Source organism: Pseudomonas sp. KU26590, from assembly GCF_026153515.1.
Taxonomy (GTDB): Bacteria; Pseudomonadota; Gammaproteobacteria; order Pseudomonadales; family Pseudomonadaceae; genus Aquipseudomonas.
In genome coordinates this window covers 5,986,346-6,044,016 of record NZ_CP110644.1, presented here as the reverse complement: position 1 = coordinate 6,044,016, position 57,671 = coordinate 5,986,346, and the positions used below count along the sequence as shown (strand labels likewise).

The following is a 57,671-nucleotide window of genomic DNA, read 5'->3' as shown; positions in this document are numbered from 1 at the left end:
CACGATGCCTTCGATGGAATTGTAATCGCGGTTGGTCAGGGTGGTCAGCGCCTGAAACGCATCGTCGACCTGGCGCTTGGCGACGATCCGCGCAGCGCGGGCAGTGTCGTAACTGGCTTGCGCCTGAAGCACATCGGTCTTGTCCGACAGGCCGACATCGAAGCGTTCATTGGCCTGATCGAGCTGGCGCTTGAACGCTGCTTCCTCTGCCTTGGTCGAGGCCAGATTGTCCTGCGCACGGAGCACCGCGAAATAATCTTCAGCGCTTTGCAGAATCAGGTTCTGCTCGGTGGCCGAGAGCTGCAGGATCGCCTGCTCATTGACGTCCTTCGCCGCCTTGAGCTGAAACCAGCGATCAGCGCGGAAGATCGGCTGACTCAAAGTCGCGCGATAGACCGTGCCGCTGCGGCTGATGACGGCGGAGGGTTGGTCAATCGATGTGCGGGTGTCATTGATGTCGGCGCCGCCGGAAATGTTCGGCAGCAGACCGGCGCGTGCCTGAGGCACGATTTCCTTCTGCGCGTCATAGCTGGCGCGGGCCGCCGCAAGATCGGCGTTATTGTTGACCGCTTCCTGATACACGCTCACCAACCCGGTCCTGGTCGGCAGCGGCATGTCTGCTGCCCCGGCCATCGCATTCGAAGCACACGATACGGCGATGGCCAGTGAAAGTTTGCGCAGCATAGACATTCCCTAGTAATTGAAGCGGTATGAAGACGGTGACGTTGCGTCCGATCCAGACGGCTTTGGCGCCGCGTAGCGAGTGTAGTTCCAGAGGGTAGGGACAACAATCGGGCAAATCAGCCATTTAACGCGCGTTTGAATTCCGCACTTGGCGTTTCACCTGCGCCGCGACTAGACTGACCCCGTTCTTGTCGGGGTGCCTTGATATGAGGCTGAGATCGGATAATCCGGATCCCGTTGAACCTGATCAGGTTAGCGCCTGCGTAGGGAACAAGATTTCTCGTCTCCCGGCGAGTCCTCTTGAGTGTCGTCCGGGGTCGTCTTTGTTCAATTTCTGAACAGTCCGCGCCTCTTCGATTCTCAGCATCCATGTTGTCTCAGGGTGCATCCGTCCGTGCTCATCAGGCTCAAGCTCCGACAATTCATTCCGCCGCTGGATGATGTCTGGAGAGCCCGTGATGAGTACAACACTAAAAAACGCCAATCTGAGTGAATCCGCCCAAGTCGATTCGGGGTCGGTTCAGCCGTTCACCCGCTCGCAGAAAATCTACGTCCAGGGCTCGCGTCCGGACATCCGCGTACCCATGCGCGAGATCAGCCTGGACGTCACGCCGACCAGCTTCTCCGGAACAAACAGCTCCGGCGCAAACGGCGGCGGCGAGATCAACGCGCCGGTCTGCGTGTACGACACCTCCGGCCCCTACACCGACCCCAACGTCATCATCGACGTGCGCAAAGGCTTGGCCGACGTGCGTTCTCCGTGGATCGAGTCCCGCGCCGACACCGAGCGCCTGCCGGGCCTGACCTCGAACTTCGGCCAGCAGCGTCTGGCAGATGCCGAGCTGACCAGGCTGCGTTTCGCCCACGTGCGAAATCCGCGCAGGGCAAAGGCGGGCGCCAACGTCAGTCAGATGCACTACGCGTGTCAGGGCATCATCACCGCCGAGATGGAATACGTCGCCATCCGCGAAAACATGAAGCTGCAGGAAGCCCGCGCCGCCGGCCTGCTCACCCAGCAGCACGCCGGCCACAGCTTCGGCGCCAGCATTCCGAAAGAGATCACCCCTGAGTTTGTCCGCGAAGAAATTGCCCGTGGCCGCGCGATCATTCCCGCCAACATCAACCACGTTGAGCTCGAACCGATGATCATCGGTCGCAACTTTCTGGTGAAGATCAACGGCAACATCGGCAACAGCGCGCTGGGTTCGTCCATCGAAGAAGAAGTGGCGAAACTGACGTGGGGCATTCGCTGGGGCTCGGACACGGTCATGGACCTGTCCACCGGCAAGCACATTCACGAAACCCGCGAGTGGATCATCCGCAACTCGCCCGTGCCCATTGGCACCGTGCCAATTTATCAGGCCCTGGAAAAAGTCGGTGGCGCCGCCGAAGACCTGACCTGGGAGCTGTTCCGCGACACGCTGATCGAACAGGCGGAGCAGGGCGTCGACTACTTCACCATCCACGCCGGCGTGTTGCTGCGTTACGTGCCGCTGACCGCCAAGCGCGTGACCGGGATCGTCAGCCGTGGCGGTTCGATCATGGCCAAGTGGTGCCTGGCCCATCACCAGGAAAACTTCCTCTACACCCACTTCGACGACATCTGCGAAATCATGAAGGCCTATGACGTCAGCTTCTCCCTGGGCGACGGCCTGCGCCCCGGTTCGATTGCCGATGCCAACGACGAAGCGCAGTTCGGTGAGCTGGAGACCCTTGGCGAGCTGACCAAGATCGCCTGGAAGCACGACGTGCAATGCATGATCGAAGGCCCGGGCCACGTGCCGATGCAGTTGATCAAAGAGAACATGGACAAGCAGCTGGAGTGCTGCGACGAAGCGCCGTTCTACACCCTCGGCCCACTGACCACGGATATCGCCCCGGGCTACGACCACATCACGTCGGGCATTGGCGCAGCCATGATCGGCTGGTTCGGCTGCGCGATGCTCTGCTACGTCACGCCCAAGGAGCATCTGGGATTGCCGAACAAGGACGACGTGAAGACCGGGATCATTACCTACAAGATCGCCGCCCATGCCGCGGACCTCGCGAAAGGACATCCCGGTGCGCAGATTCGCGACAACGCGCTGAGCAAGGCGCGGTTTGAATTCCGCTGGGAAGACCAGTTCAACCTCGGGCTGGACCCGGACACCGCGCGCGCCTACCACGACGAGACGCTGCCGAAAGACTCGGCCAAGGTCGCGCATTTCTGCTCGATGTGCGGGCCGAAATTCTGCTCGATGAAAATCACCCAGGAAGTGCGTGAGTACGCCGCCAACCAGAAGATCAGCGCGGTGGACGTGTCGGTGGACGAAGGCATGCGCGAACAGTCCGAGCGGTTCAGAAAGGAAGGGAGCCAGCTTTACAAGAAGGTTTGATCTGCATGCGCTTGTTTAGCGCCGCGTGATCGTTCCCACGCTCCGCGTGGTAATGCCGCCTCTGACGCTCTGCGTCACTCAGGACGCAGAGCGTCCAGGTAGGCGTGCCCACTTAGAGCGTGGGAACGATCAACTACTAGTTTCTTCGGGACAACAAACGTGAACACACCCGGCACCTATTCACCCGACGCCCCCGTACCCGCTGCCAAGCGGGTTTTTGGCGGGCGCGATTTGTTCTCTCTGTGGTTTTCCCTCGGCATCGGCCTCATGGTCCTGCAGACCGGCGCCTTGCTGGCGCCTGGGCTTGGCATGTCCGGCTCGATGCTGGCGATCCTGCTCGGCACGCTGGTCGGCGTCTTGCTGCTCGCTGCTGTTGGCGTCGTTGGCAGTGACACGGGCCTGTCGTCGATGGCGGCGCTCAAACTCAGCCTCGGCAGCAAAGGCGCGGGCGTTCCGGCGATCCTCAATCTGCTGCAACTGGTGGGTTGGGGTTCATTCGAAATCATCGTCATGCGCGACGCCGCCAGCCTGTTGGGCGCGGGCGCTTTCTCCGAAGGCAGTCTCTGGGCCAGCCCGATGCTCTGGACAATCGTCTTCGGCGCCCTCGCAACCCTGCTCGCCGTGAGTGGCCCGTTGGCCTTCGTCCGGCAGATCCTGCGCAAATGGGGCATCTGGCTGCTCTTGGCGGCGTGCGCCTGGCTGACGTTCAACCTGTTCAGCAAGGCAGATTTGACGGCGCTGTGGTCACTGGCGGGAGACGGTTCGATGCCGTTTGCCGTCGGCTTCGACATTGCCATCGCCATGCCGCTGTCGTGGCTGCCGCTGATTGCGGACTATTCCCGGTTCGGCAAGCGCGCCGCTGGCGTGTTCGGCGGCACCACGCTGGGCTTCTTCATCGGCAATTTCTGGCTGATGTCCCTTGGCGTGGCGTACACCTTGGCCTTCGCGCCGAGTGGTGAAGCCAATGCGCTGTTGCTGGCGCTCGCGGGTGCGGGGATGGGCATTCCATTGCTGCTGATCCTGCTGGACGAATCGGAAAACGCCTTCGCCGACATTCACTCCGCTGCAGTGTCGAGCGGCCTTCTGCTGAAGGCCAAAGTCGAGCACCTGGCGCTGGCCATTGGCGTCGTCTGCACACTGATCGCCTGCTTTGCGCCGCTGGCGCAGTACCAGAACTTCCTGCTGATGATCGCTTCCGTGTTCGCGCCGCTCTTCGGCGTCGTGCTGGTGGATCACTTCATCCTGCGCCGCCGTCGTCACGGCATTGCGACAGCGGGCTTGCGCTGGATGACGCTACTGGCGTGGATCGGCGGGATTTGCACCTACCATCTGCTGGCGAACCTGTATCCGGACATCGGTGCAACACTGCCTGCGCTCGTTGTGGCGGGTGTGTTGCAGTGGGTATTGGCGCGCGGACAGGCACCTGCATTCGGGGTCGATGTGCGGCATTAACTTAGGGAAGGTCTGAAGTAGGCACGCGTTTTTAACAGCCCCGTTGCTTGAGGCTCAAAAAATGTCGACTCAATCGAAAATTAGACCTTTTGCTCTCTCAATCCCCGCTTTTTTCTGCGTACAAGCGCTTTTCAGCACTCATTTTCCGCATTAAAGGCGTACCTCTCCTGCATTGAGTAATCGTTTTCGCATCATCCACAGGTTCGACAGAGCAAACAGCGTGGTCTGCTGCGCAGTGTTTTTCAGCAGGCCTCGGAAGCGTACTTTCGTATAACCAAACTGGCGCTTGATTACTCGAAACGGATGCTCAACCTTGGCGCGCAGTTGAGCTTTCGCGTATTCGATTTTGCGACGCATGCGCCCGATCAGACTCTTCTTTGCATGCTTTTTATAGCTGCTGGGCCGCGCAGCAATCGACCAGATCATTTGGCGATCTTGATGCTCGGGGCGCTTTTCGACGCCGGTGTAACCGGCATCGCCAGAGACGTAAGTTTCTTCTCCGTGCAGTAACTGATCGACCTGGGTTACGTCCGCCACATTCGCCGCAGTGCCCACTACGCTATGCACCAAACCGGATTCGGCATCGACACCGATGTGCGATTTCATCCCGAAATAGTATTGATTTCCCTTCTTGGTTTGATGCATTTCAGGGTCGCGTTTGCCGTCCTTGTTCTTGGTCGAACTCGGCGCATGAATGATCGTCGCATCGACCACGGTGCCTTGGCGCAACAACAAACCACGGTCGCCCAAATAGCCATTGATGACCTGCAAAATCCCACCGGCCAGCTCATGTTTTTCGAGCAATCTGCGGAAGTTGAGGATCGTGGTTTCGTCTGGAATCCGATCCAGATGCAGCCCGGCAAACTGGCGCAGAATCGTAGTTTCGTACAGCGATTCTTCCATAGCTGGGTCGCTATAACCGAACCAGTTCTGCATCAGATGAACCCGCAACATCGCCATCAACGGGTATGCCGGACGACCACCTTCTCCCGTTGGATAGTGCGGCTCGATCAGTTTGACCAAGCCATTCCAGGGCACGACCTGATCCATCTCGATCAGGAAGCGTTCACGGCGGGTTTGTTTGCGTTTGCCAGCGTATTCGGCGTCAGCGAAGGACATCTGCTTCATCGGGACTCAACCGTTCAGTGCTTGGGACTGGCGTATTTCACCAGATTTGGAAGTCTTTTTCAGAGTTTCCTTAGCGGGCTGGGCCTGGATTTACAGTATTCAGGCTCAAGTCGGCAACGTTCATTAGAGCGAATCGAGGTCCGGGAATCCCCAGTCCGTCAGCGGCGCGAGCTGGGACAGAAACGTGAGGTGCTCAATGGTTTTGAGCTTTTGCAGATGCTTCAGATCGGCCGGGCCGCCGAGTGCGAGAGCAGGGACGAAACCGTACATTTCATCGGGTTGGAGTAGGCCGAGTGTTTTTAGAGCTTGCTCGAAAAGGTCGTCAAAATCATTAGAACTCCCGATCTCGAGTTGCAAAAAATAGTGCGATTTCGTCGTCGAACTCATCGCTTTGTACTACCTCTTGGGTTTTATGAAAGCGTGCATAAGGGGCCGTTACGTCCAGCCAGTTCCCTGTTTTCTCATGCCAAAGATAAAAATCGCCAAAAGCACTTCTGGCGATCGTGTGATAAAAGCCGGAATCGGGTATTCCCGAATCATGCAGCCATGCACGAGTCAGTTCCTGGTACTCCGCTGGATTAACCGTCCAGAAAAGCCCCTCGGCATAGCCGCTCCAGCCATATTCGCGCCACTGTTTCAGTAGTTGTTCGGGGAGCTTATCTGCGTATTTGTTCAGCGAAGAGAGAGGTACCTCTCTTTGCCCCGAAGCTGGCCCGAGCTTCTTGAGGAAATACTCGTAATATTCTTCCACTCGACCTCTCCATTGTTGCTCGTCCCCACCTGCTCTTATTGCCGTCTCACCAAGTAATGCTTCCTGAGATCAGTCAGAGCGAGTCGAGGTCCGGGAACCCCCAGTCTGTCAGCGGTTCAAGCTGGGACAGGAAAGTAAGATGCTCGATGGTTTTGACCTTTTGTAGATGCTTCAGATCGCTTGGGCCGCCGAGTGCGAGGGCCGGGACGAATCCATACATCTCATCGTGTTTCAGTCGCCCCAGGCGCTTCCTTGCAGCATCGAAAAACGCTAAAGGATCGCAATGCTCGCGATCAAGAATCGCGAAGAACGTTGAGATGTTCCTATCCTTTGATACCTTCGACCGCGTGTAGGAGTAGCGCGCCCAGCAAGCGTCGATCGTTAAAAAAGTCTCAGTGTTTTCCCCCCATAAATGGAGGTCGCCAAACGCATTGCGTGCGATGACATGGTAGCTATCGCCGACGATTGTTGGATTTTGTTTCACCCATTCTGTGACGACGGGCTCAAACTCCTGAGGATTGACGGTCCAGAACAGGCCGTCCGCATAGCCGCTCCATCCGTGCTCCTCCCAGTACGCCAGCAACTGATCAGGAAGCCGTCCCCTGTATCTCGCAATACTCGATATAGGTACCTCTTCTCGGTAGAAGGGGGCACCAAATTCAGTCAGAAATATATTATAAAATTTGTCCATTAGTTTTTTGTAGCGCTAGAAATACGCTGTCCGGCGCGGTGAGCGGAGTTTTGCCGAGATCCAAGTGGTCGCTTCGGTACCCGCATAAAAAGAATGCCTAGGCAAACGCTCAGTCGAGTCGAAATGGATCAGTCCAGGCTGCACCGTTTCGTAACCCTGCGGCGAGCTTCAATCCATTTCTTGTGAGTCAATTAAAGGCTATCAAGATCCGGAAACCCCCAGTCCGTTAGAGGTGCGAGCTGAGACAAGAAAGTGAGGTGCTCAATTGTTTTGACCTTCTGCAGATGCTTCAGATCAATCGGCCCGCCCAAAGCGATAGCCGGAACAAAACCGTACATCTCATCGGGCTCCAGCGGTCCGAGTACTGTCAGTGATTTTTCAAACAGATCGTCAAAGTCGTTCGACGCGTGATCAAAGGACGCAAAGAAGATTTTTATCTCGTCATCAAAACGTTCGGCGGGTATGTGTCGAGTGGTCCGCATATATCTGGCATAAACGGCATTGACCGTTAGCCAGCTTCCGGTTCCTTGCTGCCACATGTAGATATCACCAAATGCTCCTCTTGCGATCACATGATAGGTCTCAGGATGTGGAATGCCTGACTCCGACAGCCAAGAGCGCATGGTTACTTCGTACTCGGCCGGGTTGACGCACCAAAATACTCCATTTCCGTAGCCGCTCCAGCCATACCGATGCCAATGTAATAACAGTTGCGATGGCAATACCCCTGTGTACTTTTCCATGGATGATAATGGAGCTTCCCTTCTATGTATTTCCGGGCCGACTTCTTCAATCAAGCAAACGTAATATTCGTCCATACCCCTATTTACACCTTTCCAGTCTTGCGTGGATTTTTGCGCTGTCACGCATATCTACGCTCGTTGTGCTCGCGGCGTGATCCAATCCGTCTATTCTGCCTCGCCACTGCGCGCCAATACTTGAATTGACACGTGCATCTCCGAAGTCAGAGATGATGTCTTTCCCTCCTGCAAATAAATCGGGATTATGCAAAGCGGCAAGGGCGCTCATCTTCTCTCGCGCAACGGTTTTTGCCGCGCGTCTCGCTTCAAGTAGTGGAGTGCCGTCTAGCTCCATTTTTGCCATTGTGTCTTTAATGAACCTTTCCTCCAGAGTCTTTCTCGCCTGCTTCGCCACCCTCGGATCCCTAACCTTATCCCCAGCTTTGAACGCCTCCCGCCCGCGTAAATACTCATCCACCGTCAAATCATTCAGCCCTCTTTCCTGTCCCAGCCGTTGTCTGTCGAACTCGGGGATCTTGCTGTAGTGCAGGTTGCTCGCGTTAAAGCATGGCACCTTGTATTCCGGCATGCCCAGCGGTTTCTTCCCGCCCGGTCGATCGGTTTCACGATGGCTGTCGGACCTAGGCTCCGGTGTGGTCGAGCCACCTGCCCGAGCCCCGGCGGGCTGCAAGTCAGGCCGCCCCTTAAGACCCTCTTCATGCTTGAGCATCCACTGCGCCAGCCGCGCGCCTTTGCTGCTGGCGCGCATCTGCCCGGCAAGTAGCGCCATGTTGCCGCGGCCTCGGGTCAGGTACTCAACCACGGCGCCGAGCAGCAGGATCACCACTTCGGTATGCCCACGGGCAATGTGGTGTGCCGCTTGGTCCACAAGCCATGGGTCGTCCTGTGAAATCGGGTTCAGCCCTTCGTTGCCTCGGGTCCCATCCCAAGCGACCTGGATACCGCGCACGTAGTGGTCCAGAAGCGCAGGCAATCCTTGAACGAAAAACTCGGCGACCGACGCCAACCCCAGCACGCCGAGAATCGAGCTGCTGGCTTGCAACCCGATCGCCATGCCAGCGAACGCGCCTGGCCCCGCGCCTACGCCACCCGCCAGCGCACCCACCCCTGCACCCATCGCGCCTCCGGCCAGGACACTGCCGACGATGATCATGGCCATGTCGCCGACGACGCCCATCAGATCAAAGAGCACGTCGGCTATGTCGAGGTCTGCGAATCGCTGCCGCAGTAATGCAGTGGCTTCAAATTCGACGCGATAAAAGGCAGTTCTGATGTTGTCGACGCGGCGCAGAACAAGTTCGACAGAGGGTGCCTGTTCATTCAGGTAACTTCGAAAGTCGCCTAGGCCGCTGCTTTGAACTTCAAGCCTTAGCCGATCTTCAATTTCAAACCATGACGGCAGGACATTCCATAAACGCATCCCGTCTCCCTGGCTGTTCTAAAAGTTCAGTGCGGAACTTAATGATTAAGTCAGTGAAGCGTCAATAAACAAGGAGTTTAATAATGGAGCGGGTTTAAGGGGTTGATGTTTAATGTTGGGAAGGTATGTATGAAAGTGTAGGTAGGAGCTGAATATGGAAAAGAGTGGATTTAAGGAAGGGGATGTTAATAAAAAAGCCGGCGCTTTCTCAGCAACCGGCTTGGGTTCAACCAATCAGCTCCGGCCAGGAAACAGCTCAGGCTTGATGATGCCGTTCAGCTGCGGATACGGAATCTTCAGCTCGATGTGGCCCATCGCATAGGGGGCGATGGTTGTAACCGGGTACTTGAGGATCACCGCACCGTACGTCAGGGCGATGTTGGAAGTTTGCTTGAAAGGCCACATGTTCTGGAACTCGGTGTCCTTGTCCAGCTTGCTGCTGATCAGCCAGGCCTGATGAGCCAGACGAGCCTTGTCCCAGAATGCAGCTTCCTGACCCGGCACCAGCATGTCCGCCAGGGTCAGCACGCGCTGCTGCTGGCGGGAATAGTTGATGAACGCGCGGCCCGGATTACCCTGACCACTGCCGGAATCAACGTAGCTGGACAGCTCGACGACCACGATTCCGTCATGCTGCTCACGTACTTTGGCCTGCAAGTAACTGCTGTTACGCGCCGGCGCCCGGCTCAGATATTGCTCCTGATACGCCTTCAGCGTTGGCGGCACCGGACCATCGCTGTCGCTGCGGGTCAGTTGCAGCAATGTGCGCTGGACGATCTCGTCAAGTTTCGGTTCGTCGGGGAAGTGCACGGTGTCGATGTTCACCAGCGGGCAATCATCGGTGGTGCAGCCGGGCTTGACCAGCTCGGAGGCGTCGCGCTGAACGGTCAGCGGACTGCGCAGATTGGGTTGGAACAGGCTTTGGCAGGCGCCCAAAATCAGGGCCACGCAGGCCAGTGAAATGATCTTCAGAAAAGACATGTTGATCCTTGGCATCGGCATAAAAGGGGCGTCACGTCGCAGGTAACGGCAACGTCCTTCGACTGTGGGTGGCGCAATCAGTTCGCCATCGGGCGGATTAGAGTGCTTTCCCTGGCAACCGTCTACCCCAGTGGCCGATTTTGCGAACTCAAAGGGCTGCATCCCGCACCACAGCGCGTTAGGATGGGCCCGAACACAGTGCTCAAGCAGTGAGAAATCTATGACGGATAGCAACAGATCAACACCGACGAAGCACGAAATTACACACCGTGAAACCTGCTTCAAAGGGTTTTACCAGCTCGACCGTCTTCAGTTGCGCCACGAGTTGTTCGCGGGCGGCATGGGCCCGGAAATCAAGCGTGAGCTGTTCGTTCGCCACGATGCGGTGTGCGTGCTGCCTTATGACGCCAAACGCGATGAAGTCGTGCTCATCGAGCAGTTCCGCGTCGGCGTTATCGGCAAGCATGAGAACCCCTGGCTGATCGAAATGGTCGCCGGCCTGATCGATAAAAAAGAGGAGCCCGAAGAGGTTGCTCACCGCGAGGGACAAGAGGAAGCTGGGCTGACGTTCAACGCCCTTTGGCCGATCACCAAATACTTTCCATCGCCGGGCGGCAGCAACGAATTCGTGCATCTGTACCTGGGCAAATGCGACAGCGAGGGGGCAGGTGGGCTGCACGGGCTGGTAGAAGAGGCCGAGGACATCCGGGTTTCGGTCTGGTCATTCGACGACGCGATGCAAGCCGTCAGGGACGGGCGCATCGTCAACGCCGCAACTATTATTGCAATGCAATGGCTGGCGCTCAATCGCGCCGAAGTAAGGGGGCTATGGTCGTGAATCTTCTGCGCGAGCGCTATCGTGTCGACCTCGCCGGGCTGCAAGCCGCCTGCGAGGCGAACTACGCGCGCTTGATGCGTCTGCTGCCCGATATGCGCAATCAACAACGCTCACGCCGGGTCGCCGTCACCCAGGGCGACCAGATGCTGGGTGTGCTGGCGGTCGAGGTCATCCTCGACTGCCCGTACACCACCACCCTGCAGGTGCGTCAGGAGCACAGCCTGCCGTGGCTGCCGGTGCCCGTCCTCGAAGTGCAGGTCTACCACGACGCGCGCATGGCCGAAGTCATTGGCGCCGAAAATGCACGTCGTTTCCAGGGTATCTATCCCTATCCCAACGCCGACATGCACCAGCCCGACGAAAAGGCCCAGCTCAACGTGTTTCTCGGTGAGTGGCTGAGCCATTGCCTGGCCTGCGGGCATGAGTTTGAGTCGGTGCGCTGAGCCAGGTCGAGCCCTTCACCACCTATGTTCTGTAGGCAACTTCCGAAGGGCATTTCTGAAAATTGTCTTCTCCAACGCTTCGCGCTTTTCATAATTTTTTCCTAAGGTTAGGTTCTGCCGACTTAACTTTCAGGATGAAAAAATGAGCTACATAGGAGTCGATCTCGAGGTCTGTAGGGTGATCCCCTTCAACTGGAATAATACGTCCCTGGTTGTCGTAAGCGGCGATGGGCCAACTGTCTGCGGACATGCCTTGATCAAGGATGGATTTTACTATTTCCACATGGCAGGGTTAGCTTCTGGACCGTACGTCATGCCCGAGCAGGGCTACAGGCGCTACCTGAATGAATCGGGCAAAACCGAATTGTTCAGACGCCCAGTCTATCTACCCGATCCAGAGGGAGCCCAACGGAAGTTGAATGAGCTCAGTGTCAATCTTTGGTACTGCTTTGGTATCCCAAAGAACTGCGTCAGTTTTGTCGAGGAACTGTTTTTGGCAGGTGGAGCCGATGAGTCAATTCTGAGCAACTCTCCGGTTCCGTGGCGCTGACGTATGCCAACCGAATGCTCCAAGTGGTATTCACAACTCATTTCCAGGTTTGCCGCCGCACCAATCTCACACCATAATCCGGCCACATCCGCTCAAGGAGACGGCCATTGTCGAGCGCATCCTCTCATTCCTCATCCGTGTTGGTCGTTCAACTGACCGACAGTCATCTGTTCGCCGAACCGGACGGCGCGCTGCTGGGCATGCCCACGCGCGCCAGTCTCGATGCCGTGGTCGAGCTTGTGTTGGGCGAGCAACCCGCGATCGATCTGGTGCTGGCGACGGGCGACTTGTCTCAGGACGGCACGGTTGAGTCGTATCAGGCGTTCCGCGAGGCAAGTGAACGGCTGGGTGCGCCCACGCGCTGGATTCCGGGGAATCACGACGAGTTGAGGGAGATGGCGATTGCCGCGCAAAACAGCGACTTTCTAGAGCCGGTCGTCGACGTCGGCAGTTGGCGGATCTCGATGCTCGACTCTGCCGTTTCCGGGTCCGTCCCCGGTTATCTGCAAGACGGCCAGCTTCAGCTGCTCGCCCAGGCCTTGAGCGAAGCGCCGGAGCGCCATCATCTGGTGTGTCTGCATCATCATCCGGTGCCCATCGGGGCGGTGTGGATGGCGCCCATCGGTTTGCGCAACCCCGAGGCGCTGTTCGCCGTGCTGGAGCGTTTTCCCCAGGTGCGCGCGGTGCTCTGGGGCCATGTGCATCAGGCGTTCGATCAATCCCTGAACGGCTTGCGCCTGCTGGCCTCGCCATCGACCTGCATTCAGTTCGCGCCAAACAGCGTGGACTTCGGCCTCGACGACCTTGCGCCCGGCTACCGCTGGCTGCGTCTTCACGACGATGGCCAGATCGAAACCGGTGTCTCACGCATCGACCCCGACCTGTTCGACGTCGACATCAATGGCGCGGGCTACTGAAAGAAATTTCCTCATTTTGCCGCGATTCATCAACAGCCGAGTCTTCGCGCAGTTGACCCTGTAAACTGCGCGGCTTTGCCCTGATGAGCGCCGACAGGCCAACCCATCCGGGATGCATCGATTGCCGTTTGGGAGGCAACTGCGTGAACCATGATCAATCGACACTTCTTTATATTCACGGCCTGAACAGCTCGGTCAGATCCCAGAAAGCCACCCAGCTGACGACGCTGATGGCGCGTCTGGGTTTGAGCGAATACGTGCGCGTGCCCGAGCTGCATCATCATCCGCGCCAGGCGCTGGTGCAGTTGGAGGGCGCGATCGAGGAGCTCGGTCGGCCGCTGCTGGTCGGCAGCTCCCTCGGCGGCTACTATGCGACTTACCTGGCTGAGCGCCACGGCCTCAAAGCTGTGCTGATCAACCCGGCGGTCAATCCGCATGAGCTCTTCGATGGTTTTCTCGGCACCCAACAAAACCTTTATACCGGCGAGAGCTGGGAGCTGACGCACGACCACGTGACGGCGCTGGCCGAGCTGGAAGTGCCTGCTCCCCAAGATCCGCAGCGTATTCAGGTGTGGCTGCAAACGGGCGACGAGACGCTGGATTACCGCCGTGCCCAGAACTTCTATCGGGCCTGTGCCTTGCGCATCGAAGCGGGCGGCGATCACGGGTTTCAGGGCTTCGCGGCAAAGATGCCAGCGCTGTTGAGCTTTGCCGGGTTCGCTCCCGCATTGCTCCAGGGCGTCGATCTGACCGGGCTTTGATCTGAGCCATTGCTGCAACAAATGTGTAGAACAGTCTTGTAAAAACATTCTTGTAAAATCAGTAGCACTTCGAAATTTCATGAACGACTTGATGACGAGACCCCATGGCCAATCCCAGCGCTAGCTCTTATAACGCAGACGCCATCGAAGTCCTCTCGGGCCTCGACCCGGTCCGCAAACGGCCGGGCATGTACACCGACACCTCACGCCCCAACCACCTGGCGCAGGAAGTCATCGACAACAGCGTCGACGAAGCGCTGGCAGGTCATGCCCGCTCCGTGCAGGTCATTCTGCACGCCGACAACTCGCTGGAAGTCTCCGACGATGGTCGCGGTATGCCCGTGGACATCCACCCGGAAGAAGGCGTGTCGGGCGTCGAGCTGATCCTCACCAAGCTCCACGCTGGCGGCAAGTTTTCCAACAAGAACTACCAGTTCTCAGGCGGCCTGCACGGCGTGGGGATCTCCGTCGTCAACGCGCTCTCGAACGAGGTACGGGTACGGGTCAAGCGTGATGGCAACGAATATGAAATGACCTTTGCCGACGGCTACAAGGCCAGCGAACTGGCGGTGATTGGCACCGTCGGCAAGCGCAATACCGGCACCAGCGTGTATTTCGCGCCGGACCCCAAATACTTCGACACCCCGAAATTCTCTGTCAGCCGCCTCAAGCACGTGCTCAAGGCCAAGGCCGTTCTTTGCCCAGGCCTGCTGGTCAGCTTCGAGGACAAAGGCACCGGCGAGAAGGTCGAGTGGCATTACGAGGACGGCCTGCGCTCGTACCTGCAGGATTCGGTGGCGGACTTCCTGCGCCTGCCGGACGAGCCGTTCTGTGGCGTATTCGCGGGCAACAAAGAGGCCGTCGACTGGGCGTTGCTGTGGTTGCCCGAGGGCGGCGACAGCGTTCAGGAAAGCTACGTCAACCTGATCCCGACCGCTCAGGGTGGCACCCACGTCAACGGCCTGCGTCAGGGCCTGCTGGACGCGATGCGAGACTTCTGCGAGTTCCGCAATCTGCTGCCCCGCGGCGTGAAGCTGGCACCTGAAGACGTCTGGGAGCGCATCGCTTTCGTGCTGTCGATGAAGATGCAGGAGCCGCAATTCTCTGGCCAGACCAAAGAGCGGCTGTCGTCCCGCGAGGCGGCAGCATTTGTCTCCGGTGTGGTCAAGGATGCCTTCAGTCTGTGGCTCAACGCGAACCCGGAAATGGGCATGCAGTTGGCCGAACTGGCGATCAGCAACGCCGGTCGTCGTCTCAAGGCGAGCAAGAAGGTCGAGCGTAAACGCATCACGTCAGGCCCGGCACTGCCGGGCAAGCTGGCGGATTGCGCCGGTCAGGACCCGATGCGCTCCGAGCTGTTTCTGGTCGAGGGTGATTCCGCTGGCGGCTCCGCCAAACAGGCCCGGGACAAAGAATTTCAGGCCATCCTGCCGTTGCGCGGGAAGATCCTGAACACCTGGGAAGTCGACGGCGGCGAAGTGCTCGCCAGTCAGGAAGTGCACAACATCGCCGTGGCGATCGGGGTCGACCCGGGTGCTGCAGACATCAGCCAACTGCGTTACGGCAAAATCTGCATCCTCGCCGACGCCGACTCCGACGGCCTGCACATCGCAACGCTCCTGTGCGCCTTGTTCGTTCAGCATTTCCGCCCGCTGGTGGATGCCGGCCACGTCTACGTCGCCATGCCGCCGCTGTACCGCATCGACTTGGGCAAGGACATTTATTACGCCTTGGACGAAGCCGAACGCGACGGCATTCTCGACCGGCTTGTGGCCGAGAAGAAGCGTGGCAAACCGCAGGTCACCCGATTCAAAGGTCTGGGTGAGATGAACCCGCCGCAGTTGCGCGAAACCACCATGGACCCGAACACCCGCCGACTGGTGCAGTTGACCCTGGATGACTTTGCAGCCACGTCGGAAATGATGGACATGCTACTGGCCAAGAAACGCGCGGGCGACCGCAAGAGCTGGCTTGAATCCAAAGGCAACCTGGCCGAGGTGCTGGTCTGATGCGGAGCTGGTTTGCAGCGCTGTTATTGGTCGCCGCGCCCGTTTTCGCCGCGCCATTGCCAGAGCTCAAGCTGCTGTCGGAGCATCCGGTCGACGACATGATCGGCGGTAACCTCTCCGGGCTCGCGTCCTGCAACGGCGTGCTGTGGACCGTTTCGGACCGCGACGACACGCTGCTTTACAGCCTCGACACCTCGGCAACGGTCTGGAAAGCCAAGGCGCAGACGCTGAACATCCCGCCGATTCCGGACAGCGGCTTGTCTGCGACCCTGCGCGGCATGGCCAAGGCCTCGGCGCTGATTCGGGGCGGCGACCTGGATTTCGAAGGCGTGAGTTGCGACGCGGCGGGCAACCGTTACCTCGTCAGCGAAGCCTATGCTGCCGTGCTCAAAGTGCCGGTTGACGGTGCGGCGGTCTGGCTGGAGCTGCCCAGGAAAGTCGTGGAGGAGGCGCAGTCGGCCGGGATGCTGCAGCATTTCAACGCGATCTTCGAAGGCATCGCGGTCAACCCGGCAGGTGATCAACTATGGCTCGCCGCCGAGCGTGACAAGCGCGGCCTGTTGACCGCGAAGCTTGGCAAGGACGGCTGGGCCTGTGACGCCAGTTGCATCCTGCGAGTCGAGTCCGGCAATGATATTTTGCCGCCCGAGCTGGGTGGCAAGGCGGTCTCCAAGGACTTTTCCGACATCTCGCTGTACAAGGGCAAGCTGTTCACCCTGGAGCGCGCGGCTTACCGAATCTGCCGCCGGACGCTGGCGACAGGTCTGCTGGAAACCTGCTGGTCGTTCGCCAGAGAGGCGCTTAAGCCCAACCGGCTGTATGACCAGAAATACGGCCTGACCGAAGCGCTGATCGTCGACGACAAAGGCGCATGGGTCGGCACGGACAACAATTTCGGTGTCCGCGCCGATGGCGAAAAACGTCCCGTCGTCTGGCGCTTTGCCGCGCCCGAGGGTGGCTGGAGCGGCAAGCCTTGACCCAGGCACTTCCCGGCAAACGCGCCGGGCGGCTGATGCTGATCATCGCCTGGGCGGCGGCGTTGTTTCTGGCGACGCGGTTTTTTGGCGAGTGGGAGCAGCGTCAGGAAAATCCGAATACCGTCGTCGCCTCCGAGCATGGAGACGGCTACGTCGAGGTGAAACTGGCGAGCAACCGTGACGGACATTTCGTCATGACCGGGCAGATAAATACCCGACCCGTGCAGTTCATGCTCGACACCGGCGCGACCAATGTCGCCGTGCCGGAGAGCGTTGCGCAGACGCTGCGCCTTGAGCGCGGCGAGCGTGTTCAGGTGAGCACGGCCAACGGACGCACCGACGCGTTCCGGACCACGCTGCAACGGTTGCAGATTGGCGACATCGTCCTGAACAACGTGCGCGCCCTGGTGGTGCCCGGCCTGGATGGTGAGCAGGTGCTGCTGGGCATGAGCGCCGTGAAACAACTCGAATTCACACAGCGCGGCGGCACATTGCTGCTGCGCCAGACGACAAAATGATGAGGCCCGCATGAGCGACTCCCTTGACCTCAGCCTGGATGGCGTAGAACGCCGATCGCTGGCTGACTTCACCGAACAGGCCTATCTCAACTATTCCATGTACGTGATCATGGACCGGGCGTTGCCGCACATCGGCGATGGCCTGAAGCCCGTGCAGCGACGCATCATCTATGCGATGAGCGAACTGGGCCTGGATGCCGACGCCAAGCACAAGAAATCGGCGCGTACCGTCGGTGACGTGCTCGGCAAGTTTCACCCCCACGGCGACTCGGCCTGCTACGAAGCCATGGTGCTGATGGCGCAACCCTTCAGCTATCGCTACACGCTGGTCGACGGCCAGGGCAACTGGGGTGCGCCGGACGATCCCAAGTCGTTCGCCGCCATGCGTTATACCGAAGCGCGTTTGTCCCGTTACTCCGAAGTGCTGCTCAGTGAATTGGGCCAGGGCACAGCGGATTGGGGGCCGAACTTCGACGGCACCCTCGATGAGCCTCTGGTGTTGCCGGCGCGTTTGCCGAACATTCTGCTTAACGGCACCACCGGCATCGCTGTCGGCATGGCCACCGACGTACCGCCGCACAACCTGCGCGAAGTCGCCACAGCCTGCGTTCGTTTGCTCGATGAGCCCAAAGCAACGGTCGAGCAGCTGTGTGAGCACATTCAGGGCCCGGACTACCCGACCGAAGCGGAAATCATCACGCCCCGCGCCGACCTGCTGAAAATGTACGAAACCGGCAAAGGCTCGGTGCGTATGCGCGCCGTGTACCACATCGAAGACGGCGACATCATCGTCACCGCGCTGCCGCATCAGGTGTCCGGTGCCAAGGTGCTGGAGCAGATCGCAGCGATGATGCAGGCCAAGCCGTCCAAAGCGCCGCAGATCGCTGACCTGCGTGACGAATCCGACCACGAAAACCCGTGCCGGATCGTGATCATCCCGGGCGCCCGCAAGAATTTCGACCACGATGCGCTGATGCAGCACCTGTTCGCGACCACCGAGCTGGAGTCGAGCTACAGGGTCAACATCAACATCATTGGCCTGGACGGCAAGCCGCAGTTGAAAAACCTGCGCGCATTGTTGGTCGAGTGGTTGGCGTTCCGGGTACAGACCGTGCGTCGTCGCCTGCAATTCCGCCTCGACAAGGTTGAGCGTCGCTTGCACCTGTTGGATGGTTTGTTGATCGCTTACCTCAACCTGGATGAAGTGATTCACATCATCCGCACCGAGGAACACCCGAAAGCCGCGCTGATCGCGCGTTTCGCCCTGAGCGAAATCCAGGCCGATTACATTCTCGACACCCGTTTGCGTCAGTTGGCGCGACTGGAAGAAATGAAGTTGCGGGCCGAGCAGGATGAATTGCTCAAGGAACAAGCCAAGCTGCAAGCCCTGTTGGGCAGCGAGGCCAAGCTGAAGAAACTGGTACGCACCGAGCTGATCAAGGATGCCGAAACCTATGGCGACGACCGTCGTTCGCCTATCGTCGAGCGTACCGAAGCCAAAGCCCTGACCGAACACGATCTGCTGCCGAACGAGAAAGTGACGGTCGTGCTGTCGGAGAAAGGCTGGGTTCGCTCCGCCAAAGGTCATGAAATCGACGCCACCGGGCTCTCTTATAAGGCAGGGGATGGCTTCAAGGCCCTGGCGCCGGGCCGTTCCAACCAGTTCGCGGTGTTTATCGACTCCACCGGTCGCAGTTATTCGGTGCCGTCGCACACCTTGCCATCGGCCCGTGGCCAGGGCGAACCGCTGACCGGTCGTCTGACGCCGCCGCCCGGTGCGACTTTCGAATGTGTGCTGATGCCGGAAGACGATTCGCTGTATGTGGTGGCGTCCGACGCCGGCTACGGTTTCGTGGTCAAGGGTGAAGACTTGCAGGCCAAGAACAAGGCGGGCAAGGCGTTGCTGAGCTTGCCAGCCGGGGCCAAGGTGATCCTGCCGCGTCCGGTGCCTGATCGCGAGCAGAACTGGCTCGCTGCCGTGACCACCGAAGGCCGTTTGCTGGTGTTCAAAATCAGCGATCTGCCGCAGCTGGGCAAGGGCAAAGGCAACAAGATCATTGGCATTCCGGGCGAGCGCGTTGCCAGTCGGGAAGAGTACGTGACCGATCTGGCGGTTGTCCCTGACGGCGCCACGCTGGTGCTGCAGGCGGGCAAGCGCAATCTGTCGCTCAAGCCGGACGATCTGGAGCACTACAAAGGTGAACGCGGACGACGGGGCAACAAGCTGCCGCGCGGATTCCAGCGCGTCGACGCGCTATTGGTGGAAACCGCTGGCTAAAGCGGTTGGTTCGGCGTCCGCACTTCGTTTCGTCACGAGAACGACGCAGAATCGCTGGAGTCAACGCGCATATTCACGGATGATATGACGTCCTCCGGCGCCGCTGTGGCGGAATGCCTTCATGTTTTCAAAGTATTTAACAGCGTGGACGCGTTACACGGCGTTCACTTGGACGGGATGATGAATTTTCTACGTGTTCCCTGTGTTCTGTTGTTGACCGGCGTTCTGGGTTTGGCCGGGTGCAGCGTTCATCAGCCCACGTCGCTCTATCAGTTGGACAGCGGCGACCCTGGGCAACCGAAACACACCGGCGGGGTCGCAGTTTTGCTGGGCCCTGTCGCGATTGCTGACTATCTGCAACGTGAAACATTGTTGCAGCGTCAGCCGGACGGCAGCCTCAAGGCGTCCACTGATGGCCGCTGGGCCGGCAGTTTGTCCTCGGATATCGATCAACTGCTTCTGCGCCAATTGGCCTGGAAGCTCGACAGTCAACGTGTGGTCATGGCGCCTGCCGCGGCCAGTTTCACACCGGATGTCCAGGTGGTGCTGTCCATCACCCGCCTGGATTCAGGCGAGAAGCAGCCGGCAGTATTGGACGCTCAGTGGCGTTTGCTCGACCGTCGCGGCAATGTGCGCGACAGCAAGCTGATTCACTTGGAAGAACCGCACGCAGGCTCTTCAGCTGCGCAGGTGAAGGCTCAAGGGATTTTGCTGCAGCGCCTGGCGGACAAGCTGAGCGTCGCGGTCAAGCCCATCGCCAGCCAGCCGTATGTGGCGGACGTGCCCAAGAAGGCCACAGCGCCGGCGAAAACCCGCACCGACCAGGACAAGCCTAAGATCCCGATGGCATCACCGATCCGCACGGATATGGAAGTGTTCCGCTTCTAGGATTCGCGCCCACAAAAAAGCCCGCATCGCTGCGGGCTTTTTTGTGGGTGGCCTTTAGGCCTTGCGCGCTTCATGCATACGCGCCAGTTGGCGCTCCAGCATCGACGGGTAAGGCTCCATCAGGCGCTCAACACAGCTCGCCCCTTCAGGGCTCGCGATCGGGCGGATACGCGCACGCTGGCGGATGGTCGGGTCTTCGCTGATCTTGCGCTCCACCAGCAACAGATTGCGGCTGTGTTGCGACAGTGCCAGGGCGTCCTGCGCGGTTTCGGTCAGCAGCAGATCGATCTGGTTCATGCCGTGCAAGCCTTCGCCCAGTGTCAGGCCCAGCTGCAGTTGCAGGGTGATGCCGCTGTCGGCGACTTCGATCTGCAACGCATGGCTCAATGCACGCAGCAACTCGCCGCAGCAGATGGCGTTGGTGAGGTAGTCATCACCGCTGTCCTGGGTGCTGAAAACCATCAGCGAACTGCCGTCGTTCAGGGTGTGCAGCTCGCTGTCGTAGAGCGAAGCAGCCTGATCGATGCAGTCACGGTAGCGCTCGAGCAGCTCGGTCAGGCGCGTGCGCGGCAGCCGACGCAGTTGCTCCTGCGAACCCAGTTGTACCGCCAGCACGGCGCTGTATTGCGGTTGCGATGGCACGACCGGAAGGATCGGACGCGGGACGGCTTTTGGCGCGGCAGGGGAGTGATCGCGAAGGTCCGCAAACGGATCCTCCTCGTCTTCTTCATCTTCCTCGGCAGCGATACGTCGTGCCGGAATCACCGTGGCGCGCGGTTTGGGCGCGTCGTCGAAGTCAGGATCGCTCAGGTCGCTGCTGTCGAACTCGGGCGACGCGTCTTCCTCGTCCTCGACCTGTGCAGGCTCGGGAATGGGAGCCGGTTCCGGTTCTGGCGGCGCGTAGGAAGTCTTCAGCTGACGCGCCAGATCGCCGATCTCGTCCTGACGATCAGTGGCCGGCGTATACGGATCGATGTAGCGCAGCCACATGCGCAGTTGCAGCATCGGCGTGGAAATATGGCGCCCGAGGCGCAGGCTCAGGGCCAGCGCCAGTGCCAGCAGGATACCGGCCAGAATCGCCATGCTCTGCAAGCTGATGGTCAGCGGCTGTTGGAACTGGGCCATGTCCAGGCTGATGCGCAGCGTGCCGGCGACCACGTCCTGGAAGGTGATCTTGATCTCGTAGAGACCTTCCGCCTCACCCAGCAAGCCGCTTTTCGGACGCTGACCGGCTTCGGCAAGAATGCGATTGTCAGGGCTATAAATAGCCGCGTGGGCCACCAGCGGGTTTTTCACCAGATTGCCCAGCAGCACGTTGAGGCTGAGGATGTCGTTGGACACCAGCAGCTCGGTGGCGGACGTGGCGGTCTGCGTGGTCAGGGCTTGCCCCAATGCGTCAGCCTGTTCGTGCATGGCTTGCTTGAATTGCAAACCCATGACGCAGGCGTAGATCACCAGAGCCAGCGCGACGAGGATCACGTTATGGCTGGCGATGCGCAAAGCAATCGGAACACGTCGATGACGCAATGCCCGGAAGATCAGCAAGAAGAAATTATCGGTTTTTACTGGCGTGGGCCGGTTCACTGAGCACGGCTCTCGTGGTGAAGTTGGGGCGCAGTATAGCGAGCGACCCTGTGGCGGCAAAGCGCTGGCTGTGCCCGGCGGTCACTGAAAGTGCGTAGAATGCGGTTTTTTTCCACTGCGGGGGTGCGCCTTGCGCGAAATCGTCCTGATAAACATCACCGGTGAAGACCGTCCGGGTCTCACTGCGGCCATCACGGGTGTGCTGGCCCAAGGCGGCGTGAACATTCTCGACATCGGTCAGGCGGTGATTCACGACGCCCTGTCATTCGGCCTGCTGGTCGAGATTCCCGACACCGAAGCAGGCGCGGCAGTGCGCCAGAACGTGCAGGCGACCGTCGACCAACTGGGTCAGCAAGTGCGCTTTACCCTCGTGTCCGAAGCCGACTATCAGCACTGGGTCGACGGTCAGGGCAAGGCGCGACACATCGTGACGCTGCTGACGCGCAAAGTCACCGCCGAGCAGCTGCAAACGGTCAGTGCGATCACCGCGAAATACGGCTTGAACATCGACCGCATCGACCGGCTTTCCGGGCGTATGCCGCTGGATATGCCCACCGAGAAGAGCAAGGGTTGCATCGAGTTTTCCGTGCGCGGCGAGCCGGTCGATCCTCAGCAGATGCAGGCCGAATTCCTCCACGTTGCCCAGGAGCTGAACGTCGATATCGCGTTCCAGCAGGACTCACTGTTCCGCCGCAACCGTCGTCTGGCGGTGTTCGACATGGATTCGACGCTGATCGAAGCCGAGGTCATCGACGAACTGGCCAAAGCCCACGGCGTCGGCGAGCGCGTGTCGGAGATCACCGAGCGCGCCATGCGCGGCGAACTGGACTTCCGCGCCAGTTTCAAGGAGCGACTGGCGCTGCTCAAAGGCCTGGATGTGAAGGTGCTGGACGAGATCGGCGCCTCGCTGCGTTTGACCGAAGGCGCTGAAACGCTGTTCGCCGAACTCAAGCGACTGGGTTACAAGACCGCCATCCTGTCGGGCGGTTTCACCTACTTCGCTCGCCAGTTGCAGGCCAAACTGGGCATCGACTACATCTTCGCCAACGAGCTGGAAGTGGTGGACGGCAAGTGCACGGGCAACGCGATCGAGCCGATCGTCGACGCCCAGCGCAAGGCCGATCTGCTGCGCGAACTCGCCAGCAAGGAAGGGTTGAGTCTGGAGCAGACGATTGCAGTGGGCGATGGCGCCAATGACCTGCCGATGCTCGCCATCGCCGGCCTGGGTGTGGCGTTCCGCGCCAAGCCGCTGGTCAAGCAGTCGGCAAAGCAGGCCATCTCGACGCTGGGCCTGGACGGCGTGCTGTATTTGCTGGGGTTCCGCGACCGGGAAGGGCGCAGCGCTTAAATGCGTGAACGTTGAGGCATCTGCAACGGATGCCTCGATGGCTCAGAGCACCGTCCACAGCGAGTCGAATTCCTGCTCCGGACCGCCGGCGTCTGGCGCGGTGACCTTTTTCGGCCCTTCAAGAATCTGATATTCAAACTGGTTGTAGCTGCCCGTCGTCGCCCGGCGATTGCTCAGGCTGGCGCTTCGCTGCTCGCCACTGGTGTTGATCAGCACCTTTGAGCCGTCCTCGAACGGCAGGCGCGGGGCGATAACAGTGGCGGGCACATCAATGGCGCGAACTTCCGGCAGCAGCAGAGCGCGCAGAAACTGACTGCTCTGCTCGGCCCGTGTCAGCTGCATGCCGCAGGCCTGAGCAAACGGCGCAATCAGTTCAACGCCCATCTGCATGCCACCGCCACGAACCTGCCTGACCCAGCGCACCACCGCGATGCTCCAGCCGTGGCCGTGGTCCTGAATGCCGATCATCTCACCGGCCTGCAGCTGATCCGGTACTTCTTTTGGCCACGCCAGGCAGTAACCGCCCGGGCTGTGATTGACAATGTGCAGCGCATAAGTGGGAAAGCTTTTTTGCCCGTCGGACGCCGCATGGCCTTCAGCGTCATCGCTTTTGTATTCGATTTCCTCGAACGGCAGCATGCTGTCCGAAGTGCCGTTGCGCTGGACGTCCGCTGTCTGCGCCCACGGATCAAGTTTGGCCGGCTTCAAGGGCTGCAGCGTGTAGTCGACGACTCGTGACAGCGTCGAAATGTGCAACAGGTCGCTGAAGGACTGCTGACCGCCGACGTAATAATGCAAAGCGCTCATGCCCACGCAAACGGTCAGGTTGCCTTGCCCTGGCGTGCGCTGGAACGCGCGTTCCGACACATCACCCCAAGCGGCGGCAAGGTGTTGCAGGACGTCAATGGACAACCCTGCCGGTACTTTCAGCGCAGACTTGGAGCGTTCTTCGACAGGCGTCTGGGTATAGAGCTCCAGTGCAGCCGACAGAGGCCGGGGGTCGATGCCGAGCAAACCCGGCCGTAGATCGTCGTCGTACAGCGCGGCGTAACGCGGCGCCGTGTCCGTACCCGGCGACACTGCGTACAGGCTGTTACTGTCCAGCGGCTGCTGCAGCGTGACCATCGCGCTCCACGCATCCAGCGCCTCGGCCAGTTTGCCGATGTTGTGCTGGCGCATCTGATTGCAGCGCGAACAACCCATCAGCAGAGCAACGATGTAGGTCTGTTCTACGCTCATCGCCTGGATGTTATGAGCGAGGCTATCGGCAACGGGCACGTTGTGCAGTTGGTGCTGACGGGCGATCTGATAAATCTGGTGCAGCTCCAGCCACAAGCCGTCCTGCACGGGACAGTAAAGCTGGTTGGCACGGATCAGCGGGCCGTTCAGGCAACCGAGCGCGCGTTGAAGGGCGGTGGTCAGCAGACCGATACGGTCCTTGCTGAGCTTGACGGCGACCCGCGCGATGATCTGTTTGTAACCAATGGCCAGATGGTTTTGCAGGGCCTGGCACAAATTGGCCACTTTGCGCGGGCGCTCTTCGAGCACCACGGACTGGTTCAGGAAGTGACGCTCCAGGTGCTTGCACACGAAAAAGACTTCCGGGCGAAGCAATTCGAGGAGCTGCATGCGGTTGTCGCTGGGGGTGAGCAGCTGGTTCAGTTCGCCGAGCCCTTGATAGAGCTGACGTGCCATCTCGCCGAGATTGGCCTTGGGCAGCGTGGCGATCCAGCGCTTGAGGTCTTTGGGCGTCGCGTCACAGAACGACAGGCTCGACTGCGTCGGCACAGGTGCGCGCAACAACAGTGGGAGGCTTAAATTACTCATGTGACAAGCAAACTCCAACAACTACAGGCCTGAACGGCGGCGTCAAACTCCGGGAGCAAGCACCCTCGCCGAGCGAAAGAGCACGGTTACGTCCACTGAACGCGAAGGTTCCTACAGCACTGGGACTCTAGCAGCATCCTGCAACCGTCGCCGCCTGGCCGATATCCCGCAGCCGGATGCAGCAATCCCTGGTGACGCGTGATGCCGCGCAACGGCTTAACGAAGTTCGCGTCAGAAAAACAGCATCACGCTCTCATGGAGAAGCTAAGGCAAGAATCAGGCCTGCAATGGCAATGCGAGGCCCTGACCCATCTGCACAGGCGAACCGGCGGTCAGCAGTTCGGACCATTTCACCTGATTCGGGCCGAACAGCACGATGGCCGTGGAGCCCAGTTTGAAGCGACCCAGCTCTGCGCCTTTTTCCAGATGGATGGGCGCACGCGCTGCTTCGTCGTAACGGAAAGTCTTGAGCTCGCGCTTTGGCGGCGTGACCAGACCCGCCCACACCGTTTCGATCGAGGCAACGATCATGGCGCCGACCAGCACGACGGCCATCGGACCGCGCTCGGTGTCGAACAGGCACACGACGCGCTCGTTACGGGCGAACAGCTCCGGCACGTTTTCCGCCGTGGTCTGGTTCACCGAGAACAGCCGGCCCGGCACATAGACCATCTCGCGCAGGGTGCCGGCGAGCGGCATGTGAACGCGGTGATAGTCCTTCGGTGACAGGTAAACGGTGGCGAATTCGCCGCCCATGAACGGCGCGGACAGGCGCGCATCGCCGCCCAACAGTTCCAGAACGCTGTAGCTGTGGCCCTTGGCCTGGAAAATCCGGCCGTGCTCGATTGGGCCCAGTTGGCTGACCGCACCGTCGGCAGGGGAAAGGATCGCGCCCGGCGTTGGGTCCAGTGGACGCGCGCCCGGCTTGAGGGCGCGGGTGAAGAAGTCATTGAAGTGCTGGTACCCGGTGATGTCCTCGACCTGAGCCTGGGACATGTCCACCTGATAGCGGCGCGCAAACCACTGGGTGAAAGCGTTCTTGAACCAGCGCACGCGGCATTCGGCTACGCAGCCGGCCAGTTGCGACAGCAGATGATGGGGAAGCAGATACTGGAAGAGGATAAACAGACGCTGTTTCATCAAGATTCCTAAAACGTTCGAAAAAGGGAATAAGGAGCTGCGCCACATCGGGCGCCGATTTTATTTCTCGACCGGGGTGTCCGGATGGTTGCCCCACTCGCCCCAGGAGCCGGCGTAGCCCTTGACCCTCGGGTACCCCAGCGCCTTGGCCACCAGATAGGTGAAGCCCGAGCGATGATGGGTCTGGCAGTGGGTAATGATTTCTTTCTCCGGGGTGATGCCAAGGTCTTCGAGAATCTTCGGCATGTCCTTGCGGATGCGCAGGCTGCGCGCCTGATCCATACCGGCGGTCCATTCGAAGTTCACTGCACCGGGAATGTGACCTCCCTTGGCGGCGACGACCTTTTCGCCGGAGTACTCGGTCGGCGCGCGGGCATCCCAGATCGCCAGGTCAGCAGCGCCCAGGCGGCTTTGCAGGTATTCGCGGGTGGCCGTGGGCTCGTCGTGCAAGGTCAGCGAAACCGGACCGCCGACTGCTTTCGGCACCTCTGTCGACATTGGCAGAGCTTCTGCTTGCCACGCGAGCAGGCCGCCGTCGATATAGTGATACTTTTTGTGTCCGATGACGTCGAGCAGCCAGATGAAGCGGCCGGCCCAGCCACCGCCTTCGTCGTCATACACCACGTATACCGCGTCGGGGTTGTGGCCCAGTTCGCCGAACAGCGCTTCCAGCTGCGTGTGCGAGGGCAGCAGCCCCGGCGCTGGTGGCAGGCCCAGTTGTGTACGCTTCGGATCGACGAATCGCGCGCCGGGAATGTGGCCGGCCTCGTAGCGGGCCGGGCTGGTCAGGTCGACCAGGATAAGCTCTGGCGCGCTGAGGCGTGCTTGCAGGTCTGCGGGCTCGATGACCAGCGGCAAGCTTGAAAAGGCAGACATGTAGCGTCTCCGGATCGCGAAAAGGTTGCGAATTGTAGCTCAGCCGTCAGCCATTGCGATGGCTAAAGGTGGCGAGGGCTTTCTCGATGCACTGACCGGTTTTTCCGAAAGCCTGGACGGAGACTTCGGAAAACAGCCCGCCGCCCTGATCGGCCACCACCATCATCACTACGCGTCCATTGCTTGCCAGTGAGCGAATCAGCAGGTTTTCGCCGCTGAACAGATTACGCAGTTGCGGTGGCAGCAGCGCCGAGAACTGCGCGTTGTTGGCCGGTGTCAGGCGCAATTGCGTGGGCTGGGCGAGCAGGCGTTGCAGCACGGTGCTGTCTTTGTAGGGCACCAGCAAAGCAGCGGCCGACTTGTCCACGCCCGCGATCTGATGCACGCGCAGACTATCGGTCTTGCGATCGGTCATCATCAGCACCACCCGCTGCATACCCGCTGCCACCAGTGCGTCCCGGGCGCAGGTGGTCAGGTGTATCGCGTTGATGAACATGCTGGGCTCTTTCAACAGATCGGCGCAGTGCTTGCGCCACAGCTGCAAGGCGTCGGGCGAGGGTGGCGGGGCGGGCAGCAAGCCTTTGTGTACGCGACGGGTGTTCCACGGCCAGAGCAAAGCCTGCGCAGGATGCCAGATGTCCGGGCCCGAATGCTGGCGAGCGCTCGCCGCTGCGTTCTGGTGAACCTGCTGCTGAAGGTCATCCAGTGACTGTTGCAGATACAGGCTGGTCAGCAGCTGCCAGCGCAGGTTGTGCGGTGTGTCCCAGGCCTGGTGCGCCGACAGCGCGAGACCGTTGGCCAGCAGAATGGTATTGGCGGGCTGGTTGAGCCAGCGCCGCAGCGGCTGGTCGGCGTCGAGTTGCTGTTGCTGCTTGAGTGGGTCGCCGTTGCTGTGGGCGATGCGCAGCACTTTCACCAGATTGCGTTGCTGGGAGGTCAGCAGTTCGTAGCCCTGGGTCACCCAGATCGGCAGGCGCCAGTGCTGCGCCAGCGCCTGACACAGGTGCACCAGACGAACGCCAAACAGTGCCTGCTCCACAGTCTTCGCAGACTCGCCCTTGTGGATAACCCGCAACTCCCACTCTTCCAGCAGTCTGGGGTGCGCCAGCGCCATCGGCCAAAGCGGCGAGAGAAACAGCAGGCTGCCCAAGTGGATGTCCTGCCACAGCCGGGCCAGTTGATTGGCGAACAAGCCGTGCGCCTGTTGCATGGCGTGCTGACTGATCATCTGGATTTGACGCAGCGCCACCGGCATATCCCGTGGCTCGACACTCGGCAGCCGCGCCAACAGCGCTTCGGTACGAGCCAGTCCCAGTCGGTTGATGGCGACTTCAAGACTCTCCGCGGGCTGTGCGGTGGCGGGGCTGTTCAGGTTGGCTTCGCGCAAAACGTTGAGCACCAGCGCCGGGCTGTCCTGCATGAGATCGGAAATATCGCGCAGCGAGCGGCGGCTGTCGGTCAATGCCGCCTGCACGCGCTGATAGGCCACCGCAGGCACAGGCAAGGCGATGCCGTCGAGCTGCTTAATCCAGTTATCCAGGGTGCGCGGAACAGGGAGCGAAGAAGCTTTATCTGATTGCATTCACAACACCCGTACGGCTGGGAGGTTTTGATCAATGTCGGGTACTGGCATCATGCCGGCCCTCGTGGCGCAACGTCCGGCGCGACACATAGGTCAGCATTTTCCTGTGATCTGACTATAGTCTGGCGCATTCATGCCGATAAGCAGGACAAGAGTTTCAAGCGCTTCTCGCACAATGACCATGAACCCGACTCAATAAGTATTTTCTACCTATGGCAAAAATTATCGGCATCATCGTCGTTTTCGCGAGCGTTCTCGGCGGATACGTACTGTCCCACGGTCAGATCGCAGCGTTGATCCAGCCTTTCGAGGTCATGATCATCGGCGGTGCGGCGCTGGGTGCATTCCTGCAAGCCAACCCGGGCTATATGACCATGCTGGTCATCAAGAAGTCCTTGAAGATGTTCAGCACCCGGTTCACCCACGGCTACTACCTTGAAGTGCTGGGCCTGGTTTACGAGATCCTCAACAAGAGTCGTCGCGAAGGCATGATGGCCATCGAAGGTGACATCGAAGAGCCCGAGAACAGCCCCATCTTCGCCAAATACCCTGGCGTGCTCAAAGACACCCGCATGATCGCCTTCATCTGCGATTACCTGCGCATCATGTCTTCCGGCAACATGGCGCCCCATGAGCTGGAAGGCTTGTTCGACATGGAATTGCTGAGCATGAAAGAAGAGCTCGAGCATCCTTCCCACGCGGTGACCGGTGTCGCCGATGCCATGCCAGGTTTCGGTATCGTTGCGGCGGTACTGGGTATCGTGGTGACCATGGCGTCCCTGGGTTCTGGCGACAAGGCCGCGATCGGCATGCACGTTGGTGCGGCGCTGGTCGGTACGTTCTTCGGTATTCTCGCGGCATACGGTTTCTTCGGCCCGTTGGCCACTTCCCTGGCCCACGATGCCAAGGAAGAAATGAACGTCTATGAATCGATCAAGGCTTCGCTCGTCGCGTCGGCGTCCGGCGTGCCGCCTTCGCTGGCCGTGGAATTCGGTCGCAAGGTTCTGTATCCGGCCCATCGCCCCAGCTTCAGCGAGCTGGAACAAGCTGTCCGCGGTCGTTAATCCATGGAAAATAATCAGCCGATCATCATAAAGCGCGTCAAGCGCTACGGCGGAGGGCATCACGGCGGCGCCTGGAAAATCGCATTTGCCGACTTCGCGACGGCGATGATGGCGTTCTTTCTGGTGCTGTGGCTGATGTCGTCGGCCACGCCCGAGCAACTGCTCGCCATCGCCGGTTACTTCAAGGACCCGGTCGGTTTTTCCGACAGCGGCTCGCCTTACGTGATTGACCTGGGCGGTTCGCCGGAAATGTCCCCTAACCAGACGCTCAACCCGGAGGTGCAATCCACGCCAGCCCCGGATCGCGTGCCGGTCGACGCGGATCAGCAGGACGCCGCCGCCGAGCAGGTCGAGCAGGACCGTCTGGAGATGCTGCTGCAAGAGTTGCAGACCAAGATCAACGAGAATCCGCAACTGGCCAAGTTCAAGGACCAGATTCTGTTCGAGATCACCCAGGACGGCTTGCGCATCCAGATCACGGATGCCGAAAACCGGCCGATGTTTGACATCGGCAGCGCCAAGCTCAAACCGTATTTCGAAGACATCTTGCTGGCCATGGCCGACACGATCAAAGCGGTGCCGAACAAAGTCAGCATCAGCGGTCACACCGACGCGACGCCTTTTGTCGGCAACAACGGCTTCGGTAACTGGGAGCTGTCGTCCGGCCGAGCGAACGCTGCTCGCCGCGCGCTGCTCGCCGGTGGTTATCCGGATCAGCAGGTGGCGCGTGTAGTGGGTTATGCGTCGTCTGCGCTGTATGACAAGGAGCACCCGCAAAATCCGATCAACCGTCGAATCGACATTGTGGTGATGACCAAGAAAGCGCAGCAGCGGATCGAAGGCGCGCAGAATTCTGGTGAAGCACCGCAAACGCCGGATGCGCCCGGAGCCGCTGCGCCATCGCCAGTACCTGGCGCTACCGCACCGGCCAATCAGCCGGGGGCGTCGATTTCCACACCTGCAGTTGATCCACAGGCTTACGCCCAACCCCATGAGATTCGGCAGAAGCTGAACATCTTCGATCAGGGCCAGTTGAAGATCGACGAAACCAAGAACTGATACCTGGTTGCAGACACAAAAACGCCGCGATGATCGCGGCGTTTTTGTCTGAGCTCTTAAGACGTTTCACCTGGAACGGCGAAGTTCGTAGGAGCCGGCTTGCTGGCGAACGCGCCAGGTCAGGCACGGCAGCTTAACGGATCCACCGCATTCGCCAGCAAGCCGGCTCCCACAGTTGATCTCGGACCCCAATGCCATGGCGGGCGGCGTCCGTCAGTAACTGCTTTCCGGCAAGCTGGCGATGATCGAGCGATAGCTGTTCATTCGCTGCTGTTGCACACGGCCGTCTGCAAGGCCCTGCAACAACGCACAACCGGGTTCGCGGTCATGTTTGCAGTCGCGGAAGCGGCAGCGACCGAGCAGGTCGTTGAACTCGATAAAGCCAGCTTCGACGTCGGCGCGGCTGACGTGGCCGAGGCCGAACTCACGAATACCCGGTGAGTCGATCAGGTCGCCGCCGCGCGGGAAGTGGAACAGGCGCGCGGTGGTCGTGGTGTGCGTGCCTTGGCCCGAATACTCCGACAACGGCCCTACGCGGGTGCCGACTTCCGGCAGCAGGCTGTTGACCAGCGAGGATTTGCCGACGCCGGACTGGCCGACGAACACACTGATGTGGCCATCCAGCTGGTCTTGCAACTGCTGCATCCCATCGCCGTGGTGGGCCGACACTTCCAGCACCGGATAACCCAGCGTGCGATAAACGGCCAGCAGCGCATTGAGCGCAGGCGCGTTCTGATCGTCGATCAAGTCAAACTTGTTCAACAGCAACAACGGGCGAATACCCGCGTGCTCGGCAGCCACCAGGTAGCGGTCGATCAGGTTGGCGTGGGGTTCGGGCATTGGTGCGAAAACGATGACGATCAAGTCAACGTTGGCGGCGACCGGCTTGAGCTGGCCCCGGCTGTCCGGGCGGCTCAGCTCTGTATCGCGGGGCAACTGCGCAACGATGACGCCGATGCCTTGATTGCCCGCGCGCCACACGACTCGGTCGCCGGTCACCAGCGCCGGCAGGTTGGCGCGCAGGTGGCAGCGGAAAACCTGACCCTGCAGCTCGCCGTCCTGCGCTTCGACTTCTACCTGCACGCCAAAATGCGCGATGACCAGACCCGTTTGCTCGGGACCGAGATCGCCACCTTCCAGCGTTTCGAGAGCGGTTGATTCACGTTTGGCGGCACGCGCTGCGCGCTCGCCTTGAATCTTTTCGATGCGCCAGTTCTGGCGGCGGTTGAGTTGGCGTTTGGCCATGGGTGTTCAGTGTTCCGTTTGAAGACGCATAAAGGTGCTGATTTGATAAAGCGCGAGCGAGTCTAGCACGCCCGGGTGGGCTAAACTGCGCGCCAACGCTGAGGAGCCGACATATGCAGAACAAACAGAATCTGATCTGGATCGACCTGGAAATGACCGGTCTGGACCCTGATAACGACGTCATCATCGAGATGGCAACCATCATCACCGACAGCGAACTCAATACCCTGGCCGAAGGACCGGTCATCGCGGTTCATCAGAGCGACGAGCTTCTGAACGGCATGGACGAGTGGAACACTCGCCAGCACGGCGGTTCCGGCCTGACCCAGCGTGTGCGAGAAAGCAAAATCTCCAACGACGAAGCCGAGGCCATGACGCTTGAGTTCATCAAACAGTGGGTGCCCGAGCGCAGTTCGCCCATCTGCGGCAACAGCATCTGCCAGGACCGTCGCTTCCTGTACAAACGCATGCCGACGCTGGAAAACTATTTCCACTACCGCAATCTGGATGTCTCGACCCTCAAGGAACTGGCCGCACGCTGGTCGCCTGACCTCAAGTTCAAGAAGGGCAGCACTCACCTTGCGCTGGACGATATCCGTGAGTCGATCGCCGAACTGCGTTTCTACCGCGAGCACTTCATCAAGTCTTGATGACAGGGCGATGGCGGCCAATCGCGGTCGCCTGCAGAGAGCGCAAAGCTAAACGCTCTCTTTTGGTGCCCCGGTCGAGTGGTTAGACTGCGCCCCTTTATCGCAGGGACTGCCGCCATGTTGTTGATGCTCTACCTGATCGCTATTACGGCCGAAGCCATGACTGGCGCGCTGTCCGCAGGCCGTCGCGGCATGGACTGGTTCGGTGTGGTGCTGATCGCGTGCATCACGGCGCTGGGCGGCGGTTCCGTTCGCGACGTGCTGCTGGGGCATTACCCGCTGACGTGGGTCAAGCACCCTGAGTACCTGATCCTCACCAGCATTGCAGCGCTGGTAACCATCTTTATCGCACCACTGATGCGCCATCTGCGCTCGCTGTTTCTGGTGCTCGATGCGCTGGGATTGGTGGCGTTTACCCTGATCGGCTGCATGACTGCCCTGGACATGGGCTTGAGTATGACCGTCGCTGCCGTGAGCGGGGTGATCACCGGTGTGTTTGGCGGGATCCTGCGGGACATCTTCTGCAACGACATCCCCCTGATCTTCCGCCGCGAGCTGTATGCCAGTGTGTCGTTCGCCGCCGCGTGGTGCTTTTTGCTGTGTCAGTACGCCGGACTGCCGGTGGAGCAGGGCACGCTGATCACCCTGTTTGGCGGGCTGTTGCTGCGGCTGCTGGCGATCAGGTTTCGCTGGGAAATGCCCAAGTTTGTTTACAAGGACGGGCACTGAGCCCGCACGCAATTTGTAGGCGCGCGCTTGCCCGTGATTGCGATTCGTCAGGCATCAACGCATTCACTGGGCTACTGCGTTCGCGGGCAAGCGCGCTCCTACAGGATGCGCGCTGCGGTCTTGGTTTCATGCTGCCGCAGCGCCCATTCCACGTGCTCGCGCACCATCTCCGACGTATGCTCCCGCCGAGCTTTCAGCGCTTCGATGACAGGGATGGTGGACGGCGCGTTGCCCAGCCCCACCGCCAGGTTTCTTAACCAGCGCTCATACCCGGCGCGCCGCAGCGGTGAGCCTTCGGTGTTGCTCAAGAACGTCGTTTCATCCCACAAAAACAGCGTCGTCAATTCAGCGTTATCAAGGCCGTGGCGGGGTTTGAAATCCGTTTGATCGGTCGGCCGGGCGAAGCGATTCCACGGGCAAACGATCTGACAGTCATCACAGCCGAACACCCGGTTGCCAATCAGCGAGCGCAATTCTTCCGGAATCGACGTCTTTAGCTCGATGGTCAGGTAGGAAATGCATTTGCGCGCATCCAGCACGTAGGGCCCGACGAACGCATTGGTCGGGCATACGTCCAAACACGCCGTGCAGCGCCCGCAATGCTCGGTGGCGTGTGGCGCATCCACCGGCAGCGGCAGGTCAACGAACAGCTCGCTGAGAAAGAAATAACTGCCGGCCTTGCGATTGAGCACCAGGGTGTTCTTGCCGATCCAGCCCAGCCCGGCCTGCTCGGCAATGGCCTTCTCCAGCACCGGTGCGCTGTCGACGAACGCGCGAAACCCGAATGGTCCGATCGCCTGTTGAATACGCTCCGCCAGCTGTTGCACGCGCTTGCGGATCAGCTTGTGGTAATCACGGCCCAGCGCGTAACGGGAGACATAGGCTTTCTCGGGCTGCCCCAGCAACTGAGCCATCTGCGTGTCGCCGGGCAGATAGTCCATGCGCAATGACACCACGCGCAGCGTTCCCGGCACCAACTCGTCCGGATGCGAACGTTTGCTGCCATGCGCTGCCATGTAGTCCATCTCGCCGTGGTAACCCGCTTCGAGCCAGCGTTCGAGGTGCTGCTCGTGCTCAGCCAGGTCCAGCCCCGAGATTCCGACTTGCTGAAAACCGAGCTCGCGCCCCCACTCCTTGATCGATTGAGCAAGGTCGGTCAGCCCCGCTGCCGTTAGGGAGGTTGAGGCTGTGGAGGGATCTACAGTTATCGCGGACATTGCAAGGAGGACACCGGGGCGCAGGTGCGTATAATTCTGCCAGACATCGGAGCCCAAAGACGTATGTTGCACAGCAAACCCCCATTTCCCGACGCACTGTACAGCGCCGCTCAGGTCCGCGACCTCGACGCACGCCTGATTGCCGCCGGCACGCCCGGCTTCGAACTCATGCAGCGCGCGGCCCATGCCGCGTGGCGTGCGATACGTCGCTGCTGGCCCGAGGGCAAGCAGCTGACGGTGATGGCCGGTCGCGGCAATAACGCCGGCGATGGCTATCTCATTGCTGCGCTGGCCCGGCGTGCCGGCTGGCAAGTGGGCGTGCTGGCCGTGGGCGACTGCGATGCGCTGGCTGGCGACGCTCGATCCGCTTATGAAGAAGCCATTGCCGCTAATGTCGATGTTCAGCCATGGCAACAGCAAGCGCTGGCCGGCATTGTTGTCGACGCGCTGCTGGGCACGGGACTGACAGGTGACGTGCGCGCGCCTTACGCGGCGGCCATTCAAGCCATCAATCACTCTGGATTGCCCGTCGTGGCGGTCGATCTTCCTTCGGGACTGTGCGCGGATACGGGGCGAACCCTCGGCTGTGCAATCCGGGCGGATCTGACCGTCACTTTTATCGGCTTGAAAGTCGGGCTATTCACCGGCGATGCGCCCGAGCTGGTGGGCGAACTGGTGTTCGATGACTTGCAGGCGGACGCCGGGATCATTCGGCAAACCCCCATTAGCGTCAAACGACTGGACACCTTCAATCTGCCCACGCTGGCCCCTCGCTCACGCATCGCACACAAGGGCATGTTTGGCCGCGTGCTGGTGGTGGGTGGCGATCGGGGTTTCGGCGGCGCAGCATTGCTCGCCACCGAAAGCACGCTGCGCACCGGCGCTGGCATGGTCACGCTGGCAACGCGGCCGGAACATGTCAGCGCCGCGCTGACGCGATTCCCCGAAGTCATGAGCGCCGGCATCACCTCGGCCAACCAGCTCCGCGCGTTGATCGAGCCCGCGTCGGTACTGGTGGTCGGTCCGGGACTCGGCCAGCACAGTTGGGGGAAAAGCCTTTTGTCCGCGGCTGCCAACGCGCCGCTGCCGCAGGTCTGGGATGCCGACGCACTGAATGAACTGGCGACCGGCGCGGTGCAACTGCCCGAGGGCTGCGTGATCACCCCGCATCCCGGCGAAGCCGCTCGCCTGCTGGGCACCGACACCAATCACATTCAGGCGGATCGTCCGGCTGCAGCGCGGGCGCTGGCCAAAAAATTCAACGCCGTATGCGTTTTAAAAGGCAGCGGCAGCCTGATCGCCAACCCGGCAGGTGACCTCGCACTGGCCGATCACGGCCATCCGGCGATGGCGACCGGCGGGCTGGGCGATGTGCTGTCCGGTGTCATCGGCGCGCTGATGGCGCAAAAGATGAACGCCTACGACGCTGCTTGTCTGGGCGTCTGGCTGCACGCCCTCGCCGGTGAACAATGCGGCGCCGGCGGGCGAGGGCTGGCTGCCGCTGATCTGATTCCTGTTATTCGCCAGCTTCTGGAGGAGCACCAACCGTGTCTGAGCTAACCCTGGACCTCATGGGTGAAGAGGCCATGACCAACTTCGGCGCACGTATTGCCCAAGTGACTGAAAGCAATGGGATTATTTTTATGGAGGGTGATCTCGGCGCAGGCAAGACCACGCTGTCCCGCGGGATCATTCGCGGCCTCGGCCATACCGGCGCGGTTAAAAGTCCGACATTTACGCTGGTAGAACCTTACGAAATTGGGAGAAACCGCGCGTATCACTTTGATCTCTACCGACTTGTTGACCCAGAAGAGCTAGAATTCCTCGGCATCCGGGACTATTTCGAAGGCGACGCCCTTTGTCTCATCGAATGGCCCAATCTGGGTGCAGGCTTTTTGCCAAAGCCTGACCTGATCATTACCATAAGGCCGCTCGATGAAGGTCGAGCGCTGACGCTGAGCCCAAAAAGCTCCCGTGGTGAGCAGTGGTGTGCCGCTCTGGCGCCGTCGCTTAAATAGACATTCAATAGATATGGGGTTTGGTATGCGCATGCGCGCGCTGGTTACTGTGATTGGACTGCTGCTGGCGACACTGGCTGTCGACGCGTTGGCCGCTTCACAGGTACGAAGTGTCCGCTTATGGCGTGCTCCGGATAACACTCGGCTGGTTTTCGACCTGTCTGGCCCGGTTCAGCACAGCGTGTTCACGCTGCAGTCCCCTGATCGTCTGGTCATCGACATCAACGGCGCCACGCTGGGTGGGCCGCTGAACGTGCCGACGGCCAACACGCCGATCACCAGCATGCGCTCGGCGCAGCGCACGCCTGACGACCTGCGCGTGGTCATCGATCTGAAAAAGGCGGTGACGCCGAAAAGCTTCACCCTCGCGCCGAACCAGCAATACGGCAACCGTCTGGTGGTGGACCTGTACGATAACGCTGCCGATGCCAACCCGCCGCCGTCGGTGGCCGATACTCCGGCCACCGCCGCGCCTGCGGCGCCCGCCGTGGTGCCAGTCAGCCCGTCCAAGCCCGAGATCAAACTCACCCCAGTGCCAAACGGCAAGCGCGACATCGTCGTTGTTATTGATGCCGGCCATGGAGGTGAAGACCCGGGAGCGTCCGGCGGCCGCGGTGAAAAAGAAAAGAACGTCGTGCTCGCGATTGCCAAAGAACTGCAGCGCCAGATCAACGGCGAAAAGGGCTACCGAGCAGAGCTGACCCGTACGGGCGACTACTTCATCCCGCTGCGTAAGCGCACGGAAATCGCACGCGCCAAAGGTGCTGACCTGTTCGTGTCCATTCACGCCGATGCGGCGCCTTCCTCAGCGGCCTTTGGCGCCTCGGTGTTTGCCTTGTCCGAACGCGGCGCCACTTCGGAGACAGCACGCTGGCTGGCGGACAGTGAAAACCGTTCCGACCTGATCGGTGGCGCCGGGGCCGTGAGCCTCGATGACAAAGACCGCATGCTCGCTGGCGTACTGCTTGATTTGTCGATGACCGCATCGCTGACTTCAAGCCTGAACGTCGGCCAGAAGGTTCTGACCAACATCGGCCGCGTGACCTCGTTGCACAAGTCCCGCGTCGAGCAGGCCGGCTTCATGGTGCTCAAGTCGCCGGATATTCCGTCGATTCTGGTCGAAACCGGCTTCATCTCCAATTCAGCCGAAGCGAACAAGCTGCAAGGCGCAAGCCACCAGCAGGCGTTGGCTCGCTCCATCACGGCGGGTGTGAAGCAATTCTTCCAGCAGAATCCACCCCAAGGCACCTATATCGCCTGGCTGCGAGATAGCGGCAAGCTGGCCATGGGGGCCCGCGAGCACACGGTCCGTCCCGGTGAATCGCTGAGCATGATTGCGGCGCGCTACGACATGACCATGCCGATGCTACGTACAGCCAATCACCTGAGTTCCGACGAACTGAAAGTCGGCCAGGAGCTGAGAATCCCCAGCGCAGAACTGGCAGGTGAGCCGTGACTGACCTGTTGCTCGGTGACCAGGAACTGGACGTCAGCGTGAGTGCCGATTTACCCGCAGCGGAAGCCGCGCGTATCCAGCTGCTCAGTCCACGGCTTGCCAACCAGATTGCGGCGGGTGAAGTCGTAGAACGGCCGGCGTCGGTGATCAAGGAACTGCTCGAGAACAGCCTCGATTCCGGCGCGCGACGTATCGACGTTGACGTGGAGCAGGCAGGCATCAAGCTGTTGCGTGTTCGCGACGACGGCGGCGGCATCTCCTCTGATGACCTGCCCCTGGCGCTGGCCCGACATGCCACCAGCAAGATCCGCGACCTGGAAGACCTTGAGCGCGTCATGAGCCTTGGCTTCCGGGGCGAGGCGTTGGCGTCGATCAGCTCCGTGGCGCGCCTGACGTTGACGTCACGCACACGTGATGCCGATCAGGCATGGCAGGTCGAGACCGAAGGCCGCGACATGGCTTCGCGGGTTCAGCCTGCTGCGCACCCTGTCGGCACTTCCGTGGAAGTGCGCGACCTGTTCTTCAACACTCCGGCGCGGCGCAAGTTTCTCAAGGCCGAGAAAACCGAATTCGATCATCTTCAAGAAGTCATCAAGCGCATGGCGCTGGCGCGGTTCGACGTGGCCTTCCATCTGCGCCACAACGGCAAGACCGTACTGAGCCTGCACGAAGCCCGCGATGACGTTTCACGCGCGCGGCGGGTTTCGGCCATTTGCGGCGCCGGGTTTCTGGAACAGGCGCTGCCGATCGAGGTCGAGCGCAACGGGTTGAGGTTGTGGGGCTGGGTTGGTCTGCCGACGTTCTCGCGCAGTCAGGCCGATTTGCAGTATTTCTTCGTCAATGGCCGCGCGGTGCGCGACAAACTGGTTGCCCACGCGGTGCGTCAGGCTTATCGCGACGTACTGTTCAACGGCCGGCATCCAACCTTCGTGCTGTTTTTTGAAGTCGATCCGGCGGTCGTCGACGTCAACGTCCATCCGACCAAGCACGAAGTGCGCTTCCGCGACGGGCGCATGGTTCACGATTTCCTTTACGGCACCCTGCATCGCGCCCTTGGCGACGTGCGACCTGAAGATCAGCTCGCTGGTACCACCTCGGTCACCGCGCTGGTACGACCAAGCGGGCCAGATGCCGGCGAATTCGGGCCGCAGGGCGAAATGCGCCTGGCCAATAACGGGCTCGAAACCCCGCAAGGTCAGGCCTGGAATACGCCTGCCGGATCTGCGCCCGGCTCTGGCAGTGGCGCGGGCTATCAGTATCAGTACACGCCGCGGCCGTCGTCGGTGCTTCCCGCCGAAGAGGCGCGTGCCGCTTACAGCGAATTCTTTGCCCCGCTGCCCGGCGCGCAGGCTCCGGTGGGCACGGGCGGCGCCTCGCTGCCCGAATCCCAGGGCGATGTTCCGCCGCTGGGTTATGCCCTCGCTCAGCTCAAGGGCATTTATATCCTCGCGGAGAACGCCCACGGTCTGGTGCTGGTGGACATGCACGCGGCCCATGAGCGAATCATGTACGAGCGCTTGAAGATCGCCATGGCCAGCGAAGGCCTGAGCGGTCAGCCGCTGCTGGTGCCAGAGTCCATCGCGGTCAGCCAGCGTGAGGCCGACTGCGCCGAGGAACACGTGGCGACTTTCCAGCAACTGGGCTTCGAATTGCAGCGCCTCGGCCCCGAGACTCTCGCGATCCGGCAGATCCCCGCACTGCTCAAGCAGGCTGAGGCGAATCGACTGGTGCACGACGTTCTGGGCGATCTGATGGAGTACGGCACTAGCGATCGCGTTCAGGCGCACATGAATGAACTGCTCGGCACCATGGCGTGCCACGGCGCGATTCGCGCCAATCGGCGGCTGGCCATTCCGGAAATGAACGGCCTGCTGCGTGATATGGAAAACACCGAGCGCAGCGGTCAATGCAACCACGGACGGCCCACCTGGACCCAGCTGGGTCTGGATGATCTGGACAAACTATTCCTGCGCGGTCGCTGATGAGTGCTCTTCCTCCGGCCATCTTTCTGATGGGGCCGACCGCCGCCGGGAAAACCGATCTCGCCATCGAACTGACCAAAGTGCTGCCATGTGAGCTGATCAGCGTGGATTCCGCGCTGGTTTATCGCGGCATGGACATCGGCACTGCCAAGCCATCAAAGGCGCTTCTGGACACGTATCCGCACCGGCTCATCGATATCCTCGATCCGAGCCAGAGCTACTCTGCGGCGGATTTTCGAACCGATGCCTTGCACGCTATGGCGGAAATTACCGCCCGGGGGAAAATTCCCCTGCTGGTGGGCGGCACGATGTTGTATTTCAAGGCTCTACTGGAAGGCCTGGCCGATATGCCTGCGGCTGACGCCGAGATTCGTGCGCAGATTGAGGCGCAAGCGGCCAGTCAGGGTTGGCAGGCGTTGCATGATGAGCTGGCGAGCATCGATCCGGTGTCGGCAGCGAGAATTCACCCCAACGATCCTCAGCGGCTTGTTCGTGCGCTGGAAGTCTTTCGGGTAAGCGGCGTGAGCATGACCGCACACCGTGAACAACAAAGTGCGCAAAGTGCTCAAGCGAGCGCTTCGGGGCGTCATCAATTGCCCTATACTGTCGCAAATCTCGCGATCGCACCGACGGATCGCAAGGTGCTCCACGACCGAATTGCTGTGCGTTTCAGGCAAATGCTTGATGAAGGATTCGTTGAAGAAGTTGTAGCGCTACGTTCGAGGGGTGATCTGCACTCGAATTTACCGTCTATAAGAGCTGTAGGGTATCGCCAGGTCTGGGATCATCTGGACGGCAAGCTGACTCGGGATGAAATGCAGGAGCGCGGCATCATTGCCACGCGCCAGCTGGCCAAGAGGCAGTTCACCTGGTTACGCAGCTGGCAGGATTTGCACTGGTTGGACAGCCTGGCTTGCGACAATCTGCCACGCGCCTTGAAATACCTGGGGTCGGTCTCCATATTGAGCTGAGTCCTTGCAATAGCCGTCTATCCTTGGGGGATAGCCTTCGGGAGGTAGCGGCCCAAGCCATTGTTTTCGAATTTATTCTATTGATCCTTAAAGGAGTGCGGCACATGTCAAAAGGGCATTCGCTACAAGACCCTTACCTGAACACTTTGCGTAAAGAAAAGGTTGGGGTTTCGATCTACCTGGTAAACGGTATCAAGCTGCAAGGCACTATCGAATCTTTTGACCAGTTCGTTATTTTGCTGAAGAACACTGTCAGCCAAATGGTCTACAAACACGCCATCTCGACTGTCGTTCCCGTCCGCCCGATTCGTCTGCCTAGCGCTACCGAATCCGAGCAGGCTGACGCCGAGCCAGGTAACGCCTGATAGGAGTCTGCTTTGTTCTTTGAGCGCCACAGTGGTGGTGAGCGGGCGATCCTCGTTCACTTGGATGGTCAGGACCCTGAGGCGCGCGAAGATCCGCAGGAGTTCAGGGAACTGGCGCTGTCGGCCGGCGCCGATATTGTCTCGTTCGTCAACGTGCCAAGGCATCGGCCAACGGCCAAGTATCTGGTAGGCAGCGGCAAGGTCGAGGAATTACGCGACCTGGTCAAAACCGAAAAGTCAGATATCGTCATCTTTAATCATGTCCTTACACCCAGTCAGGAACGTAACCTCGAACGTGTTTTCGAGTGTCGCGTGCTTGACCGTACGGGCCTGATTCTCGACATTTTCGCCCAACGGGCGCGCACCCATGAAGGCAAGCTGCAGGTCGAACTGGCCCAGCTTGAGCACATGAGCACGCGGCTGGTTCGTGGCTGGACTCACCTTGAGCGTCAGGGTGGCGGTATCGGTCTGCGCGGTCCGGGTGAAACCCAGCTCGAAACGGACCGGCGTCTGTTGCGTGTGCGCCTGCGTCAGATCAAGGGCCGGCTTGAAAAAGTTCGCAGTCAGCGTGATCAGGCCCGTCGTGGCCGCACCCGCGCGGATATCCCTACGGTTTCGATCGTCGGCTACACCAACGCCGGCAAGTCAACGCTGTTCAATGCGGTGACCGACTCCGACGTCTACGCGGCCGATCAACTGTTTGCGACCCTCGACCCGACCCTGCGCCGCCTTGAAGTCAAAGACCTCGGGCCGATTGTGCTGGCTGATACGGTGGGTTTCATCCGCCATTTGCCGCACAAGCTGGTCGAGGCCTTTCGGGCTACGCTCGAAGAGTCGAGCAACTCTGATCTGCTATTGCATGTGATCGACGCTCACGAGCCCGATCGCCTGGAACAGATCGAGCAGGTCATGGTGGTGCTGGGCGAGATTGGCGCCCAGGACTTGCCGATGCTTGAGGTCTATAACAAACTCGATCTGCTCGAAGGGGTTGAGCCGCAGATTCAACGCGATGCCGATGGCAAGCCGCAGCGGGTCTGGGTTTCTGCCCGTGACGGGCGTGGTCTGGATTTGCTCAAGCAAGCCATCGCCGAAGTGTTGGGCAATGACCTCTTTGTGGGGACGCTGCGCCTTACTCAGGAGTTCGCCCGGTTGCGTGCCCAGTTTTTCAACCTGGGTGCGGTGCAGAGCGAAGAACACGACGAAGAAGGCCAGAGTCTTCTGGCTGTACGGTTACCCCGAGTTGAATTCAATCGCCTGGTGAGTCGCGAAGGACTGCAGCCGCTGGAATTCATCGAGCAACACACTTTGCAATAAAAGCCTGACAAAGCGGTTGTACCGCTTTGACGGGCATTCTGTAGCATTGGTCGGCGCGCCGCGGGCGCGTCTTTGCTTTATCAGATGGAGAGCGCTATGGCTTGGAATGAGCCGGGTGGCAACTCGAATAATCAGGATCCTTGGGGTGGTAAGCGCAAGGGCGGCGACCGCAAGGGGCCACCGGATCTCGACGAGGCCTTCCGTAAGCTGCAGGAAAGCCTGAATGGGTTGTTCGGTGGTGGTAAAAAACGCAGTGGCGATGGCGGCGGCAGCGGCGGTGGATCGAGCAAGGGCGGTGGCCTCGGCCTGCTCGGCATCGGTCTGGTCGTGCTGCTCGCAATCTGGCTGTACAACGCAATTTATGTGGTCGACGAGCAGGAGCAGGCCGTTGTGCTGCGCTTCGGCAAGTACTACGACACCGTCGGGCCGGGTCTGAATATCTATTTCCCGCCGTTCGATCGCAAGTACCTCGAAAACGTGACCCGTGAACGTGCGTACAGCAAGCAGGGCCAGATGCTCACCGAAGACGAGAACATCGTCGAAGTGCCACTGACCGTGCAGTACAAAATCACCAACCTGCAGGATTTCGTGCTGAACGTTGATCAGCCTGAAGTCAGTCTGCAGCACGCGACCGAAAGTGCCCTGCGTCATGTCGTCGGTTCGACCGCCATGGATCAGGTGCTGACTGAGGGTCGTGAGTTGATGGCCAGCGAAATCAAGGAGCGGCTGCAGCGCTTCCTCGATACCTATCGCACCGGCATCACCGTGACTCAGGTCAACGTGCAGAGCGCTGCGGCGCCGCGCGAAGTTCAGGAAGCCTTCGATGACGTGATCCGCGCCCGTGAAGACGAGCAGCGCTCGCGTAACCAGGCTGAAACCTACGCCAACGGTGTGATCCCGGAAGCCCGTGGTCAGGCTCAGCGGATTGTCGAAGACGCCAACGGCTATCGCGATGAAGTGGTTTCTCGGGCCAAGGGTGAGGCGGATCGCTTTACCAAGCTGGTTGCCGAGTACCGCAAGGCACCGGAGGTCACGCGTGAGCGTCTGTATCTGGACACCATGCAGGAAGTCTTCAGCAATACCAGCAAGGTGCTTGTGACCGGCGACAAAGGTCAGAACAACCTGCTTTATCTGCCGTTGGACAAAATGATCGATAGCAGCCGTAACGGTTCCAATCCGTCTGCCACTGGCGGCGCTGCTGCTGCACCGGCAGACCCGGGCTCACGGGCAGCGGATATGCAACAGCAGCGTGACACGCGCACTAGGGAGACTCGCTGATGAGCAATAAATCTCTGGTTGCCCTGATTGTCTGCGTCGTGTTGGCCGTGGTCGCATGGAACAGCTTCTACATCGTCGCTCAGACCGAGCGAGCGGTGATGTTGCAGTTCGGTCGCGTGGTTCAAGCGGATGTCGCCCCAGGCCTGCACGTCAAGATTCCTTACGTGAATCAGGTGCGCAAATTCGACGGTCGCTTGATGACCCTCGATGCGCCGACTCAGCGTTTCCTGACGCTGGAAAAGAAAGCCGTGATGGTCGATGCCTATGCCAAATGGCGCGTGAAGGACGCTGAGCGTTTCTATACCGCGACATCCGGCCTGAAGCAGATTGCCGATGAGCGTCTCTCCCGTCGTCTCGAATCCGGTCTGCGAGACCAGTTCGGTAAGCGCACGCTGCACGAGGTGGTTTCGGGTGAGCGCGATGCGTTGATGGCTGACATCACTGCGTCGCTCAACACCATGGCCGGCAAAGAGCTGGGCATCGAAGTCGTCGATGTTCGGGTCAAGGCCATCGATCTGCCGAAGGAAGTGAACCGCAGCGTGTTCGAGCGGATGAGCACCGAGCGTGAGCGTGAAGCACGTGAGCATCGCGCCAAGGGTAACGAGCTGGCTGAAGGCATCCGTGCCGACGCCGATCGTCAGCGCCGCGTTCTGTTGGCTGAAGCGTATCGCGAGTCTGAAGAGGCACGCGGTGATGGTGATGCTCAAGCGTCCGCCATCTACTCCAAGGCCTACGGTCAGGATCAGGAGTTCTACGCGTTCTACCGTAGCCTGCGTGCCTACCGTGAAAGCTTCGCGAACAAAAGTGACGTGATGGTGCTGGACCCAGGCAGCGAGTTCTTCCGCTATCTGCAAAAATCCAAGCCGTAATCGCATCAGCATCTGATCACTCCGCCGGGCGGCAAAACTGCCCGTCGGGGTGATCGCGCGACAAAACGTGTGTATGATGCGGCAGCCGGGAAATTCCCGGCTTTTTTGCGTCTGCACGATTGATTGGCCGTGGCGTGTTCCGTGCGCGGCAGTTTTTTCGAGGACGGTGTTCACGCTAGTGCGGCGCATCAGGCAGAGACATTTCCTTGCCCAGCGTCCGCAGAATGCTGTCTGCTTCACTCAAGGCTTGCCCAAGGGCCGGCCGCCCGGATCATAGGGGAAAGGCGTAATGGCAACGGTTGACCGCTGGCTGCTGCCGGATGGCATCGAAGAAGTACTGCCGCCGGAAGCTGCGCGTATTGAAGTCGCGCGTCGTCAGGTGCTGGATCTGTTTCAGAGCTGGGGCTACGAGTTTGTCGTGACCCCGCACATCGAATACCTCGAATCACTGCTCATCGGTGCGGGCCAGGATCTGGATCTGCGCACCTTCAAAGTGGTCGACCCGCAATCGGGTCGGCAGATGGGTTTCCGTGCGGATATCACGCCGCAGGTCGCCCGCATCGACGCGCACACACTGCGTCGCGAAGGCCCAAGCCGTCTCTGCTACGCTGGCAGCGTGCTGCATGCCCATCCAAGTGCATTGTCGTCCTCGCGCAGCCCGATCCAGCTAGGCGCCGAGCTGTATGGCGACGCAAGCCCGAGCAGCGACGTCGAAGTCATCAGCCTCATGCTGGCGATGCTGCAACTGGCTGATGTGCCGGACGTCCATATGGACCTGGGACACGTCGGGATTTACCGTGGTCTTGCCCGCGCTGCCGGGTTGTCCGGCGAAGTCGAGCAACAGCTGTTTGATGCGCTGCAGCGCAAAGCCATCGACGAGGTCATTGCGTTGACCGAAGGTCTGCCGGCCGACCTGGCCAGCATGCTGCGCGCGCTGGTGGATCTGTGTGGCGACCGTACGGTGTTGGCACAGGCGCGCGACCGTCTGGCTAGCGCGCCGGCGCCGGTCATTGAAGCGCTGGATGATCTGCAGGAAATCGCCGAACGTCTGTCGGCCCGGTTTCCTGAGCTACCGTTGTATTTTGACCTCGGCGAGTTGCGCGGCTACCACTACCACACCGGTGTGGTGTTTGCGGTCTTCGTCCCGGGTGTTGGCCAGTCGATCGCCCAGGGCGGTCGGTATGACGACATTGGTGCCGACTTCGGTCGTGCGCGCCCGGCAACGGGATTTTCCACCGATTTGAAAACCCTGGTGACACGCGGTCAGGCGCAGATCGAGCTACCGTCTGGCGGTATCTGGATGCCGGACAGCACTGATGTGGCGCTGTGGCAAACGGTCTGTCAGCTGCGCGCTGAAGGTCACCGCGTGGTTCAGGCGTTGCCAGGCCAACCGGTTTCGGCGGCGCAAGACGCCGACTGCGATCGGCAATTGATTCAGCAGGGCGAGCGTTGGCAGGTAATGCCGCTGGCCTCTTGAGTTTCCCCGCCGGCCGCTGCCGGCACCAAGTTTGCGCGAATGAGGACAAGTGTTATGGGTAAGAATGTCGTAGTCCTGGGCACCCAATGGGGTGATGAGGGCAAAGGCAAGATCGTTGATCTGCTGACCGAACATGCAACCGCGGTAGTGCGCTATCAAGGTGGCCACAACGCTGGTCACACGCTGGTGATCGACGGCGAAAAAACCGTCCTGCACCTGATTCCGTCCGGCGTCCTGCGCGAAGGCGTGCAGTGCCTGATCGGCAACGGTGTGGTCGTAGCGCCTGATGCACTCATGCGCGAAATCATCAAGCTGGAAGAGAAGGGCATTCCGGTGCGCGAGCGTCTGCGCATCAGCCCGTCCTGCCCGCTGATCCTGTCCTATCACGTGGCCCTTGATCAGGCCCGCGAAAAGGCCCGTGGCGAGCACAAGATCGGCACGACCGGTCGTGGCATCGGCCCGGCTTACGAAGACAAGGTTGCGCGTCGTGGTCTGCGCATCGGTGATCTGTTCCATCGCGAGCGCTTCGCCGCCAAACTGGGCGAGCTGTTGGATTACCACAACTTCGTTCTGGTCAATTACTACAAAGAGCCGGCGATCGATTTCCAGAAGACACTCGACGAGTGCATGGAATATGCCGAGCTGCTCAAGCCGATGATGCTCGACGTGACCGCAACGCTGCACGAAATGCGTCGCGCCGGCAAAGACATCATGTTCGAAGGCGCCCAGGGTTCGTTGCTGGACATCGACCACGGTACCTACCCGTACGTCACCAGTTCGAACACCACTGCGGGCGGCATCGCCACCGGTTCGGGCATGGGGCCGATGTACCTGGATTACATCCTGGGCATCACCAAGGCCTACACCACTCGCGTGGGTTCGGGTCCATTCCCGACTGAGCTCTTCGACGATGTCGGCGCGTTCCTGGCCAAGCGTGGCCACGAGTTCGGTGCAACCACCGGCCGTGCGCGTCGCTGTGGCTGGTTCGACGCCGTTATCCTGCGCCGCGCCATCGACGTCAACAGCATCTCGGGCATCTGCCTGACCAAGCTGGACGTGCTTGACGGTCTCGAGACCATCAATATCTGCGTGGGCTACAAGAACGAGAACGGTGCAGTGATCGACGCACCGACCGACGCCGACAGCTACATCGGCCTCGAGCCGGTGTACGAAGAAGTGCCGGGCTGGTCGGAGTCGACCCTGGGCGCCAAAACTCTGGAAGAGCTGCCTGCCAACGCTCGCGCTTACATCAAGCGCCTGGAAGAGCTGGTCGGCGCACCGATCGACATTATTTCGACGGGCCCTGACCGCAACGAAACGATCGTTCTGCGTCACCCATTCGATTGATAAGTCGTTGAAACACAAATAAAGGGTCGCCTCGGCGGCCCTTTGTTTTGCCCGTTGAAAACTGCCGGCCACTGCGGCACGACGCTTGCTGTGATTCCACTTATAAAACAATGCCAGCATTTTGCTGGCGTGTGTGGTGAGGGATCTCCTGTGTCGGCCGTTACTTCTCTTCTGCGCAGTCGCTTGCTGCGGCCCGTATTCATTGCCCTTGGTATTGCCCTTCTGGTGCAAGTGCTGGTTGCCGTTGCCCTCACTCGGAGCACCGTCACCGCGCTTGAAGCTGATCTGGCGGCGCGACTGAGTGTAGATTCGCAACACTTGACCGGCGAACTGGAGCAGGCGAGCCGCGACGTAACGTCCAGTCTGGACAGTCTTTCGCAAAATACACGTCAGCGCTTGAGCGCCGGCCTGTCGACGCGCCTTAAAGATGAACAGAAGCAACTGCGTGCGACGCTGGAGAAAGACCTTCAGGATTCGGCGACGGACATGGCCGAGCTGCTGGCGGCTGTCGCGCCACGGGCGATGTGGGATGGCGATACGCCGACGTTGTCGGAGTTCGCGCGCCGTGCGCAACGCAATCCAAACGTGCTGTTCGTGGTTTACGACGATGCTCAGGGCGAACACCTGACGCGCTATCTGAACCGCGAGAACGAATCGGTCAAGGCCCTGCTGGCGAAAGGCGAAGGCGAGCGCGCCATGGACAAGGTTCTGAACGCGGCGCGCAAAGACCCTTCGGTGTATTACGTCGAAGCATCGATCAGCCCCAACGGCGTCGAGATCGGCAAAGTCCGCATGGGCGTGTCGACCACCTCGGTGGAAGCGAATCTGGCGGCGCTGGACAAGCGCTTCACTGCGTTGATTGGCAGCGGCGATCAGCTGGTCTCGGAAAGCCTTGGCGGCGCGGCGGCCGAGAGCTCTGCGGCGTTGCGGTCGCGTCTGCAAACGGCGCAGTCGTCGGCCACCGCGATGGCAACCAATACCAGCTCTGCGGTGCAGGAGGCTGCGACCACGCTGCGCTGGAGAATCGGCGTCGGACTGTCTCTGGTGGGGCTCGGTGTGCTGGTGGTGTTGGCCATCGTGCTGGGCCGCCGCGTCGTGCTGCGCTTGCAGTTGCTCAATCGTGCGCTGGATGATCTGGCGGCGGGCGAAGGCGATCTGACCAAGCGCGTCAAACTCAACAGCAACGATGAGATTGGCGACATGGCAGCGGCCGTGAACCGCTTTGTCGACAAGTTACAGCCGATCGTTAGAGAGGCGGGGGATGTGGCGCAGCAGACTGGCGTCGAGATTGGCGCCATGAGCAAGCGCAATGCGGGCGCCGGCGCTGCCGCGGAATTGCAGCGCGATGAAGTGGCTGCCAGCCTTCAAGCGCTGGCGCAGATGGCGGACGAGGCGCAGGCCGAGAGCCAGGCAATGCAGGCAGCATTGCGACAGGTGGTGGACATTCGCCAGGCAACCGATGAAAACACACGCACGTCCAATCAGGTCGGCAGTTTGATCGAGGCGCTGGCCGGGCAGGTCGAGACCGGCGCCCAGGTCATCGAGCGGCTGGCGCAGCAAAGTCAGCAGATTGAAGTGGTGCTTGAAGTGATCCATGGCATCGCCGAGCAAACCAACCTGCTGGCCCTCAACGCGGCCATTGAAGCAGCGCGCGCCGGCGAGACCGGTAGAGGTTTCGCCGTTGTCGCCGATGAAGTGCGCGCGTTGGCAAGCAAGACGCAAAGCTCGACGGGCGATATTCAGGAACACATCGCCAAGCTGCAATCCGGGGCGCGCGAAGCAGTGGCAACGATTGGTCTCGCCGGGCGTCAGGCAAAGGAAGGGCTCGCGGTGCTGAAGGACAGCGCGCGGCTACAGCAGTCGGTGCAGGTGTCTGTCGAGCAGGTTCATGCAGCGATCGGTCTGGCGACCCGAGCGGCAGAGCATCAGGCTCAGGGCGCGCAAGCGGTACGGGGGCGGGTAGAGGTTATTCATGCCCAGGCCGAGAAGGCGGCGCAAGCCGTGGTGGAAATCACCGCCAGTGGCAAAACACTGGACAGGCTTGCTGCGCAGCTCAAGGCCAGTCTGGGGCAGTTTCGGGCGTAGTTTTCGGGCGTAGTTGCGCGCACGGGTGGGGGTGATGGCAGACCCCCAGAATGCACAAAACCGAGCACTTGGCTCGGTTTTGTTTGTCTGGTGCCCAGAAGAAGACTCGAACTTCCACGACCTTGCGGTCACCAGCACCTGAAGCTGGCGTGTCTACCAATTTCACCATCTGGGCATGGCGCTGATTTAATTAGATTTTTCGCAGGAGTGCAACTGAATTTTTGGATTTGTTAAGCGGGGCGCTCAGCGACTCGGTGGCCGCGAGGGACAGGGCAGGGGAAGTGATCTACGCTGAGGGCTGTTTCGCCGGGCTTGACTTTTCAAACCGCAAAATGCACAAAACCGAGCCTAGGCTCGGTTTCGTTGAATTGGTGCCCAGAAGAAGACTCGAACTTCCACGACCTTGCGGTCACCAGCACCTGAAGCTGGCGTGTCTACCAATTTCACCATCTGGGCAGTTCGTTGATTTCATTCGATATTTCGTTTGATTTCAACTACAACTAGGCAGTGCCGTCGTTGTGGGGCGCATCTTACGGAGGAGATTGAAGGCTGTAAAGCCCCCGTGCAAAAATAATTTGAAATAGCGAAAAGTCTCAGCAAATGCTGTCTTCGCGTTTCAATCTGGTATATGCCAAACTAATTACATCCAGATAAGGTGAATTCATTCTAATGGCCGATTGGCAGTCCCTCGATCCCGAGGCCGCTCGTGAAGCGGAAAAATACGAAAACCCCATCCCTAGCCGTGAGCTGATTCTGGCGCACCTTTCCGAGCGCGGTTCGCCCGCTGCCCGTGAGCAGTTGGTGGAAGAGTTTGGCCTGACGACTGAAGATCAGATCGAGGCCTTGCGGCGTCGGCTCCGTGCCATGGAGCGCGATGCCCAATTGATTTACACCCGCCGTGGCACGTACGCGCCGGTCGACAAGCTGGACCTCATCCTGGGTCGCATCAGCGGTCACCGTGACGGCTTCGGTTTCCTGGTCCCGGATGACGGCTCTGACGACCTGTTCATGAGCCCTGCGCAAATGCGTCTGGTGTTCGACGGTGACCGTGCACTGGCGCGCGTCTCGGGTCTTGACCGTCGCGGTCGCCGCGAAGGCGTGATCGTCGAAGTCATCTCCCGCGCGCACGAAACCGTGGTGGGTCGCTACTTCGAAGAAAGCGGCATCGGTTTCGTCCAGCCGGACAACCCAAAAATCCAGCAAGAAGTGCTGATCACCCCGGGCCGTAACAACGGCGCCAAGGTCGGTCAGTTCGTCGAGGTGAAAATCACCCACTGGCCAACCCCGCGTTTCCAGCCGCAAGGCGACGTGGTTGAAGTGGTGGGTAATTACATGGCGCCCGGCATGGAGATCGATGTCGCGCTGCGTACCTACGACATCCCTCACGTCTGGCCCGAGGCTGTGCTGAAAGAAGCCGCCAAGCTCAAGCCTGAAGTCGAAGAGAAGGACAAGGAAAACCGCGTCGATCTGCGTCACCTTCCATTCGTCACCATCGACGGTGAAGATGCCCGCGACTTCGACGACGCTGTTTTCTGCGAAGCCAAGCCCGGCAAACTGCGCCTGTTCTCCGGCGGCTGGAAGCTTTACGTGGCCATTGCCGACGTCTCCAGCTACGTGAAGCTCGGCTCGGCGCTCGACGCTGAGTCTCAGGTGCGGGGTAACTCGGTGTATTTCCCCGAGCGCGTGATCCCGATGCTGCCCGAGCAGCTGTCCAACGGCCTGTGCTCGCTTAATCCGCTGGTTGATCGTCTGGCGATGGTTTGCGAGATGACGATCTCCAAAACCGGCGAGATGACCGACTACGTGTTCTACGAAGCCGTCATTCACTCCCATGCGCGTCTGACTTACAACAAGGTCAGCTCGATGCTGGAGCATCCGAAGGCCGCCGAAGCCAAGCAGTTGCGCGAGCAGTACGGCGACGTCGTGCCGCACCTGAAGCAGCTTTATGCGCTGTACAAAGTGCTGCTGGGCGCCCGGCATGTTCGCGGTGCCATTGATTTTGAAACGCAGGAAACCCGGATCATTTTCGGTACCGAGCGCAAAATCGCCGAGATCCGTCCGACTACTCGAAACGACGCGCACAAGCTGATTGAAGAATGCATGCTTGCGGCGAACGTGGCGACTGCAGCGTTTCTCAAGAAGCACGAGATCCCTGCGCTGTACCGCGTTCACGACGGTCCGCCGCCTGAGCGTCTGGAAAAGCTGCGTGCCTTCCTCGGTGAGCTCGGTCTTTCCCTGCACAAGGGCAAAGACGGCCCGTCGCCGAAGGACTATCAGGCGCTACTCGAAACCATCAAGGACCGTCCGGATTTCCACCTGATCCAGACCGTCATGCTGCGTTCGTTGAGCCAGGCGGTGTACAGCTCCGATAACCACGGCCACTTCGGCTTGAATTACGAAGCGTACACCCACTTTACCTCGCCGATTCGCCGCTACCCGGATTTGCTGACTCACCGCGCGATCCGCAGTGTGATCCGCTCCAAGCAGGAAACACCGCACGTTCGCCGTGCTGGTGCTGCAGCGATTCCGAAGGCCCGCATTTACCCGTACGACGAAGCGATGCTCGAGCAGTTGGGCGAGCAGTGCTCGATGAGCGAGCGCCGTGCAGATGAGGCGACCCGCGACGTCACGAACTGGCTGAAATGCGAGTTCATGAAAGACCGTGTTGGCGAGTCGTTCCCGGGCGTGATCACAGCTGTCACCGGCTTTGGTCTGTTCGTCGAGCTGACCGATATCTACGTCGAAGGCCTGGTTCACGTCACCGCATTGCCGGGTGATTACTACCATTTCGATCCGGTCCACCATCGTCTGGCCGGCGAGCGCACAGGCCGCAGTTTCCGCCTGGGCGACACCGTTGAAGTGCGCGTCATGCGCGTTGATCTTGACGAGCGCAAGATCGACTTCGAAATGTCGGAGAAGACCACCAGCGCGCCGATCGGTCGCAAGCGTCGAACGTCTGAACCTGCTGCAGCAGAGAAGGGCAAGGATTCCAAGGAATCGTCGTCTGCTTCCAAATCGGGTCGCCGCACCGCGAAAGAGCCTGTTGCCGAGGCCTATCGGCCCGGTGACGCGGCTGCCAAGAACGCGGAAGTGCGCAAAAGTCGTGAAATGAAGAAAGCGCTGCTGACTGAAGCCAAGGGTGGTAGCAAGGCATCGTCGGGAAAGTCGACGAGTGATTCCGCTGGCGCCTCCGGTAAATCCAGCAAACATCGCAAGGGTTCGTCGAAATCGGGCTCGGCCCCTGCTGCAAGCAGTGGCGGCGTTCGCAAACCTAAGGCCAAGTCATGAGTCAGCTGGAAAAAATCTACGGTGTTCATGCCGTAGAGGCGCTGTTGCGTCATCACCCCAAGCGGGTCAAGCAGATCTGGCTGGCTGAAGGGCGCAGCGATCCTCGCGTGCAGGTTCTCATCGAGCTCGCCGCGCAGAACCGCGTCTCGGTGGGTCAAGCCGAGCGCCGCGAGATGGATGCGTGGGTTGAGGGTGTTCACCAGGGCGTGGTGGCGGACGTCAGTCCGAGCCAGGTCTGGGGCGAGGCGATGCTCGACGAGCTGCTCGATCGCACCGAAGGTCCGCCGCTGATTCTGGTCCTCGACGGCGTCACCGATCCGCATAACCTGGGCGCCTGCCTGCGCACTGCCGATGCGGCCGGTGCGCTGGCGGTGATAGTACCCAAGGACAAGTCCGCGACATTGACGCCGACCGTTCGGAAAGTGGCGTGCGGTGCGGCGGAGGTCATTCCTCTGGTCGCCGTGACCAACCTGGCGCGCACGCTGGAAAAACTCCAGCAGCGCGGCCTGTGGGTCGTCGGCACCGCGGGTGAGGCCGAGCAGGAGTTGTACCAGCAGGACCTGACTGGCCCGACCATCCTGATCATGGGTGCCGAAGGCAAAGGCATGCGCCGTCTGACCCGCGAGCATTGCGACTATCTGGTGCGCCTGCCGATGGCTGGCAGTGTCAGCAGCCTCAACGTTTCGGTCGCCACAGGCGTCTGCCTGTTCGAAGCCCTGCGCCAGCGCGCCGCTGCCAAGAAGTAGTCAGTTAAGAGCGGCAAGCCTCAAGCTGCAAGCCGGTCACGCTCCAGCTTGTAGCTTGTAGCTTGTAGCTTGTAGCGCAGCGTCATTGTTCAAATATTCACCAATCTCCTTGCGCCCCTCCGACCCCTTCTCTACAATTGCGCCCCTTGCTGTCATGGCAGGCGCTCATGTGCCTGTCCCTGTGCAAGATAAACCAGTGTTATTCACTCCTTGTCTGACCGCTTTGGCGGCAGGCTACAACCCGTAAGGAGCATTCATGCGTCATTACGAAATCATCTTTCTGGTTCACCCGGACCAGAGCGAGCAAGTCGGCGGCATGGTAGAGCGTTACACCAAGCTGATCGAAGAAGACGGCGGCAAGATCCACCGTCTGGAAGATTGGGGCCGTCGTCAACTGGCCTATGCAATCAACAATGTTCACAAGGCTCACTACGTGATGCTGAACGTTGAGTGCACTGGCAAGGCTCTGGCCGAGCTGGAAGACAACTTCCGTTACAACGATGCCGTGATCCGTAACCTTGTCATCCGTCGCGACGAAGCTGTTACTGGCCAGTCCGAAATGCTCAAGGCTGAAGAAAACCGCAGTGAGCGCCGTGAGCGTCGCGACCGTCCTGAGCACTCCGACGCCGATGGCGCCGATGGTGATGACAGCGACAACAGCGATAACGCTGACGAGTAATCCACGGACCTTTTGAGGAGCCCATCACATGGCACGTTTCTTCCGTCGTCGTAAATTCTGCCGCTTCACAGCTGAAAATGTGAAGGAGATCGATTACAAGGATCTCAACACCCTGAAAGCCTACGTATCTGAAACCGGCAAGATCGTTCCTAGCCGCATTACTGGTACCAAAGCTCGTTATCAGCGTCAGCTGGCTACCGCTATCAAGCGCGCCCGCTTCCTGGCCCTGTTGGCCTACACCGACAGCCACGGCCGCTGAGACCAGGTAGTCGACAAACGCAGTAAGGGATAGATCGCATGCGCGCCATGGCTGAATTCATCATGCGCGGCCGCGTGCAGGCCACTCTCGTAGTGGTTGGATGTGCGGCATTGCCGCTGTTGTTCTGGTTGAGTGCTGCCGCAGGTTGCCTTGTGCTCCTGCGACGCGGGATGAGTGACGCCCTGGGCGTCCTTGCCTGGGCTCTGCTGCCGGCTTTGGTCTGGTGGTATTTCGGTGAACCTCGCACCCTGATGGTGTTGCTGGGTTCTTGGGGGTTGGCCGCCGTGTTGCGTGCCAGCGAGTCCTGGGTCCGCGTGCTGCTGGTCAGCGTGGCGGTTGGGTTGTTGTATGCAGTGGTTCTGGGCGCGGTGTTTCGCGAGCCCATCGAAGCCATGGCGGGGGAGCTGCAAAAGCTCTTGCCCCAGGTCTTCGGTGATGTCTACCAGCAGATGTCGGTAGAAGAGCGAGCGCGTCTGGGGGCACTTATTACTCCAGTCCTTAATGGCCTGATTGCAGCGTTGTTGCAGATCGTCAGCGTGGTATGCCTGCTTCTTGGGCGGTACTGGCAGGCGTTGTTGTATAACCCGGGCGGTTTCGGACGCGAATTTCGCAGCCTGAAACTCCCGCGGGCACCGATGCTGGTGCTGCTGGTGTGCATGTTGGTGGGGCCGAACTTCGGTCCTCAACTGGCGATGCTGACACCGTTGTGCAGCGTGCCGCTCATGTTCGCGGGGCTGGCCCTGATTCACGGTCTGGTGGCTGCAAAGCGCCTGACACGGTTCTGGTTGGTGGGGTTGTACGTCACGCTGTTGCTGTTCATGCAGCTGATCTATCCGTTGCTGGTGGTGTTTGCCATTGTCGACAGCCTGATTGATTTTCGCGGCCGTCTGGCGTCGAAAGATGCCGATAACGGTTCTGCGAACGGTGAAGGTTAAAGTTAAGAGGTTTTACCAAATGGAACTCATCCTGCTGGAAAAAGTCGCCAACCTGGGCAACCTGGGCGATAAAGTAAACGTTAAGGCTGGCTACGGTCGTAACTTCCTGCTGCCTTTCGGCAAAGCAACCGCTGCAACCGCTGCCAACGTGGCCGCGTTTGAAGAGCGTCGTGCAGAGCTGGAAAAAGCTGCCGCCGAGAAGAAAGCTTCTGCTGAAACTCGTGCTGCTCAACTGGCTGAGCTGGAAGTGACTATCACTGCCACCGCTGGTGACGAAGGCAAGCTGTTCGGTTCGATCGGTACTCACGACATTGCTGACGCACTGACCGCCTCTGGCGTTGAAGTGGCTAAAGCTGAAGTTCGTCTGCCGAACGGCACCATCCGTAACGTTGGCGAATACGACGTAGCCGTGCACCTGCACAGCGATGTTGAAGCTACCGTTCGCGTTGTTGTTGTAGCTGCTTAAGCAGTATGGTTTCTGCGCTTTGGTGCAGAAGTCTGACCGGCTGATGACTCGCTCCTCGGTCGGTTAGCATTGGGCACGTTCCTGTTCGCAGGTCGTGCCCTTTGTCATTTCTGAGTATCCTGATTCAACCCCCTGATTTCCGTGTGGCCATGAACGACATCTCCGCTCCCGAGCAATATGACCTGCAAACCGCTGCCCTGAAGGTGCCGCCGCATTCCATCGAGGCCGAACAGGCCGTGCTCGGTGGTTTGATGTTGGACAACAACGCCTGGGAACGCGTGCTTGATCAAGTGTCGGATGGCGATTTCTACCGTCATGACCACCGTCTGATATTCCGCGCCATTGCCAAGCTTGCTGATCAGAACCAGCCGATCGACGTCGTGACCCTGGCCGAACAGCTCGATAAGGAAGGCCAGACCTCGCAAGTCGGTGGCCTCGGTTACCTGTCGGAGCTGGCGAAGAACATTCCGTCTGTGGCGAACATCAAGGCCTATGCCCAGATCGTTCGTCAGCGTGCGACGTTGCGCCAGTTGATCGGCATCAGTACCGAAATTGCCGACAGTGCGTTCAACCCGGAAGGGCGTACCGCCGAAGAGATTCTCGACGAGGCCGAACGGCAGATCTTTCAGATCGCCGAGGCCCGGCCCAAAACAGGCGGCCCGGTCAGCGTCAACGACCTGTTGACTCGGGCGATTGACCGTATCGACACGCTGTTCAACATCGGCGACGGCATCACCGGTCTCTCCACGGGCTACGCCGACCTTGATGAAAAAACCAGCGGTCTGCAGCAGTCTGACCTGATCATCGTCGCAGGCCGTCCGTCGATGGGTAAGACCACCTTCGCGATGAACCTTGTGGAAAACGCGGTGCTGCGCAGCGACAAGGTGGTGTTGGTCTACTCGCTGGAGATGCCAGGCGAATCGCTGATTATGCGTATGCTTTCGTCGCTCGGTCGTATCGACCAGACCAAAGTACGTTCCGGTCAGCTGGATGATGATGACTGGCCGCGCCTAACCTCGGCGGTCAACCTGCTCAACGATCGCAAGCTGTTCATCGACGACACGGCCGGCATCAGCCCGTCGGAGATGCGTGCGCGTACACGGCGTCTGGTCCGCGAGCACGGCGATATCGGCATGATCATGATCGACTACCTGCAGCTGATGCAGATCCCGGGATCGAGCGGCGATAACCGGACGAACGAGATTTCCGAGATTTCCCGTTCCCTGAAAGCGCTCGCCAAGGAATTCAATTGCCCGGTCGTCGCGCTGTCCCAGCTCAACCGTTCCCTCGAGCAACGTCCCAACAAGCGCCCGGTGAACTCCGACTTGCGGGAATCCGGAGCGATCGAGCAGGACGCCGACGTCATCATGTTCGTGTACCGGGATGAGGTGTA

At 60.1% G+C, this 57,671-nt stretch carries 48 protein-coding genes, 2 tRNA genes, 3 pseudogenes and 1 riboswitch (2 of these 54 running past the window's edge); of the genes and pseudogenes, 36 read left to right on the top strand and 17 right to left on the bottom strand.

Going from position 1 to position 57,671, the window contains the following annotated elements:
• On the bottom strand, positions 1-684 hold the 5' end (the start) of the coding sequence (locus tag OKW98_RS26810) for a TolC family outer membrane protein (RefSeq protein WP_265387379.1). It extends 756 nt beyond the left edge of the window; the window shows 684 of its 1,440 coding nt (coding positions 1-684); the start codon lies at positions 682-684; its stop codon lies beyond the left edge, outside the window.
• A gap of 182 nt (positions 685-866) precedes the next feature.
• Positions 867-971, top strand: a riboswitch (TPP riboswitch).
• Between the two features lie 171 nt (positions 972-1,142).
• On the opposite strand from OKW98_RS26810, the gene thiC reads away from it, so the two are divergent.
• Together thiC and cytX are read left to right on the top strand one after the other, a co-directional pair.
• Entirely contained in the window at positions 1,143-3,059 is a 1,917-nt protein-coding gene (gene thiC / locus OKW98_RS26805; protein ID WP_265387378.1) for a phosphomethylpyrimidine synthase ThiC, read from the top strand.
• Positions 3,060-3,218: 159 nt separating this feature from the next.
• Positions 3,219-4,511, top strand: coding sequence for a putative hydroxymethylpyrimidine transporter CytX (gene cytX, locus OKW98_RS26800; RefSeq protein WP_265387377.1), 1,293 nt, complete (start codon positions 3,219-3,221; stop codon positions 4,509-4,511).
• Between the two features lie 150 nt (positions 4,512-4,661).
• Here the strand turns inward: cytX and OKW98_RS26795 are convergent, their stop codons facing one another.
• The 6 genes and pseudogenes from OKW98_RS26795 to OKW98_RS26770 form a co-directional block, all read right to left on the bottom strand.
• Positions 4,662-5,639: an IS5 family transposase gene (locus OKW98_RS26795; protein WP_265385849.1), complete on the bottom strand. Its 978-nt coding sequence runs from the start codon at positions 5,637-5,639 to the stop codon at positions 4,662-4,664.
• A 123-nt stretch (positions 5,640-5,762) separates the two neighbouring features.
• A pseudogene (locus tag OKW98_RS26790) lies at positions 5,763-6,390 on the bottom strand (GAD-like domain-containing protein).
• Positions 6,391-6,463: 73 nt separating this feature from the next.
• Positions 6,464-7,081 (bottom strand): GAD-like domain-containing protein, encoded by a 618-nt coding sequence (locus OKW98_RS26785; RefSeq protein ID WP_265387376.1) that lies wholly within the window; start codon positions 7,079-7,081, stop codon positions 6,464-6,466.
• A gap of 191 nt (positions 7,082-7,272) precedes the next feature.
• A complete protein-coding gene (locus OKW98_RS26780; RefSeq protein ID WP_265387375.1) occupies positions 7,273-7,899 on the bottom strand; it encodes a GAD-like domain-containing protein in 627 nt (208 codons plus the stop codon).
• 4 nt (positions 7,900-7,903) lie between these two features.
• Entirely contained in the window at positions 7,904-9,262 is a 1,359-nt protein-coding gene (locus tag OKW98_RS26775) for a DUF6861 domain-containing protein (RefSeq protein ID WP_265387374.1), read from the bottom strand.
• Positions 9,263-9,496: 234 nt separating this feature from the next.
• Positions 9,497-10,243 carry an RsiV family protein gene (locus tag OKW98_RS26770; protein WP_265387373.1) on the bottom strand — a complete coding sequence of 249 codons (747 nt, stop codon included), beginning with the start codon at positions 10,241-10,243 and terminating at the stop codon, positions 9,497-9,499.
• A gap of 220 nt (positions 10,244-10,463) precedes the next feature.
• Between OKW98_RS26770 and OKW98_RS26765 the strand changes: the two genes are divergently transcribed.
• From OKW98_RS26765 to OKW98_RS26720, 10 genes are all read left to right on the top strand, one after another.
• Positions 10,464-11,081: an NUDIX domain-containing protein gene (locus OKW98_RS26765; RefSeq protein WP_265387372.1), complete on the top strand. Its 618-nt coding sequence runs from the start codon at positions 10,464-10,466 to the stop codon at positions 11,079-11,081.
• Positions 11,072-11,524 (top strand): DUF1249 domain-containing protein, encoded by a 453-nt coding sequence (locus tag OKW98_RS26760; protein WP_265387371.1) that lies wholly within the window; start codon positions 11,072-11,074, stop codon positions 11,522-11,524. Before OKW98_RS26765 ends, OKW98_RS26760 begins: the two co-directional genes overlap by 10 nt.
• A gap of 142 nt (positions 11,525-11,666) precedes the next feature.
• Positions 11,667-12,074: a hypothetical protein gene (locus OKW98_RS26755; protein ID WP_265387370.1), complete on the top strand. Its 408-nt coding sequence runs from the start codon at positions 11,667-11,669 to the stop codon at positions 12,072-12,074.
• Positions 12,075-12,181: 107 nt separating this feature from the next.
• Positions 12,182-12,991: a 3',5'-cyclic-AMP phosphodiesterase gene (gene cpdA, locus OKW98_RS26750; protein WP_265387369.1), complete on the top strand. Its 810-nt coding sequence runs from the start codon at positions 12,182-12,184 to the stop codon at positions 12,989-12,991.
• Positions 12,992-13,074: 83 nt separating this feature from the next.
• Positions 13,075-13,752 (top strand): YqiA/YcfP family alpha/beta fold hydrolase, encoded by a 678-nt coding sequence (locus tag OKW98_RS26745; protein ID WP_265387368.1) that lies wholly within the window; start codon positions 13,075-13,077, stop codon positions 13,750-13,752.
• Positions 13,753-13,856: 104 nt separating this feature from the next.
• On the top strand, positions 13,857-15,761 hold the full coding sequence (gene parE / locus OKW98_RS26740; protein WP_265387367.1) for a DNA topoisomerase IV subunit B: 1,905 nt from the start codon (positions 13,857-13,859) through the stop codon (positions 15,759-15,761).
• Positions 15,761-16,738, top strand: coding sequence for an esterase-like activity of phytase family protein (locus tag OKW98_RS26735; protein ID WP_265387366.1), 978 nt, complete (start codon positions 15,761-15,763; stop codon positions 16,736-16,738). The genes parE and OKW98_RS26735 overlap by 1 nt, the downstream gene beginning before the upstream one ends.
• Positions 16,739-16,773: 35 nt before the next feature.
• Complete coding sequence (locus OKW98_RS26730) at positions 16,774-17,256, top strand: retropepsin-like aspartic protease family protein (RefSeq protein ID WP_265389848.1); 483 nt, start codon at positions 16,774-16,776, stop codon at positions 17,254-17,256.
• A gap of 10 nt (positions 17,257-17,266) precedes the next feature.
• Positions 17,267-19,534 (top strand): DNA topoisomerase IV subunit A, encoded by a 2,268-nt coding sequence (gene parC / locus OKW98_RS26725; protein ID WP_265387365.1) that lies wholly within the window; start codon positions 17,267-17,269, stop codon positions 19,532-19,534.
• Positions 19,535-19,714: 180 nt separating this feature from the next.
• Positions 19,715-20,422 carry a PqiC family protein gene (locus OKW98_RS26720; RefSeq protein WP_265387364.1) on the top strand — a complete coding sequence of 236 codons (708 nt, stop codon included), beginning with the start codon at positions 19,715-19,717 and terminating at the stop codon, positions 20,420-20,422.
• A 54-nt stretch (positions 20,423-20,476) separates the two neighbouring features.
• On the opposite strand, the pseudogene OKW98_RS27735 reads toward OKW98_RS26720, so the two are convergent.
• Both OKW98_RS27735 and OKW98_RS27730 read right to left on the bottom strand, forming a co-directional pair.
• Positions 20,477-21,181: pseudogene (locus OKW98_RS27735) on the bottom strand (histidine kinase); the annotation flags it as partial.
• 102 nt (positions 21,182-21,283) lie between these two features.
• Positions 21,284-22,006 (bottom strand): annotated as a pseudogene (locus OKW98_RS27730) (AhpA/YtjB family protein); the annotation flags it as partial.
• A gap of 130 nt (positions 22,007-22,136) precedes the next feature.
• Here OKW98_RS27730 and serB point away from each other — a divergent pair.
• Positions 22,137-23,354, top strand: a complete 1,218-nt coding sequence (serB, locus tag OKW98_RS26710; protein WP_265387362.1) for a phosphoserine phosphatase SerB — start codon at positions 22,137-22,139, stop codon at positions 23,352-23,354.
• 42 nt (positions 23,355-23,396) lie between these two features.
• Here serB and OKW98_RS26705 read toward each other — a convergent pair whose 3' ends face one another.
• The 4 genes from OKW98_RS26705 to OKW98_RS26690 all read right to left on the bottom strand — a co-directional run bounded on the left by OKW98_RS26705 (position 23,397) and on the right by OKW98_RS26690 (position 28,779).
• A complete protein-coding gene (locus tag OKW98_RS26705) occupies positions 23,397-25,181 on the bottom strand; it encodes a molecular chaperone (RefSeq protein ID WP_265387361.1) in 1,785 nt (594 codons plus the stop codon).
• Between the two features lie 276 nt (positions 25,182-25,457).
• Positions 25,458-26,327: an archaetidylserine decarboxylase gene (gene asd / locus OKW98_RS26700; protein ID WP_265389847.1), complete on the bottom strand. Its 870-nt coding sequence runs from the start codon at positions 26,325-26,327 to the stop codon at positions 25,458-25,460.
• A gap of 54 nt (positions 26,328-26,381) precedes the next feature.
• The gene (rhdA, locus tag OKW98_RS26695) at positions 26,382-27,197 is read right to left on the bottom strand and encodes a thiosulfate sulfurtransferase (protein WP_265387360.1); all 816 of its coding nucleotides are present in this window, start codon (positions 27,195-27,197) and stop codon (positions 26,382-26,384) included.
• A gap of 46 nt (positions 27,198-27,243) precedes the next feature.
• Positions 27,244-28,779, bottom strand: a complete 1,536-nt coding sequence (locus tag OKW98_RS26690; protein ID WP_265387359.1) for an HDOD domain-containing protein — start codon at positions 28,777-28,779, stop codon at positions 27,244-27,246.
• A gap of 212 nt (positions 28,780-28,991) precedes the next feature.
• Between OKW98_RS26690 and motA the strand changes: the two genes are divergently transcribed.
• Positions 28,992-29,843, top strand: a complete 852-nt coding sequence (gene motA, locus OKW98_RS26685) for a flagellar motor stator protein MotA (protein WP_037015764.1) — start codon at positions 28,992-28,994, stop codon at positions 29,841-29,843.
• Between the two features lie 3 nt (positions 29,844-29,846).
• Positions 29,847-30,902, top strand: coding sequence for a flagellar motor protein MotB (motB, locus tag OKW98_RS26680; protein ID WP_265387358.1), 1,056 nt, complete (start codon positions 29,847-29,849; stop codon positions 30,900-30,902).
• Between the two features lie 213 nt (positions 30,903-31,115).
• Here motB and rsgA read toward each other — a convergent pair whose 3' ends face one another.
• Positions 31,116-32,147, bottom strand: a complete 1,032-nt coding sequence (gene rsgA, locus OKW98_RS26675; RefSeq protein WP_065987812.1) for a small ribosomal subunit biogenesis GTPase RsgA — start codon at positions 32,145-32,147, stop codon at positions 31,116-31,118.
• Between the two features lie 113 nt (positions 32,148-32,260).
• Between rsgA and orn the strand changes: the two genes are divergently transcribed.
• Positions 32,261-32,797, top strand: coding sequence for an oligoribonuclease (gene orn, locus OKW98_RS26670; protein WP_065987811.1), 537 nt, complete (start codon positions 32,261-32,263; stop codon positions 32,795-32,797).
• A gap of 117 nt (positions 32,798-32,914) precedes the next feature.
• Positions 32,915-33,526: a trimeric intracellular cation channel family protein gene (locus tag OKW98_RS26665; RefSeq protein ID WP_037015750.1), complete on the top strand. Its 612-nt coding sequence runs from the start codon at positions 32,915-32,917 to the stop codon at positions 33,524-33,526.
• A 98-nt stretch (positions 33,527-33,624) separates the two neighbouring features.
• On the opposite strand, the gene queG is transcribed toward OKW98_RS26665, so the two are convergent.
• Positions 33,625-34,743: a tRNA epoxyqueuosine(34) reductase QueG gene (queG, locus tag OKW98_RS26660; protein WP_416147750.1), complete on the bottom strand. Its 1,119-nt coding sequence runs from the start codon at positions 34,741-34,743 to the stop codon at positions 33,625-33,627.
• A 63-nt stretch (positions 34,744-34,806) separates the two neighbouring features.
• Between queG and OKW98_RS26655 the strand changes: the two genes are divergently transcribed.
• From OKW98_RS26655 to OKW98_RS26600, 12 genes are all read left to right on the top strand, one after another.
• On the top strand, positions 34,807-36,303 hold the full coding sequence (locus OKW98_RS26655; protein WP_265387357.1) for an NAD(P)H-hydrate dehydratase: 1,497 nt from the start codon (positions 34,807-34,809) through the stop codon (positions 36,301-36,303).
• Positions 36,291-36,761 (top strand): tRNA (adenosine(37)-N6)-threonylcarbamoyltransferase complex ATPase subunit type 1 TsaE, encoded by a 471-nt coding sequence (gene tsaE, locus OKW98_RS26650; protein WP_265387356.1) that lies wholly within the window; start codon positions 36,291-36,293, stop codon positions 36,759-36,761. The genes OKW98_RS26655 and tsaE overlap by 13 nt, the downstream gene beginning before the upstream one ends.
• A gap of 13 nt (positions 36,762-36,774) precedes the next feature.
• Entirely contained in the window at positions 36,775-38,217 is a 1,443-nt protein-coding gene (locus OKW98_RS26645; protein ID WP_265387355.1) for an N-acetylmuramoyl-L-alanine amidase, read from the top strand.
• Positions 38,218-38,255: 38 nt separating this feature from the next.
• Positions 38,256-40,199 (top strand): DNA mismatch repair endonuclease MutL, encoded by a 1,944-nt coding sequence (gene mutL / locus OKW98_RS26640; RefSeq protein WP_265389845.1) that lies wholly within the window; start codon positions 38,256-38,258, stop codon positions 40,197-40,199.
• Entirely contained in the window at positions 40,199-41,170 is a 972-nt protein-coding gene (gene miaA / locus OKW98_RS26635; RefSeq protein WP_265387354.1) for a tRNA (adenosine(37)-N6)-dimethylallyltransferase MiaA, read from the top strand. The genes mutL and miaA overlap by 1 nt, the downstream gene beginning before the upstream one ends.
• Before the next feature lie 104 nt (positions 41,171-41,274).
• Positions 41,275-41,535: an RNA chaperone Hfq gene (gene hfq / locus OKW98_RS26630; protein WP_019691505.1), complete on the top strand. Its 261-nt coding sequence runs from the start codon at positions 41,275-41,277 to the stop codon at positions 41,533-41,535.
• A gap of 12 nt (positions 41,536-41,547) precedes the next feature.
• A complete protein-coding gene (gene hflX, locus OKW98_RS26625; protein ID WP_074891424.1) occupies positions 41,548-42,849 on the top strand; it encodes a ribosome rescue GTPase HflX in 1,302 nt (433 codons plus the stop codon).
• A gap of 96 nt (positions 42,850-42,945) precedes the next feature.
• Positions 42,946-44,127: an FtsH protease activity modulator HflK gene (hflK, locus tag OKW98_RS26620; protein ID WP_265387353.1), complete on the top strand. Its 1,182-nt coding sequence runs from the start codon at positions 42,946-42,948 to the stop codon at positions 44,125-44,127.
• Positions 44,127-44,996 carry a protease modulator HflC gene (hflC, locus tag OKW98_RS26615; protein ID WP_265387352.1) on the top strand — a complete coding sequence of 290 codons (870 nt, stop codon included), beginning with the start codon at positions 44,127-44,129 and terminating at the stop codon, positions 44,994-44,996. The genes hflK and hflC overlap by 1 nt, the downstream gene beginning before the upstream one ends.
• 289 nt (positions 44,997-45,285) lie before the next feature.
• Positions 45,286-46,473: an ATP phosphoribosyltransferase regulatory subunit gene (locus OKW98_RS26610; RefSeq protein ID WP_265387351.1), complete on the top strand. Its 1,188-nt coding sequence runs from the start codon at positions 45,286-45,288 to the stop codon at positions 46,471-46,473.
• Between the two features lie 54 nt (positions 46,474-46,527).
• Complete coding sequence (locus tag OKW98_RS26605) at positions 46,528-47,820, top strand: adenylosuccinate synthase (RefSeq protein WP_265387350.1); 1,293 nt, start codon at positions 46,528-46,530, stop codon at positions 47,818-47,820.
• 150 nt (positions 47,821-47,970) lie between these two features.
• Complete coding sequence (locus OKW98_RS26600) at positions 47,971-49,905, top strand: methyl-accepting chemotaxis protein (protein ID WP_265387349.1); 1,935 nt, start codon at positions 47,971-47,973, stop codon at positions 49,903-49,905.
• 88 nt (positions 49,906-49,993) lie between these two features.
• Here the strand turns inward: OKW98_RS26600 and OKW98_RS26595 are convergent.
• Together OKW98_RS26595 and OKW98_RS26590 are read right to left on the bottom strand one after the other, a co-directional pair.
• Positions 49,994-50,080, bottom strand: a tRNA-Leu gene (locus OKW98_RS26595).
• A 194-nt stretch (positions 50,081-50,274) separates the two neighbouring features.
• A tRNA-Leu gene (locus OKW98_RS26590) sits at positions 50,275-50,361 on the bottom strand.
• Between the two features lie 213 nt (positions 50,362-50,574).
• Here OKW98_RS26590 and rnr point away from each other — a divergent pair.
• From rnr to dnaB, 7 genes are all read left to right on the top strand, one after another.
• Positions 50,575-53,193, top strand: a complete 2,619-nt coding sequence (rnr, locus tag OKW98_RS26585) for a ribonuclease R (RefSeq protein ID WP_265387348.1) — start codon at positions 50,575-50,577, stop codon at positions 53,191-53,193.
• Entirely contained in the window at positions 53,190-53,939 is a 750-nt protein-coding gene (gene rlmB, locus OKW98_RS26580; protein WP_037015712.1) for a 23S rRNA (guanosine(2251)-2'-O)-methyltransferase RlmB, read from the top strand. The genes rnr and rlmB overlap by 4 nt, the downstream gene beginning before the upstream one ends.
• A 256-nt stretch (positions 53,940-54,195) precedes the next feature.
• Positions 54,196-54,618 carry a 30S ribosomal protein S6 gene (rpsF, locus tag OKW98_RS26575; RefSeq protein WP_065987796.1) on the top strand — a complete coding sequence of 141 codons (423 nt, stop codon included), beginning with the start codon at positions 54,196-54,198 and terminating at the stop codon, positions 54,616-54,618.
• A gap of 28 nt (positions 54,619-54,646) precedes the next feature.
• The gene (gene rpsR / locus OKW98_RS26570) at positions 54,647-54,877 is read left to right on the top strand and encodes a 30S ribosomal protein S18 (RefSeq protein WP_037015707.1); all 231 of its coding nucleotides are present in this window, start codon (positions 54,647-54,649) and stop codon (positions 54,875-54,877) included.
• A 38-nt stretch (positions 54,878-54,915) separates the two neighbouring features.
• Positions 54,916-55,812 carry a hypothetical protein gene (locus OKW98_RS26565; protein WP_265387347.1) on the top strand — a complete coding sequence of 299 codons (897 nt, stop codon included), beginning with the start codon at positions 54,916-54,918 and terminating at the stop codon, positions 55,810-55,812.
• Positions 55,813-55,831: 19 nt separating this feature from the next.
• The gene (rplI, locus tag OKW98_RS26560; protein ID WP_065987794.1) at positions 55,832-56,278 is read left to right on the top strand and encodes a 50S ribosomal protein L9; all 447 of its coding nucleotides are present in this window, start codon (positions 55,832-55,834) and stop codon (positions 56,276-56,278) included.
• A 149-nt stretch (positions 56,279-56,427) separates the two neighbouring features.
• Positions 56,428-57,671: the 5' portion of a replicative DNA helicase gene (gene dnaB / locus OKW98_RS26555; protein ID WP_237251995.1), read on the top strand. The gene runs 154 nt beyond the window's last position; only the first 1,244 of its 1,398 coding nucleotides appear in the window; the start codon lies at positions 56,428-56,430; its stop codon lies off the right edge, out of view.

Coding starts and splice junctions, on each gene's coding strand:
- thiC (WP_265387378.1), top strand. CDS start 1,143: ATGAGTACAACACTAAAAAACGCCAATCTGAGTGAATCCGCCCAAGTC.
- OKW98_RS26795 (WP_265385849.1), bottom strand. CDS start 5,639: ATGAAGCAGATGTCCTTCGCTGACGCCGAATACGCTGGCAAACGCAAA.
- OKW98_RS26785 (WP_265387376.1), bottom strand. CDS start 7,081: ATGGACAAATTTTATAATATATTTCTGACTGAATTTGGTGCCCCCTTC.
- OKW98_RS26780 (WP_265387375.1), bottom strand. CDS start 7,899: ATGGACGAATATTACGTTTGCTTGATTGAAGAAGTCGGCCCGGAAATA.
- OKW98_RS26775 (WP_265387374.1), bottom strand. CDS start 9,262: ATGCGTTTATGGAATGTCCTGCCGTCATGGTTTGAAATTGAAGATCGG.
- OKW98_RS26770 (WP_265387373.1), bottom strand. CDS start 10,243: ATGTCTTTTCTGAAGATCATTTCACTGGCCTGCGTGGCCCTGATTTTG.
- OKW98_RS26765 (WP_265387372.1), top strand. CDS start 10,464: ATGACGGATAGCAACAGATCAACACCGACGAAGCACGAAATTACACAC.
- OKW98_RS26760 (WP_265387371.1), top strand. CDS start 11,072: ATGGTCGTGAATCTTCTGCGCGAGCGCTATCGTGTCGACCTCGCCGGG.
- OKW98_RS26755 (WP_265387370.1), top strand. CDS start 11,667: ATGAGCTACATAGGAGTCGATCTCGAGGTCTGTAGGGTGATCCCCTTC.
- OKW98_RS26745 (WP_265387368.1), top strand. CDS start 13,075: ATGAGCGCCGACAGGCCAACCCATCCGGGATGCATCGATTGCCGTTTG.
- parE (WP_265387367.1), top strand. CDS start 13,857: ATGGCCAATCCCAGCGCTAGCTCTTATAACGCAGACGCCATCGAAGTC.
- OKW98_RS26735 (WP_265387366.1), top strand. CDS start 15,761: ATGCGGAGCTGGTTTGCAGCGCTGTTATTGGTCGCCGCGCCCGTTTTC.
- OKW98_RS26730 (WP_265389848.1), top strand. CDS start 16,774: ATGCTGATCATCGCCTGGGCGGCGGCGTTGTTTCTGGCGACGCGGTTT.
- parC (WP_265387365.1), top strand. CDS start 17,267: ATGAGCGACTCCCTTGACCTCAGCCTGGATGGCGTAGAACGCCGATCG.
- OKW98_RS26720 (WP_265387364.1), top strand. CDS start 19,715: ATGAATTTTCTACGTGTTCCCTGTGTTCTGTTGTTGACCGGCGTTCTG.
- OKW98_RS26705 (WP_265387361.1), bottom strand. CDS start 25,181: ATGAGTAATTTAAGCCTCCCACTGTTGTTGCGCGCACCTGTGCCGACG.
- rhdA (WP_265387360.1), bottom strand. CDS start 27,197: ATGTCTGCCTTTTCAAGCTTGCCGCTGGTCATCGAGCCCGCAGACCTG.
- OKW98_RS26690 (WP_265387359.1), bottom strand. CDS start 28,779: ATGCAATCAGATAAAGCTTCTTCGCTCCCTGTTCCGCGCACCCTGGAT.
- motA (WP_037015764.1), top strand. CDS start 28,992: ATGGCAAAAATTATCGGCATCATCGTCGTTTTCGCGAGCGTTCTCGGC.
- motB (WP_265387358.1), top strand. CDS start 29,847: ATGGAAAATAATCAGCCGATCATCATAAAGCGCGTCAAGCGCTACGGC.
- rsgA (WP_065987812.1), bottom strand. CDS start 32,147: ATGGCCAAACGCCAACTCAACCGCCGCCAGAACTGGCGCATCGAAAAG.
- orn (WP_065987811.1), top strand. CDS start 32,261: ATGCAGAACAAACAGAATCTGATCTGGATCGACCTGGAAATGACCGGT.
- OKW98_RS26665 (WP_037015750.1), top strand. CDS start 32,915: ATGTTGTTGATGCTCTACCTGATCGCTATTACGGCCGAAGCCATGACT.
- queG (WP_416147750.1), bottom strand. CDS start 34,743: ATGTCCGCGATAACTGTAGATCCCTCCACAGCCTCAACCTCCCTAACG.
- OKW98_RS26655 (WP_265387357.1), top strand. CDS start 34,807: ATGTTGCACAGCAAACCCCCATTTCCCGACGCACTGTACAGCGCCGCT.
- OKW98_RS26645 (WP_265387355.1), top strand. CDS start 36,775: ATGGGGTTTGGTATGCGCATGCGCGCGCTGGTTACTGTGATTGGACTG.
- miaA (WP_265387354.1), top strand. CDS start 40,199: ATGAGTGCTCTTCCTCCGGCCATCTTTCTGATGGGGCCGACCGCCGCC.
- hfq (WP_019691505.1), top strand. CDS start 41,275: ATGTCAAAAGGGCATTCGCTACAAGACCCTTACCTGAACACTTTGCGT.
- hflK (WP_265387353.1), top strand. CDS start 42,946: ATGGCTTGGAATGAGCCGGGTGGCAACTCGAATAATCAGGATCCTTGG.
- hflC (WP_265387352.1), top strand. CDS start 44,127: ATGAGCAATAAATCTCTGGTTGCCCTGATTGTCTGCGTCGTGTTGGCC.
- OKW98_RS26610 (WP_265387351.1), top strand. CDS start 45,286: ATGGCAACGGTTGACCGCTGGCTGCTGCCGGATGGCATCGAAGAAGTA.
- OKW98_RS26605 (WP_265387350.1), top strand. CDS start 46,528: ATGGGTAAGAATGTCGTAGTCCTGGGCACCCAATGGGGTGATGAGGGC.
- rnr (WP_265387348.1), top strand. CDS start 50,575: ATGGCCGATTGGCAGTCCCTCGATCCCGAGGCCGCTCGTGAAGCGGAA.
- rlmB (WP_037015712.1), top strand. CDS start 53,190: ATGAGTCAGCTGGAAAAAATCTACGGTGTTCATGCCGTAGAGGCGCTG.
- rpsF (WP_065987796.1), top strand. CDS start 54,196: ATGCGTCATTACGAAATCATCTTTCTGGTTCACCCGGACCAGAGCGAG.
- rpsR (WP_037015707.1), top strand. CDS start 54,647: ATGGCACGTTTCTTCCGTCGTCGTAAATTCTGCCGCTTCACAGCTGAA.
- OKW98_RS26565 (WP_265387347.1), top strand. CDS start 54,916: ATGCGCGCCATGGCTGAATTCATCATGCGCGGCCGCGTGCAGGCCACT.
- rplI (WP_065987794.1), top strand. CDS start 55,832: ATGGAACTCATCCTGCTGGAAAAAGTCGCCAACCTGGGCAACCTGGGC.